The 57104-nt window shown below is 66.4% G+C and carries 56 protein-coding genes (1 of these 56 running past the window's edge); 40 read left to right on the top strand and 16 right to left on the bottom strand.

Annotation, left to right across the window (positions count from 1 at the left end):
* A protein-coding gene (locus tag AADH62_RS11355; protein ID WP_228178574.1) for a peptide deformylase crosses the window boundary here: on the top strand, positions 1-274 show its 3' portion. Its footprint begins 218 nt before the window's first position; 274 of the gene's 492 nt are visible here — the last part of the coding sequence; its start codon lies beyond the left edge, outside the window; its stop codon occupies positions 272-274.
* A 19-nt stretch (positions 275-293) separates the two neighbouring features.
* On the opposite strand, the gene AADH62_RS11350 is transcribed toward AADH62_RS11355, so the two are convergent.
* Positions 294-2120, bottom strand: coding sequence for an AMP-dependent synthetase/ligase (locus AADH62_RS11350; RefSeq protein ID WP_341579571.1), 1827 nt, complete (start codon positions 2118-2120; stop codon positions 294-296).
* Between the two features lie 196 nt (positions 2121-2316).
* Between AADH62_RS11350 and AADH62_RS11345 the strand changes: the two genes are divergently transcribed.
* Positions 2317-3030, top strand: coding sequence for a lysophospholipid acyltransferase family protein (locus tag AADH62_RS11345; RefSeq protein WP_292800755.1), 714 nt, complete (start codon positions 2317-2319; stop codon positions 3028-3030).
* 4 nt (positions 3031-3034) lie between these two features.
* Entirely contained in the window at positions 3035-4372 is a 1338-nt protein-coding gene (locus tag AADH62_RS11340; protein WP_228178576.1) for a class II 3-deoxy-7-phosphoheptulonate synthase, read from the top strand.
* A gap of 12 nt (positions 4373-4384) precedes the next feature.
* Here the strand turns inward: AADH62_RS11340 and pknB are convergent, their stop codons facing one another.
* Positions 4385-6352: a Stk1 family PASTA domain-containing Ser/Thr kinase gene (gene pknB / locus AADH62_RS11335; RefSeq protein ID WP_341579570.1), complete on the bottom strand. Its 1968-nt coding sequence runs from the start codon at positions 6350-6352 to the stop codon at positions 4385-4387.
* A gap of 117 nt (positions 6353-6469) precedes the next feature.
* Between pknB and AADH62_RS11330 the strand changes: the two genes are divergently transcribed.
* Complete coding sequence (locus AADH62_RS11330; RefSeq protein ID WP_292708059.1) at positions 6470-6826, top strand: Rv2175c family DNA-binding protein; 357 nt, start codon at positions 6470-6472, stop codon at positions 6824-6826.
* Positions 6827-6848: 22 nt separating this feature from the next.
* Here the strand turns inward: AADH62_RS11330 and AADH62_RS11325 are convergent, their stop codons facing one another.
* The gene (locus tag AADH62_RS11325; protein ID WP_341579569.1) at positions 6849-7943 is read right to left on the bottom strand and encodes a polyprenyl synthetase family protein; all 1095 of its coding nucleotides are present in this window, start codon (positions 7941-7943) and stop codon (positions 6849-6851) included.
* A gap of 66 nt (positions 7944-8009) precedes the next feature.
* Between AADH62_RS11325 and AADH62_RS11320 the strand changes: the two genes are divergently transcribed.
* From AADH62_RS11320 to AADH62_RS11275, 10 genes are all read left to right on the top strand, one after another.
* Positions 8010-8375 (top strand): DUF3040 domain-containing protein, encoded by a 366-nt coding sequence (locus AADH62_RS11320; RefSeq protein WP_341579568.1) that lies wholly within the window; start codon positions 8010-8012, stop codon positions 8373-8375.
* 283 nt (positions 8376-8658) lie between these two features.
* Positions 8659-9090, top strand: coding sequence for a division/cell wall cluster transcriptional repressor MraZ (mraZ, locus tag AADH62_RS11315; RefSeq protein ID WP_292708068.1), 432 nt, complete (start codon positions 8659-8661; stop codon positions 9088-9090).
* 99 nt (positions 9091-9189) lie between these two features.
* Positions 9190-10143, top strand: coding sequence for a 16S rRNA (cytosine(1402)-N(4))-methyltransferase RsmH (rsmH, locus tag AADH62_RS11310; protein WP_341579620.1), 954 nt, complete (start codon positions 9190-9192; stop codon positions 10141-10143).
* Positions 10140-10727, top strand: a complete 588-nt coding sequence (locus AADH62_RS11305; protein WP_341579567.1) for a hypothetical protein — start codon at positions 10140-10142, stop codon at positions 10725-10727. Before rsmH ends, AADH62_RS11305 begins: the two co-directional genes overlap by 4 nt.
* A 44-nt stretch (positions 10728-10771) precedes the next feature.
* A complete protein-coding gene (locus AADH62_RS11300) occupies positions 10772-12508 on the top strand; it encodes a penicillin-binding protein 2 (RefSeq protein WP_341579566.1) in 1737 nt (578 codons plus the stop codon).
* Positions 12509-12531: 23 nt separating this feature from the next.
* Positions 12532-13944: a UDP-N-acetylmuramoyl-tripeptide--D-alanyl-D-alanine ligase gene (locus tag AADH62_RS11295; RefSeq protein ID WP_341579565.1), complete on the top strand. Its 1413-nt coding sequence runs from the start codon at positions 12532-12534 to the stop codon at positions 13942-13944.
* Entirely contained in the window at positions 13941-15050 is a 1110-nt protein-coding gene (gene mraY / locus AADH62_RS11290; protein WP_341579564.1) for a phospho-N-acetylmuramoyl-pentapeptide-transferase, read from the top strand. The genes AADH62_RS11295 and mraY overlap by 4 nt, the downstream gene beginning before the upstream one ends.
* Entirely contained in the window at positions 15047-16597 is a 1551-nt protein-coding gene (murD, locus tag AADH62_RS11285) for a UDP-N-acetylmuramoyl-L-alanine--D-glutamate ligase (RefSeq protein ID WP_341579619.1), read from the top strand. The genes mraY and murD overlap by 4 nt, the downstream gene beginning before the upstream one ends.
* Positions 16554-17786 carry a putative lipid II flippase FtsW gene (ftsW, locus tag AADH62_RS11280; protein WP_341579563.1) on the top strand — a complete coding sequence of 411 codons (1233 nt, stop codon included), beginning with the start codon at positions 16554-16556 and terminating at the stop codon, positions 17784-17786. The genes murD and ftsW overlap by 44 nt, the downstream gene beginning before the upstream one ends.
* Positions 17787-17832: 46 nt before the next feature.
* On the top strand, positions 17833-18903 hold the full coding sequence (locus AADH62_RS11275) for a UDP-N-acetylglucosamine--N-acetylmuramyl-(pentapeptide) pyrophosphoryl-undecaprenol N-acetylglucosamine transferase (RefSeq protein WP_341579562.1): 1071 nt from the start codon (positions 17833-17835) through the stop codon (positions 18901-18903).
* On the opposite strand, the gene AADH62_RS11270 is transcribed toward AADH62_RS11275, so the two are convergent.
* Genes AADH62_RS11270 through AADH62_RS11255 form a run of 4 tightly spaced genes read right to left on the bottom strand, consistent with a single transcriptional unit; the run spans position 18900 to position 21753 of the window.
* Positions 18900-19304 carry a GntR family transcriptional regulator gene (locus tag AADH62_RS11270; protein ID WP_292727488.1) on the bottom strand — a complete coding sequence of 135 codons (405 nt, stop codon included), beginning with the start codon at positions 19302-19304 and terminating at the stop codon, positions 18900-18902. The genes AADH62_RS11275 and AADH62_RS11270 overlap by 4 nt on opposite strands.
* Positions 19301-20002, bottom strand: a complete 702-nt coding sequence (locus AADH62_RS11265) for a hypothetical protein (RefSeq protein ID WP_341579561.1) — start codon at positions 20000-20002, stop codon at positions 19301-19303. Before AADH62_RS11265 ends, AADH62_RS11270 begins: the two co-directional genes overlap by 4 nt.
* Positions 20003-20053: 51 nt before the next feature.
* Complete coding sequence (locus AADH62_RS11260; protein WP_341579560.1) at positions 20054-21388, bottom strand: hypothetical protein; 1335 nt, start codon at positions 21386-21388, stop codon at positions 20054-20056.
* Positions 21385-21753, bottom strand: coding sequence for a PadR family transcriptional regulator (locus AADH62_RS11255; RefSeq protein ID WP_341579559.1), 369 nt, complete (start codon positions 21751-21753; stop codon positions 21385-21387). The genes AADH62_RS11260 and AADH62_RS11255 overlap by 4 nt, the downstream gene beginning before the upstream one ends.
* A 104-nt stretch (positions 21754-21857) precedes the next feature.
* On the opposite strand from AADH62_RS11255, the gene murC reads away from it, so the two are divergent.
* The 9 genes from murC to AADH62_RS11210 all read left to right on the top strand — a co-directional run bounded on the left by murC (position 21858) and on the right by AADH62_RS11210 (position 29700).
* Positions 21858-23264, top strand: coding sequence for a UDP-N-acetylmuramate--L-alanine ligase (murC, locus tag AADH62_RS11250; RefSeq protein ID WP_341579558.1), 1407 nt, complete (start codon positions 21858-21860; stop codon positions 23262-23264).
* A 176-nt stretch (positions 23265-23440) separates the two neighbouring features.
* Positions 23441-24409, top strand: a complete 969-nt coding sequence (locus AADH62_RS11245; protein WP_341579557.1) for an FtsQ-type POTRA domain-containing protein — start codon at positions 23441-23443, stop codon at positions 24407-24409.
* A gap of 180 nt (positions 24410-24589) precedes the next feature.
* Positions 24590-25723: a cell division protein FtsZ gene (ftsZ, locus tag AADH62_RS11240; protein ID WP_341579556.1), complete on the top strand. Its 1134-nt coding sequence runs from the start codon at positions 24590-24592 to the stop codon at positions 25721-25723.
* 43 nt (positions 25724-25766) lie between these two features.
* Positions 25767-26456, top strand: coding sequence for a YggS family pyridoxal phosphate-dependent enzyme (locus AADH62_RS11235; protein ID WP_341579555.1), 690 nt, complete (start codon positions 25767-25769; stop codon positions 26454-26456).
* A 31-nt stretch (positions 26457-26487) separates the two neighbouring features.
* On the top strand, positions 26488-26952 hold the full coding sequence (locus AADH62_RS11230) for a cell division protein SepF (protein ID WP_228178597.1): 465 nt from the start codon (positions 26488-26490) through the stop codon (positions 26950-26952).
* A gap of 3 nt (positions 26953-26955) precedes the next feature.
* Positions 26956-27255 (top strand): YggT family protein, encoded by a 300-nt coding sequence (locus tag AADH62_RS11225; RefSeq protein ID WP_341579554.1) that lies wholly within the window; start codon positions 26956-26958, stop codon positions 27253-27255.
* 97 nt (positions 27256-27352) lie between these two features.
* Entirely contained in the window at positions 27353-27940 is a 588-nt protein-coding gene (locus AADH62_RS11220) for a DivIVA domain-containing protein (RefSeq protein WP_341579553.1), read from the top strand.
* An 8-nt stretch (positions 27941-27948) separates the two neighbouring features.
* Positions 27949-28707, top strand: coding sequence for a signal peptidase II (lspA, locus tag AADH62_RS11215; RefSeq protein ID WP_425355677.1), 759 nt, complete (start codon positions 27949-27951; stop codon positions 28705-28707).
* Between the two features lie 63 nt (positions 28708-28770).
* Positions 28771-29700: an RluA family pseudouridine synthase gene (locus AADH62_RS11210; protein WP_341579552.1), complete on the top strand. Its 930-nt coding sequence runs from the start codon at positions 28771-28773 to the stop codon at positions 29698-29700.
* Positions 29701-29721: 21 nt separating this feature from the next.
* Here AADH62_RS11210 and AADH62_RS11205 read toward each other — a convergent pair whose 3' ends face one another.
* Positions 29722-30315 (bottom strand): vitamin K epoxide reductase family protein, encoded by a 594-nt coding sequence (locus AADH62_RS11205; protein ID WP_341579551.1) that lies wholly within the window; start codon positions 30313-30315, stop codon positions 29722-29724.
* Between the two features lie 55 nt (positions 30316-30370).
* Positions 30371-30868 carry an NUDIX hydrolase gene (locus tag AADH62_RS11200; RefSeq protein WP_341579550.1) on the bottom strand — a complete coding sequence of 166 codons (498 nt, stop codon included), beginning with the start codon at positions 30866-30868 and terminating at the stop codon, positions 30371-30373.
* 67 nt (positions 30869-30935) lie between these two features.
* Between AADH62_RS11200 and dnaE the strand changes: the two genes are divergently transcribed.
* The 8 genes from dnaE to AADH62_RS11160 all read left to right on the top strand — a co-directional run bounded on the left by dnaE (position 30936) and on the right by AADH62_RS11160 (position 41315).
* The gene (gene dnaE, locus AADH62_RS11195; RefSeq protein ID WP_341579549.1) at positions 30936-34454 is read left to right on the top strand and encodes a DNA polymerase III subunit alpha; all 3519 of its coding nucleotides are present in this window, start codon (positions 30936-30938) and stop codon (positions 34452-34454) included.
* A 65-nt stretch (positions 34455-34519) separates the two neighbouring features.
* Positions 34520-35821, top strand: a complete 1302-nt coding sequence (gene hisD / locus AADH62_RS11190; RefSeq protein WP_341579548.1) for a histidinol dehydrogenase — start codon at positions 34520-34522, stop codon at positions 35819-35821.
* 12 nt (positions 35822-35833) lie between these two features.
* Positions 35834-36307 carry a transcriptional regulator NrdR gene (nrdR, locus tag AADH62_RS11185; RefSeq protein WP_341579547.1) on the top strand — a complete coding sequence of 158 codons (474 nt, stop codon included), beginning with the start codon at positions 35834-35836 and terminating at the stop codon, positions 36305-36307.
* 2 nt (positions 36308-36309) lie between these two features.
* On the top strand, positions 36310-37338 hold the full coding sequence (locus AADH62_RS11180) for a quinone-dependent dihydroorotate dehydrogenase (RefSeq protein WP_341579546.1): 1029 nt from the start codon (positions 36310-36312) through the stop codon (positions 37336-37338).
* Between the two features lie 154 nt (positions 37339-37492).
* Positions 37493-38473, top strand: a complete 981-nt coding sequence (locus AADH62_RS11175; protein WP_341579545.1) for a TauD/TfdA family dioxygenase — start codon at positions 37493-37495, stop codon at positions 38471-38473.
* 84 nt (positions 38474-38557) lie between these two features.
* Positions 38558-39577: a sugar-transfer associated ATP-grasp domain-containing protein gene (locus AADH62_RS11170; protein WP_341579544.1), complete on the top strand. Its 1020-nt coding sequence runs from the start codon at positions 38558-38560 to the stop codon at positions 39575-39577.
* Positions 39574-40287 carry an alanine racemase C-terminal domain-containing protein gene (locus tag AADH62_RS11165; RefSeq protein ID WP_341579543.1) on the top strand — a complete coding sequence of 238 codons (714 nt, stop codon included), beginning with the start codon at positions 39574-39576 and terminating at the stop codon, positions 40285-40287. Before AADH62_RS11170 ends, AADH62_RS11165 begins: the two co-directional genes overlap by 4 nt.
* Positions 40284-41315 carry an alanine racemase gene (locus AADH62_RS11160; RefSeq protein ID WP_341579542.1) on the top strand — a complete coding sequence of 344 codons (1032 nt, stop codon included), beginning with the start codon at positions 40284-40286 and terminating at the stop codon, positions 41313-41315. Before AADH62_RS11165 ends, AADH62_RS11160 begins: the two co-directional genes overlap by 4 nt.
* A 136-nt stretch (positions 41316-41451) precedes the next feature.
* Here AADH62_RS11160 and AADH62_RS11155 read toward each other — a convergent pair whose 3' ends face one another.
* Positions 41452-42015, bottom strand: a complete 564-nt coding sequence (locus AADH62_RS11155) for a DUF3043 domain-containing protein (protein WP_341579541.1) — start codon at positions 42013-42015, stop codon at positions 41452-41454.
* A gap of 46 nt (positions 42016-42061) precedes the next feature.
* On the opposite strand from AADH62_RS11155, the gene AADH62_RS11150 reads away from it, so the two are divergent.
* The 6 genes from AADH62_RS11150 to AADH62_RS11125 all read left to right on the top strand — a co-directional run bounded on the left by AADH62_RS11150 (position 42062) and on the right by AADH62_RS11125 (position 47943).
* A complete protein-coding gene (locus AADH62_RS11150) occupies positions 42062-43456 on the top strand; it encodes a dipeptidase (RefSeq protein ID WP_341579540.1) in 1395 nt (464 codons plus the stop codon).
* Between the two features lie 85 nt (positions 43457-43541).
* Positions 43542-43907 carry an iron-sulfur cluster insertion protein ErpA gene (gene erpA, locus AADH62_RS11145; RefSeq protein WP_300591495.1) on the top strand — a complete coding sequence of 122 codons (366 nt, stop codon included), beginning with the start codon at positions 43542-43544 and terminating at the stop codon, positions 43905-43907.
* A gap of 138 nt (positions 43908-44045) precedes the next feature.
* Complete coding sequence (gene coxB, locus AADH62_RS11140; RefSeq protein WP_341579539.1) at positions 44046-44957, top strand: cytochrome c oxidase subunit II; 912 nt, start codon at positions 44046-44048, stop codon at positions 44955-44957.
* Complete coding sequence (ctaD, locus tag AADH62_RS11135) at positions 44957-46723, top strand: cytochrome c oxidase subunit I (RefSeq protein WP_341579538.1); 1767 nt, start codon at positions 44957-44959, stop codon at positions 46721-46723. Before coxB ends, ctaD begins: the two co-directional genes overlap by 1 nt.
* Before the next feature lie 4 nt (positions 46724-46727).
* On the top strand, positions 46728-47144 hold the full coding sequence (locus tag AADH62_RS11130; RefSeq protein ID WP_341579537.1) for a cytochrome c oxidase subunit 4: 417 nt from the start codon (positions 46728-46730) through the stop codon (positions 47142-47144).
* Positions 47145-47154: 10 nt separating this feature from the next.
* On the top strand, positions 47155-47943 hold the full coding sequence (locus AADH62_RS11125) for a GNAT family N-acetyltransferase (RefSeq protein ID WP_341579536.1): 789 nt from the start codon (positions 47155-47157) through the stop codon (positions 47941-47943).
* On the opposite strand, the gene AADH62_RS11120 is transcribed toward AADH62_RS11125, so the two are convergent.
* From AADH62_RS11120 to AADH62_RS11095, 6 genes are all read right to left on the bottom strand, one after another.
* On the bottom strand, positions 47940-48854 hold the full coding sequence (locus AADH62_RS11120) for a DMT family transporter (protein ID WP_341579535.1): 915 nt from the start codon (positions 48852-48854) through the stop codon (positions 47940-47942). The genes AADH62_RS11125 and AADH62_RS11120 overlap by 4 nt on opposite strands.
* 57 nt (positions 48855-48911) lie before the next feature.
* Positions 48912-49316, bottom strand: coding sequence for a rhodanese-like domain-containing protein (locus tag AADH62_RS11115; RefSeq protein ID WP_341579534.1), 405 nt, complete (start codon positions 49314-49316; stop codon positions 48912-48914).
* 163 nt (positions 49317-49479) lie between these two features.
* A complete protein-coding gene (locus AADH62_RS11110) occupies positions 49480-51354 on the bottom strand; it encodes a cytochrome b (protein WP_292708162.1) in 1875 nt (624 codons plus the stop codon).
* Positions 51351-52430 (bottom strand): ubiquinol-cytochrome c reductase iron-sulfur subunit, encoded by a 1080-nt coding sequence (locus AADH62_RS11105; RefSeq protein ID WP_331791128.1) that lies wholly within the window; start codon positions 52428-52430, stop codon positions 51351-51353. Before AADH62_RS11105 ends, AADH62_RS11110 begins: the two co-directional genes overlap by 4 nt.
* Positions 52431-52471: 41 nt before the next feature.
* Entirely contained in the window at positions 52472-53275 is an 804-nt protein-coding gene (locus AADH62_RS11100; protein WP_300591659.1) for a c-type cytochrome, read from the bottom strand.
* Between the two features lie 24 nt (positions 53276-53299).
* Positions 53300-53944 carry a cytochrome c oxidase subunit 3 gene (locus AADH62_RS11095; RefSeq protein ID WP_228178622.1) on the bottom strand — a complete coding sequence of 215 codons (645 nt, stop codon included), beginning with the start codon at positions 53942-53944 and terminating at the stop codon, positions 53300-53302.
* Positions 53945-54047: 103 nt separating this feature from the next.
* On the opposite strand from AADH62_RS11095, the gene trpD reads away from it, so the two are divergent.
* The 3 genes from trpD (at position 54048) to AADH62_RS11080 (ending at position 56898) form a co-directional block, all read left to right on the top strand.
* A complete protein-coding gene (trpD, locus tag AADH62_RS11090) occupies positions 54048-55109 on the top strand; it encodes an anthranilate phosphoribosyltransferase (protein ID WP_331791129.1) in 1062 nt (353 codons plus the stop codon).
* A 139-nt stretch (positions 55110-55248) separates the two neighbouring features.
* Positions 55249-55743, top strand: a complete 495-nt coding sequence (locus tag AADH62_RS11085; protein WP_292708168.1) for an aromatic ring-opening dioxygenase LigA — start codon at positions 55249-55251, stop codon at positions 55741-55743.
* Positions 55744-55905: 162 nt separating this feature from the next.
* Entirely contained in the window at positions 55906-56898 is a 993-nt protein-coding gene (locus AADH62_RS11080) for a PHP domain-containing protein (RefSeq protein ID WP_341579618.1), read from the top strand.
* Positions 56899-57104: the final 206 nt, after the last annotated feature.

Genomic DNA, 57104 nt, shown 5'->3' with positions numbered 1-57104 from the left:
CGTGCTCGTCTCGGTGTCGGGGGAGCCCGAGCTCGTGGGTGAAGGATGCCTGTCGGTGCCGGGCCTGTGGCATGACACCCTGCGCTATCCCCACGCTGTTGTGCACGGCATCGATCTCGACGGCAACCCCGTCGTGCTTGAGGGGGAAGGGCTCATGGCGCAGGCGCTTCAGCACGAGACCGATCACCTCGACGGGACTCTTTACCTGGACCGGCTGGACCCCGCGCGTCGCAAGCAAGCGATGCGCGAGGTCCGCGAGTCCGACTGGTTCTGATCCGCTCAGGCGGCGTCGGTTACGACAGCGACAGGTTCGACGTCGAGACCGGTACCGAGTAGAGCTCTTCGATGTGGTCGCCGAAGTCCGCCATGATCACGTTGCGCTTGATGCTCATCTTGGGGGTGAGGTGGCCGCTCGCCTCAGTCCATTCGGTCGGCAGGATCACGAACTTGCGGATCGACTCGGCGCGAGAGACGGACGCGTTGGCCCCGTCGATGGCCTTCTGCACTTCGGCGCGGACTGCGTCGTGGGATGCGGCATCGTCGAGGGACATGTCACCGGGCAGACCGTTGTTGGCCAGCCACGTCGGCAGCATCTCGGGGTCCAGAGTGACCAGGGCCGAGATGAACGGCTTCTGGTCGCCGACGACAACGACCTGTCCGACGATGGGGTTGGCGCGGATCGGGTCTTCGAGCGCGGCGGGTGCGACGTTCTTGCCGCCAGCTGTGACGATGATCTCCTTCTTCCGGCCGGTGATCCGGAGGAACCCGTCCTTGTCGAAGGCGCCGATGTCCCCCGTCTTGAACCACTCGCCATCGAAGGCGGCGGCTGTCGCCTCGGGGTTGCGCCAGTACTCCTTGAAGACGACGATGCCGCGAACCTCGATCTCGCCATCCTCCGCGATGCGTACGCCGACGCCGGGAAGCACAGGGCCGACAGTCCCGATCCGGGACTTGCCCGGGAGGTTGACGGTCGCGGGCGCGGTCGTCTCGGTCAGGCCGTACCCCTCGAGGATGTCGACGCCGAGGCCGTGGAAGAAGTGGCCGAGGCGCTCACCCAGCGGCGCGGATCCCGACACGGCGTACTCGACGCGCCCGCCCATCGCCTCGCGGAGCTTCGAATACACGAGCTTGTCGAACAGGCGGAACTTCACGCCCATCATGAACGGGACCTTGCGTCCCTCCTGCACGTACTTCGAGTGCTCGATCGCGGTGTGCGCGGCCGCGCGGAAGATCTTGCCCTTTCCGCCGGCCTCCGCCTTCTGCTCCGCCGAGTTGTAGACCTTCTCGAACACCCGGGGAACGGCCAGGAGGTAGCTCGGCTTGAAGGATCCGAGCGCGGGGAGAAGCTGCTTGGTGTCGGGCTGGTGCCCGGTCTTCACGCCCGCGTGGACGTTGAGGATCGAGATGAACCGCGCGAACACGTGGGCTGTCGTGATGAACAGGAGCATCGATGCGCCCGGCTTGGCCACGACCTCGTTCAGTGCCTCCGCGGAATTGCGGGAGAGCTCGACGAAGTTGCTGTGCGTCAGGACGCAGCCCTTCGGGCGACCGGTCGACCCCGACGTGTAGATGAGCGTTGCGATGTCGGCGCCCACGGCGAGGGAGCGACGCCGTTCGATCTCGTCATCCGTGACGGCGGCGCCCTTCTCGACGAGCGCGTCGAGGTCGCCCTTGTGCATCGCCCACGTCGAGCGGACGTTCGGGAGCTCGGCGAGCACTTCCTGCACCCGGTCCTCATGATCGGCCGACTCGCAGATGCAGGCCACCGCTCCCGAATCGGAGAGGTTCCACGCGATCTGGGTGGGGGAGCTGGTCTCGTAGATCGGGACCATGACGGCGCCGGCGAAGAAGATCGCGAAGTCGACGAGCGTCCACTCGTAGGTCGTTCGCGCGATGAAACCCACCTTGTCGCCCGGCTCGATGCCGGCTGCGACGAGACCCTTGGCCAGCGCCACCACCTGGTTCAGGAAGTCGGATGCGGTGATGTCTCGCCAGCCGGTGCCCTCGGGCACGGCGAAGAGCGCGAGTTGCGGCGTCTTCTTCACCCGCTCCACGAGCAGATCGGTGATGTTGGCCTGCGGATCGGGGGCCACGACCGCGGGTGTCTCGAACTGGACCACGGCAACTCCTTCGGTACCGGTGAAAAGCGGATCGGTTGACGGCCAATCCTACCGGATGAGACTCGATCCCAGTCGGGATGACACCACGTTCCAGCTCCGATCGTGTTGCCAGCAGTGGAGGGCGAGCGGGCTGAGAGCGATGTCCGTCGTGACTAGACTTCAGAAGCGCCGGTGACGCGGAAGGAGCGTGCGAGCGGTGTTCTACTGGCTCATGAAGTACGTGGTCATCGGCCCCATCGTCAAGGCGATCTTCCGCCCCTGGATCGTTGGTCGCCGCAACATCCCCAAGACCGGGGCCGCGATCCTCGCAAGCAACCACCTGTCGTTCGCGGACTCGATCTTCCTTCCCCTGATGATCGACCGGCCCGTGACGTTCCTCGCCAAGAGCGACTACTTCACCGGCAAGGGCATCAAGGGCTGGGCGACCCGGGTCTTCTTCAAGGCGACGGGGCAGCTGCCGATCGACCGCTCCGGCGGAAAGGCATCCGAGGCATCCCTCAACACGGGGCTTCAGGTTCTCGGCCGGGGAGACCTTCTCGGGATCTACCCGGAGGGCACCCGCAGCCCCGACGGACAGCTCTATCGCGGACGCACGGGCATCGCCCGGATGGCGCTCGAGGCGCGCGTGCCGGTCGTGCCGTGCGTCATGGTCGACACCGACACGATGATGCCGATCGGCCAGCGGGTTCCGAACGTCGTGCGCGTCGGCGTCGTCATCGGCGAACCCCTCGATTTCTCCCGCTTCCACGGGATGGAGGGGGACCGCTACATCCTCCGCTCCATCACCGACGAGATCATGGTCGCGTTGCAGCGGCTGGGGGAACAGAAGTACGACGACGTGTATGCGTCGACGGTCAAGAACCGGGCCGCCCCGCCGCGCTCTGAGGCAGTTCCCGCCCCGATAGACTGAGCGAATGCTCCTCAAGACCGACCCGCTCGACCACTGGCGCACGCTCCCGATCAAGCAGCAGCCGTCGTGGTATGCGCCGGAGGCCGCCGCCGAGGTATCGGCTGAGCTCGCGACACTCCCGCCGCTCGTCTTCGCCGGCGAGGTCGACATCCTTCGCGAGAAGCTCGGGCGCGCCGCCGCCGGGCAGGCGTTCCTGCTGCAGGGCGGAGACTGCGCCGAGACCTTCGCGGGTGCGACTGCCGAGCAGATCCGCAACCGCATCAAGACCGTGCTGCAGATGGCAGTCGTCTTGACCTACGGCGCCTCGATGCCTGTCGTCAAGATGGGACGCATGGCCGGGCAGTTCGCCAAGCCCCGCTCGTCGGACACCGAAACCCGCGGAGACGTCACCCTTCCCGCGTACCGCGGCGACATCGTCAACGGCTACGACTTCACCGAAGCTTCGCGGCGAGCGGACCCGGCACGGATGCTGAAGGCGTACCACACTGCAGCATCGACGCTGAACCTCATCCGTGCGTTCACGCAGGGTGGGTTCGCCGACCTGCGTGAGGTGCACAGCTGGAACAAGGGCTTCGCGCAGAACCCCGCGAACCAGCGCTACGAGCGCCTGGCGACCGAGATCGACCGCGCCATCAAGTTCATGGAAGCCGCGGGCGCCGACTTCGACGAACTGCGACGCGTCGAGTTCTACACCGGGCACGAGGGCCTGCTCATGGACTACGAGCGCCCGATGACCCGGATCGACTCCCGCACCGGAACGCCGTACAACACGTCGAGCCACTTCCTGTGGATCGGGGAGCGCACCCGCGAACTCGACGGTGCGCACGTCGACTACTTCTCGCGCATCCGCAACCCCATTGGGGTCAAGCTCGGCCCGACCACGACTCCCGAGACCGCGCTGGCCCTCATCGACAAGTTGGATCCGGAGCGCGAGCCGGGCCGTCTGACCTTCATCACCCGCATGGGTGCCGGCAAGATCCGCGACGCGCTGCCTCCGCTGCTCGAAGCCATCAAGGACTCGGGCGCGACCCCGCTGTGGGTCACCGACCCTATGCATGGCAACGGCATCACGTCGCAGACGGGCTACAAGACCCGTCGCTTCGACGATGTGGTCGACGAGGTGCGCGGGTTCTTCGAAGCCCACCGGGCCGTCGGTACGCACCCGGGCGGCATCCACGTCGAACTGACTGGAGATGACGTCACCGAGTGCCTCGGTGGATCCGAGATGATCGACGAAGCGGGTCTGGCAACGCGCTACGAGTCGCTGTGCGACCCGCGACTGAACCACATGCAGTCGCTGGAGCTCGCCTTCCTCGTCGCCGAGGAGCTCGAGAAGCGCTGAGCGCCGGGCGGGTCAGTCGTTCCCGCCGCCATTGCCCCCGCCGTTACCGCCACCGATCCCGATATCGGTGATGGTGATGACGGTGCCGGGCACGTGGAAGGTTCCCGCCTTCGGGTCGATCTCATTGACGCGGAACACGTCCCAGAGGCTGCCCTCCGGCAGCGCCGTCTCGGCCTGGAACCCGGCATCCTCGAGCACGGTGACCGCGTCGCGCACCGACAGACCGATGACCGCGGGCACCTCTACCGGCTGAACACCCTTGGACACGACAAGGGTCACCGTGTCACCCGGGCGCCATTGTCCGCCATCCTGGCGCTCGGCGATGCCGATGACCTCACCGGCGGCGACGTCGTTGTCGTACTGCGCGATGTTCTCGCCCGACACACTCAGACCCGCGGATTCGAGCGTTTGGGTAGCGGCTTCCACCGACATACCCCGGACGTCGGGCACGGGACCGAGCGAGACAGTCAGCGTGACTGTCTCGCCCTCGAACGCCGTGCACCCGTCCGTGCAGTTCACCGGATCGCTCTGCAGGCGCGGCGTGAGAGAGACCGCGACGACGGTGCCGGCTGGGGCATCGGAGAAGAGCTCGGCGTCGGGTTCCGTGACGATGAGCTGATAACCGGTGAGTGTCGCGCGCGCATCGGCCGCTGACTGCCCTGCCACCGAGGGGATGTCGTGCTGAGCCGGGCCCAGCGACACGAAGATCCGAACCGTCGACTCCTTGTCGACGCGGTCGCCCGCCGGGGGATCGGTACGGATGACGACACCCTGTTCGACCTCGAGACTGTTCTCACCCGCCTGCTCCGGAACGAGGTTCTGGGCCTCGACGGCCGCAGCTGCGCCCTCGTAGTCGAGTCCCGCGACGGCGGGGACGGAGACCTGGGAGCCGGGGCCCGAGCCGAACCACCACCCGACTCCGGCGGCCAGGGCCGCGAGGAGGATCACGACGGTGACGATCCAGGCGGTGCGCGCGCCCTGGCGGTTCGCCGAGCGCCGCAGGCGCGCCGCATTGTCGACCTCGGAATGCACAGCAGTCGCGCCGGTGGTGGCCGGAAGGACCTTCGTCAGCTCGGTTGGATCCTCGCGGTCGATCATCCCGGAGGTCGCCGCCGTGACGACCTGCGGTGAGATGCCGAGGTTTCGCTCGATCTCCCGCAGCCGCTGCAGCATCTCCATCGCGTCAGCGGGTCGATCGTCGGGCTTCTTCTCGGTCGACCACAGCACGAGTTCATCGAGCTGCTCAGGAACGCCGGGGTTCTTGACGCTCGGGCGGGGGACCGAGTCGGTCGCGTGCTGGAACGCAATCTGCATCGGCTGTTCACCGCGATAGGGCTGCTCACCGGTCAGCATCTCGTAGAGCATGATCCCGAGGCTGTAGATGTCACTGCGGGCATCCGCGGTTCCCCGGGTTACCAGTTCGGGGGCAAGGTATGCGATCGTGCCCATCAACTGAGCGCCGGTCGCGGTGTTCGCGGTCGTCGCGCGCGCCAGGCCGAAGTCACCGATCTTGATGCGGCCGTCCTCGGCCAGCAGCACGTTCTCGGGCTTGACGTCGCGATGGATGATGCCGGCACGGTGGGCTGCGGCAAGACCGGAGAGTACGGCATCCATGATCGAAATCGTCTGCGGCACCGTCAGCCGCTTCTCTTCGCGAAGCAGCTCGCGCAGGGTGATGCCGGGGAGGTACTCCATCACGAGATACGCGATCTCGCCATCGCTGCCCTGATCGAACACGTTCACGACGTGCGGGTCTGCGAGCCGTGCGGCGGCCCGGGCTTCCTGGATGAACCGGCTCTGGAAGACGGTGTCATCGCTCAGGTGCCCGTGCATGACCTTGAGCGCGACGCGGCGCTCGAGGCGCAAGTCGGTCGCGACATAGACGGTAGCCATGCCGCCACGAGCGATCCGGGCGCGCACCCGGTATCGGCCGTCGACGAGACGGCCGATCAGCGGATCGGTTTGCGCGCTGGTGCTCACGCACCGAGTCTACGGAGCCCGAGCCGCCCGGCCTGGGAGCGGCTCACAGAAGCGGGTGAGCAGTATCGGGCGCCGATCGATCGGCGCAGCGGTCGGGACGCGGCTCGTGGTGAGATCATGGCTGTCGTGACCACCCCATCTCCTGCAATCGAAACCGCCTGGCTCACGATGCCCGACCTCGTCGAGGTTCTCGGCGAACCGCTCGGCCGCGTTCGTCGGCTTCTGGACGAGTCGCAACTGATCGGATCCAAGCGCCACGGCGCCTTCGCGGTGCCCGCCGTGTTCATCATGGACGGCCATCCGCTGCCGTCGCTGCGCGGCACGATCATCGTGCTCCACGACGCCGGGTTCAGCGACGACGAAGCGATCGACTGGATGCTCGCGCCCGAGGAATCGATCGGCGTGGCACCCATCGAGGCGCTGCGGGCAGGGCGCAAGAGCGAGGTTCGGCGGGTGGCCCAGACGCTCGCCTAAGAGTGAGATCTGCGGTTCGCGCTCAGGTCGTGCGCACCGTCGCTGCGCGGGCAAGTCCTCGCAGCTCGCTCACGGAGCGGTTGCCCAGCGGTGCACCTGACAGTGCGCGTTCGGCCATACGGGTGTAGTCGAGGATGAGGTTCTCGACCCGCGCCAGCGCTCCGGTCTCCCGGATCGTCTGCTGCATCGCCGCGATCTGGTCGGGTTCGAGAGCCGGATCGCCGAGCATCTCATCGAACAGACGGCGCGATCCCGAGGGGAGCCCTTCGCGCGTGTAAGCGACCAGCACCGTGCGCTTACCCTCGCGAAGATCGTCGCCGGTGGGTTTGCCTGTCGACTCGGCGTCACCGAAGACACCCAGGACGTCATCGCGCAGCTGAAAGGCCATTCCGACCGGGTGCCCGAACGCGATAAGGGCGGACTGCTGCGCTGCATCAGCTCCGGCGATCGCCGCACCGATGACCAGGGGCTGCTGGATGCTGTACCTCGCCGACTTCAGCGATGCCACCCGCAGCGCGCGCTCGGCGTGGCGATCGTCGGCATCCGTCACGTACGCAGACTCCTCTGCGACGTCCAAGAACTGCCCGATCGTCACTTCGCGACGCATCAGTGCGAACTCCCGGCGACCGGCGGCCGCGGCTGTCGGGGCTGCCAGAGCAAGGCCCTCCTCGAGGAGGTCATCGCTCCACGCGACCAGAAGATCGCCGAGCAGGAGCGCGCCCGACCGGCCGAAGCGAGCGGAATCGCCGACCCAGCCGCGCTCGCGGTGGGCGGCTTCGAGGGCGCGGTGGGATGCCGGACGGCCACGTCGCGTGTCGGAGTTGTCGACGATGTCGTCGTGCACGAGGGCAGCTGCGTGGAAAACCTCCAGTGCCGCCGCCACGGCCAGCACGTCTTCGGCCGGTTCCAGTTCGGCGCCAGAGTGCTCTCTGACCGCGCGCCATCCGGCAAAGCAGAACCGCGCGCGCAGCCGCTTTCCGCCCCGAACGGACTCGGCGGCAGCGCCGTGGAGGAGGATCGCCTCGTCGCCGAAGAGTTCGGCCTCGGCCTCCCGCGCTGCCAAGAACTCCTCGACTCGCTGAGAAACTGCCCCGACCGGATCACTACCTATTGACACGGGCCTAGCCTAGTAATCGACGGCGCGCGTAGAATCGTGCCACCGATCCAGCCCGAGGGGGATCTCATGCCACTCTCCGAACAGGAGCAGCGTCTGCTCGACGAGATGGAGCGCCATCTCATGCGCAACGACGCCGATGTCGTTTCGGCGTCCAGCGGCGGTGGTCTTTCTTATCGCAATGTCGTGTACGGCACGATCCTTGTCCTCGCGGGCATCGGTGCCCTCATTGTCGGTGTTGCAATGCAGCTGATCGTTGTCGGTGTTCTCGGGTTCCTCGCGATGATCGCCGGTGTCATCGTCGCCGTCACCCCCGCCAAGCGCGTGGGCCCAGAGCCAGAGCGCGCTGACCGGCGCCCGGCCGCGACCCGCACGAGCGCCAGCTTCATGGACCGCATGAACGACCGCTGGGACCGCCGCCAGGAAGGCCGTTGATCAGCTGAGGCTCTGCCCTCCACTGCGCTCCACCGACTGACTCTCCACCTCTCCACCGCCCCCTGACGGGCCATCGAACGCCGACCTCCGGGTCGGCGTTTCGTCGTTAACCGCGCGGTTTCGGCATCCAGTGGATCCCGCCTTCCCGTCAGGATTTGTCGCGCCCGAGCGTGGAGAGACGCGCTAGGGGAGTGCTGTGGCAGGAATGTGGTGACAAAGTGGAGGGAAGTGGAGTAAAGTGGCGTGCAACCTGGAGGGGCCGGACGAAGGGGGGTGACGCGGGATGTTGCTAGGGACTCACACTCCGAAGCTCGACGACAAAGGACGCGTCATCTTGCCGTCCAAGTTCCGCGACGATCTCGGCGCCGGAATCGTCGTGACCCGCGGCCAGGAACGCTGTCTCTACGTCTTCTCGGCCGAAGAGTTCGAGCGCGTGCACGAACGCATCCGCGAAGCGCCCTTGACGAACAAGCAGGCGCGCGACTTTCTGCGCATGTTCCTCTCGGGCGCGAGCGCTGAGACCCCCGACAGTCAGAACCGCATCACCATCCCGCCTCCGCTGCGTGCCTACGCCGGTCTCGAGCGCGAGCTCGTCGTCACGGGTGTGGGAGCTCACGCCGAGATTTGGGATGCCCAGGCCTGGAACGACTACCTCGAAGGAAACGAAGCCGCCTACTCGGAAATGGAGCAGGAGGTGATCCCTGGCCTGTTCTGACCCTCGGTTGTGATGCCCATCTGCGGGGCCCTGACGCACTTCCCCGGCGCCAGGTCTTCAGCGGATGGGGATCAGAGCCCAGCGGTCCGGCCCGACACCATGGACCTGCGCGACATCCACACCCCCGTCCTGCTCGAGCGCTGCATCGAGTTGCTCGCTCCCGCGCTCGGCGGCCAGAGCCCGGTCGTGATCGATGCCACCCTCGGCATGGGCGGCCACACCGAGGCGCTCCTGGAGCGCTTCCCCGCGCTCACGGTGATCGGGCTCGACCGCGACACCGACGCCCTGCGCATCGCCTCGGAGCGGCTCGCGCGGTTCGGTGACCGGCTGCGTCCGGTGCACACCGTGTACGACGGCATCGCCGGCGCGATCGACCGCTCCGGCTTCACCCGCGTTGACGGCATCCTGTTCGACCTCGGTGTCTCATCGCTGCAGCTGGATGTCGCTGACCGTGGATTCGCCTACGCCCAGGATGCGCCGCTGGACATGCGGATGGACCAGTCCGGGGGAGTGACAGCAGCAACCGTGCTCGCGACCTATGGCGAGGGCGATCTGCGCCGGATCTTCGAGCGCTACGGCGAAGAGAAGCTCGCCGGACGCTACGCCCGAGCCATCATCCATGCGCGGGGTGAGCAGCCCATCGAGCGGTCGGGTCAGCTCGTCGACATCCTGCAGGACGCGACTCCCGCGGCGCTGAAGAACGCAGGGCACCCCGCCAAGCGCGTGTTCCAGGCGCTGCGCATCGAGGTGAACGGGGAGCTTGCGGCGCTCGAGACGGCACTGCCCGCCGCGCTTGCGGCGTTGGCGGTCGGCGGGCGCCTTGTCGTCATGTCGTACCAGTCCCTCGAGGACCGCCTCGTCAAGCGCGTGCTCGCCCAGGCGGTGCGCTCGACCGCACCCGCAGGCTTGCCCGTGGAACTTCCCGAGCATGCCCCGCAGTTCCGCCTCATCGTCAAGGGCGCCGAGATGGCCTCGGATGACGAGAAGCTTCGTAACCCCCGTGCCACCCCTGTGCGCCTGCGTGCGGCCGAACGAGTGAAGGATGCCGCATGAGCGCGGATCTGCTGGCAGCTCTCGATGAGTTCGCCCCCAGCACGCTGCCGGCCGATACCCGTGCGCCGCGCCTTCGCCCCGTCGAGCAGGCCGCAGCTCGGCGCCGCCCGCGTCTTGCTTACGGCATCGTCGCGGTCCTCGGAGCTGCGGCGATCGTCGCAGCGCAGATGGTCGTGTCGATTCTGACCACGCAGGATACCTACGCGATCTCGACTCTGACGGCGCAGCAGCGACAGCTCACCTGGGACCGGCAGATCCTCTACGACGAGGTGGCAGGTCTCAGCTCGCCGCAGTACCTGGCGGCAAACGCATCGGCCCTCGGTATGGTCATCAGCGAAGCGCCCACGTTCCTCCGTCTGTCGGACGGCGCCCTGGTCGGAGCCTCGCAGGCCGCGGGCTGGCAGTCATCCATCGACGCCGTTGGAAGGGGAGCAGTGGCAAACGCCCTCATCACCCAGACGCCCCTGGTCACCGATCCCGCCGCGACCATCGAGGGGACTCCGGTCGAGGTCACGGATGAGACCGGTCAATCGGTCATCCCGCCCGCGCTCACCGACGGTCTACCGACCCCCACGACGCGATGACCGGACGAAGCACCCGCAGCCCTCGGCGTCGCACCGTCGTCGCCATGTTCGTCGTTCTGGCGGTCATCGGCGCGTTCGTCATCCGTCTCGTCGACATCCAGGTCGTCAACGCCAACGATCACATCGAGCAGTCCCTCGAGCTCGGGCTGTCGGGCTCGCAGGAGACCTACGGTACCCGCGGCACCATCGTCGACGAGAACGGTGCGACCCTCGCCGGCAGCATCGTGCTCTACGACGCACAGCTGGACCCGAAACTTGTCGGTCCGATCGACCGGACGATAGATGGCGAGGACGTCAAGGTTCCGTGGGAGACGATCTCGGCCGAGATCGCCGCCGTGACGGGCCAGACTGCGGAAGAGATCCAGGCAATCGTCGCCGCGGCACTCGCTGAGAATCCGGAGAGCCGGTACGCGATGCTCACGCGCGGTCTCACGACAGCGCAGTACCGGGAACTCGCGGACATGAAGATCCCGTACCTCGCGTTTGTGGCGCATCCTGCTCGCACGTACCCCGATGGCGCGGTCGCGGGTAACCTGGTCGGCTTCGTCGGGTCCGACGGCACGCCGCTGGCGGGCCTGGAGTACTCCGAGAACGCGTGCCTGGCCTCGACCAACGGCGAGATCCGCTACCAGCGCGGTGGTGACGGTGTCGTCATCCCGGGAACGATGACCGAGAAGCCCGCCGTCGACGGGGGGACGTTGCAGCTGACGATCAACCGAGACCTCAATTGGTACCTGCAGCAGTTGATTGCCGAGCAGACGCAGAACACGGGCGCCAAGGCTGGTTCGATTTTCGTCGTCGAGGTCAAGACGGGGGCGATCCGTGCGGCAGCCGAGTACCCGACCGTCGATCCGAACGCTCCGACCGCCGTCGACGAATCCGATCGCGCGAGCCGGATCTTCCGCAACACCTTCGAGCCGGGCTCGACCTTCAAGGCGCTCTCGGCGGCGATGCTCGTCGACTCGGGTACCGCGAACCCGTTCTCAGTGGTCCATGTGCCCTTCCGCCAGACCTTCGACAACGGTGCGAGCGTTCGCGACGATCTTCCACACCCGGACTACGACTACACGCTCAACGGTGTGCTCGTGAACTCGTCGAACGTCGGTATCTCGACGTTCGCCGGGATGATGAGCGACCAGGCTCGCTACGACTACCTCACGAAGTTCGGGATCGGTCAGGGGACGGATGTCGACTTCCTCGGGGAAGCGAACGGCCTCGTTCGCGACCCGAGCCAGTGGGACAACCAGACGAAGTACAACACCTCCTACGGTCAGGGCCTGACGACGACAGTGCCCGAGCTCGCGAACGCGTATCAGGCGATCGCGAACGGTGGACTGAAGCTGCCGCTGCGACTCGTCGAGTCCTGCACGGCCGCTGACGGCACGGTCACGACCCCCGACAACGGTGAGCCGACACAGGTGATCAGTCCCGAGGCGGCCCGCCAGGTCACCGACATGCTCGAGAACGTCGCTACGAAAGGTTCGGTCTCTGAGAAGGTCGGCATCGCCGGGTACCGGATCGCGCTGAAGACAGGTACGGCAGAGAAGGTCGATCCGGGCGCCGGCACCTACAAGGTCGGTTCGTACTTCACGACGATCGCGGGCTTTGCTCCTGCCGATGATCCCCAGTACGTCGTTGTGGTGACCCTCGATGAGCCGACCACGGTAAAGTCGTCAAGTGCCAACGCTCCGGCGTTCCGTGAGGCGATGACCCAGGTGCTCAAGACGTACCGGATCATGCCTTCGAACTCCGCCTCACCCGATCTTCCGACCTTCGGCTGATCCCGACGGCACGCATCCCGCGCATGATCAGTCTGACTCTGTCCCGAATCGCCGATGTCGTCGGCGGAACTCTCGTCCTTCGCGGCGCCGACTCCGCTGACACGGTCGTTTCTGGCACCGTCGACACCGATTCTCGACTCATCGAACCCGGCGACATCTTCGTAGCCAAACCCGGCGAGCACGCTGACGGTCACGACTTCGTTCCCGCCGCGATCGAGCGGGGAGCGGTGCTCGCCATCGTCGAGCGTCCGCTGGATGCCGCCATCACGCAGATCGTGGTGCCCGGGGCGGTCCACGCCCTGGCAGATCTGGCCCGCTTCGTCGTGGGCGAAGTACGCGATCGCGGCGCTCTGCAGATCGTCGGGATCACCGGATCGAATGGCAAGACGACGACGAAGAACATGCTGGCGCGCATCCTCGAGGCCGAGGACGAAACCGTCGCGCCGCAGGCATCCTTCAACAACGAGGTCGGTGCGCCCCTCACGATCCTGCGCATCACCGAGCGCACCCGCTATCTCGTCAGCGAGTTCGGGGCGAGCGCTCCGGGAGAGATTGCGCGCCTTGCCGGCCTCGTGCACCCCGACATCGGTGTCGTCCTCATGGTCGGGATGGCGCACGCCGGCGGGTTCGGTGGCATTGAGTCGACTTTCGTCGAGAAGTCGCAGCTGATCCACGCGGTCCGGCCCGGGGGAGTCGCGGTGTTGAACGCGGATGATCCGCGCGTTGCCGCGATGGCCGGTATCGCCGCCGAACGCGGCGCGACGGTCCGTTGGTTCGGGCGTGGGTCAGCAGCCGAGGTCCGCGCCGAGGACGTCGAGGTCACGCCCGAGGGAACGCGATTCCGACTGCTTGTCGACGGCGGAGACTTCCCCGTGGCGCTTCGCGTGCTCGGCGAGCACCACGTCATGAATGCGCTCGCTGCGATCGCTGCGGCGACGAGCCTCGGCATCCGTCCCGAAGCCTGCATCGAGCGGCTCGAGTCGATGGAGTTGGCAGAGCGGTGGCGGATGCAGCCGATGGGCTCCGAGCGCGTGCGCATCATCAACGACGCCTACAACGCGAGCCCCGACTCCATGGCCGCGGCGCTGCGCACTCTCGCGCAGATCACGACGCCGGATCAGCGCACCGTCGCCGTTCTCGGCGCGATGAGCGAACTCGGCGAGTACGCGGGGGAGGAGCACGACCGCGTCGGTCTTCTCGCGGTGCGGCTGCGCATTCAGCGGATCGTCGTCATCGGCTCTGCTGCGCGTCGACTGTACCTCTCGGCGATCAGCGAGGGGTCGTGGGACGGTGAGGCGGTCTTCTTCGAGACAGCCGATGAGGCCTATGACTACCTGATGACCGAGCTGCGCGACGGCGATCGGGTGCTGGTGAAATCGTCCAACTCCGCGGGCCTGCGGCACCTCGGCGACCGTCTGGGAGAATCCTTCTCGTGAGATCCCTGTTGATGGCGTCGGCGATCGCCCTGTCGTTCTCGCTCTTTCTCACACCGGTGTTCCTGCGCCTGTTCCGCCGGTGGGGCTGGGGTCAGGTCATCCGCACACCCGAGGCTGGCAACAACCCTCAGCACGGGTTCAAGCGAGGCACTCCCACGATGGGTGGCGTCATCTTCGTGGGTGGGACGACGATTGCGTACCTGATCGGCACCTACGCGGGCGGAAACCCCCCGACGATCTCAGGCTTCCTGGTGCTCTGGATGATGATCGGCTTCGCGCTCGTCGGATTCATCGACGACTACATGAAGTTGCGCAGCCAGCGAAGCCTCGGCCTGTCAGGCTGGCGCAAGATCGTCGGTCAGGTCGTTGTCATCGTGCCGTGGGCGATCGTGGCGCTGCAGTTTCCGGATGCGCAGGGTCAGACTCCCGCCACGGCGTACGTTTCGGTCTTCCGTGACATCTCCGTGCTGAACTTCTTGGCTCTGCCGGTTGCTGTCGGCATCCTGCTCTACATCGGCTGGATCAGCTTCATCGGCGTCGCCTGGTCCAACAGCACCAACGTCACCGACGGCCTCGATGGACTTGCCACCGGTGTCGGCGTATTCACGGTTGGCGCCATGAGCCTCACCACCTTCTGGCAGTTCCAGCAGCGATGCGTCGGCGAGGACCTTGTCGCTGCCTACCAGCAGGCCTGCTACCAAACGAGGGATCCGCTCGACCTGACGATCATCGCGGCGACTTTTGCTGCATCGCTCGTCGGATTCCTGTGGTGGAACGCGCCGAAGGCGCAGGTCTTCATGGGGGATGTCGGGTCCATGGCGATCGGTGGTGTCATCGCCGCGGTCTCGATCCTGTCGCACACCGAGATCCTCACCGTACTCACCGCCGGGGCGTTCATCATCGGACCGGGATCGGTCATCCTGCAGCGGGTGTACTTCAAACTCACCCGTGGCAAACGCCTCTTCCTCATGAGCCCCTTCCACCACCACCTCGAGATGCGGGGGTGGTCGGAGACCAACATCGTCATCCGGATGTGGATCATCGCCGCAGGCCTGGCAGTTACCGGCGTCGGCTTCTTCTACGTCGAATGGCTCGCGCGCACATGACCGGCGAGTCCTCGCGGCTGGATGGACTGACCAGCTGGCACGCCGACTGGCGCGGTCTGCGGGTTGCCGTCCTCGGCCTCTCGGTGACGGGCTTCTCGGTGGCCGACACGCTCGCGGAGCTCGGCGCTGACGTCCTTGTCCTGGCCGAGTCGGCTGACCCCGCGTATGAGCGCCTGCTGCCTGTCATCGGAGTGCGGTCATCGATCGGCTCGCTCAGCACCCCTCCCGTCGAGCTCGTCGACTTCGCTCCCGAGGTCGTCATCGCCTCGCCCGGCTTCAGCCCGACGCATCCGCTCGTGCGCTGGACGCTCGAGAGCGGCATCGCGCTGTGGGGAGACATCGAGCTGGCGTGGCGTGTGCGCGACAAGGTCGGGCGTCCCGGCGGCGCTCCTGCCGACTGGGTGCTGATCACCGGCACCAACGGAAAGACCACCACCACAGGGCTTGCCGCCACCATGATGGTGGCGGGGGGACTCCGCGCCGTGCCGTGCGGCAACATCGGCACGCCGATCCTGGATGCCGTCCGCGATCCGTCGGGCTTCGATGTGCTGGTCGTGGAACTGTCCAGCCATCAGCTCTGGTACCTGAGCTTGCAGTCCTCGCCGGAGCCTGTCTCGCCCCACGCGGCAGTATGCCTGAACCTCGCGGACGATCACCTCGAGTGGCACGGATCCTTCGAGGCGTACCGGGATGCAAAGGCGCAGGTGTACGACCACACGCGCGTGGCCTGCATCTACAACAAAGCCGATCTCGCGACGCGCGAGATGGTCGAAGAAGCCGATGTCATCGAGGGGGCGCGCGCCATCGGGTTCGACCTCGGTGTGCCCGGCCCGAGCGACCTCGGCGTCGTCGACGGGATCGTCGTCGACCGCGCCTTCCTGGCCGAGCGCCACACCAGCGCGCTCGAGCTCACGACGATCGACGAACTCCGGGAGCTCGGTCTCGCTGCGCCCCATGTCGTTGCCAACATCCTCGCCGCCAGCGCGCTTGCTCGCTCGCTCGACGTAGCGCCCGAGGCCATCGCACGTGCGCTTCGCGAGTTCCGCCTGGATCCCCACCGGATGGAGATCGTTGCCACCGCCGCCGGCGTCACGTGGGTGGATGACTCGAAAGCGACGAACCCGCACGCCGCGGCATCCTCGCTTGCTGCCTACCCCGGTGCCGTGTGGATCGTGGGGGGCCTCCTCAAGGGCGTCGACATCACCACGCTCGTCTCGACCCGGGGACGCCTCGTAAAAGCAGCGATCGTTATCGGTGACCAACGCGATGCCGTTCGGACGGCGTTCGAGCGACACGCGCCCGACGTTCCGCTGCACGAGGTCATTGCCGATGAGACTGGGGACGTCATGGCGCAGGTCGTGGACCTGGCGATCGGACTCGTGGCCGAGGGGGATGTCGTCCTCCTCGCACCGGCCGCGGCATCCTTCGACCAGTTCGCCTCCTACGCGGACCGCGGTGAGAAGTTCGCTGCGGCAGTGAGGCACCGAGTGGGAAGGGGCGAACATGGCGACACCGACGCCGATCCGTCCGCTCCCGCAGGAGCCTGACGAGCCCACGCCCAAGCGCGGGCTCGCCGCCCGCGTCTCTCTCGGGTCGCTTTTCCGCCCGGTTGCCGGTGAGTTCCTGCTCATCTCGTCCAGCGCCGTTCTGCTGACGATCTTCGGCCTGGTGATGGTGCTCTCGGCCACCAGCGCGACGGCGACGGCTGCAGGTCAGGCGCCGTACGATGCCGTCATCAAGCAGGCGGTGTTCGCCGCGATCGGCCTGCCGCTCATGTTCATTGCGAGTCGACTACCGGTGAGCTTCTGGAAGCGGATCGCGTGGCCAGCCCTCATCGTCACGACCGCCTTCCAGCTCCTCGTGTTCACGCCCCTCGGTGTGGAGGACGGCGGAAACCGCAACTGGATCCTCATCGCGGGAGTCCAGGCGCAGCCGTCGGAGTTCCTGAAGCTCGCGCTGGCCCTGTGGCTCGGGTTCATCCTGTTCCGAAAGCGCACACTGCTGGGCGACTGGCGGCACGTGTTCATCCCGGTGGTGCCTGTCGCTGCAGCGGTGATAGCAACGGTGCTTGCGGGCCACGATCTCGGGACCGCGATGGTGCTGTTCCTCCTCGCGCTCGGTGCCCTCTTCTTCTCTGGTGTGAAGCTGCGGGTCTTCATCATTCCGCTGCTCGGCGCCATCGTCGCAGTCGCGGCCTTGGCGGTGACCAGCCCGAACCGTATGGAGCGCATCCTCAGCGTCTTCAACACCGACTGCACCGCCGACTACCTCAGCACCTGTTACCAGCCGCTGCACGGAATCTGGGGACTCGCCGGCGGCGGCATCTTCGGCCTGGGACTTGGGAACTCGAAAGAAAAGTACGAGTGGCTGCCGGCGGCATCCAGCGACTACATCTTCGCCATCGTCGGTGAAGAACTCGGCCTCATCGGCGCGATCGTCGTGCTGGGGCTGTTCGCGATCTACGCGATCGGCGCCTTCCACATCATCCGCAAGACAGACGACACGTTCGTGCGGATCGTTGCAGGCGCGATCACCGTGTGGATCGTCGGCCAGGCGCTGATCAACATCGGCGTCGTGCTGCGCCTGTTCCCGCCCCTCGGCGTTCCCTTACCGTTCATGTCGCAGGGCGGCACGTCGTTGGTGTCGGTGCTTGTTGCCACGGGAGTGCTGCTGGCCTTCGCCCGGACGATCCCGGTGACGACGAGGCAGGCGCCCCGGTCCGCCGCGCGCCGCTGAGGTCCGCTGCCCGCGGCCCTGCGTTGAGGCGAGATAGGGTCGGACGGTGACGACCTACCTGCTGGCCGGTGGCGGGACCGCCGGGCATGTGAACCCCCTGCTGGCAGTCGCCGACGGGCTGCGCGCACGCGACGCGGATGCGGATGTGCGCGTCCTCGGGACCGCGGAGGGTCTGGAATCACGGCTGGTGCCGCAGCGGGGCTACGAGCTGCTGGTCGTCGACAAGGTGCCGTTTCCCCGGCGCCCCGACCGCGCTGCAGCAGCCTTCCCCGGCAGGTTCCGTCGCGCGGTCGCTCAGGTGAGAGCACACATCGCAGCGCACGGGGTGGACGTCGTCGTCGGGTTCGGTGGTTACGCGTCGGCACCCGCCTACGTCGCAGCCCGCCGCGCCGGCATCCCGTTCGTGGTCCACGAGGCCAACGCTCGTCCCGGGCTGGCCAACCGACTCGGTGCGCGGCGTGCCGCCGGCGTGGGTGTCGCTTTCGAGGGGACGCCGCTGCCGCGGGCGCGACTGGTGGGGATGCCGCTTCGCCGCGAGATCGAGGATCTCGACCGCGCGGCGCTTCGCGCGGAGGCCGCTGCCTCCTTCGGTCTGCGGCCGGAGGCGCCGACGCTGTTGGTCTTCGGGGGATCGCTCGGGGCGCTCCGGCTGAACACGGCTTTCGCCGGTTCCTGGCGCGATGTGCTGGATGCCGGTTGGCAGCTGATCCATGTCACGGGCGACCGCTCCGACCTCGAGGATCCGGGCGTGCCGGGCTATGCCCTCCGTCGCTACGTCGACCGCATGGACCTCGCTTTCGCGGCGTGCGACTTCATCGTCTCGAGGTCGGGGGCTGCCACGGTGAGCGAGATCAGCGCGCTCGGAATCCCCGCCGTCTACGTGCCCTATGCCGTGGGCAACGGGGAGCAGGCGCTGAACGCTGCCTCCGCAGTGGCGCATGGCGCTGCGATCCTGATCCCCGATGCGGATTTCACCCCGGGGACGGTCCGGGACCGCATCCTGCCCCTGCTGACCGATCCCGACGAGCGATCGCGGATGGCCGAGCGGGCTGCGGAGATCGGCATCCGCACCGGAACCGAGAACCTCATCGCGATGATCGACGAGGCCCTCGCCTAACCGTCGGCGCGCACGGTTGCCACCTCAGGCGGGGAGTTCGTCGGTTCGGTGGTCTTCAGCGCTGCGATCACGGCCGCGATGGCCTGATCGGTGTCGACGCGCAGGCCACGGACCTGCTCGGCGAAGGCTGCGGCAGCTCGCTGAATCTGGCCGAGCGCGGCGTTCTCGTCGACGGACACGAACGTGCCGTAACGGCCGCGCGTTTCAATGAGGCCCGTGGTCTCGAGCTCCCGGTAGGCCCGAGCCACCGTGCCCGGCGCAAGTCCAAGGTCGCCGGCGAGTCGGCGCACCGTGGGAAGCCGAGAGCCTGGCGGCAGCTCACCGCTCGCTATCGCCGCAACGTACTGCGCGCGCAGCTGCTCGAACGGAGGTGTGGGCGAGGCGGGGTCGATGACGATCATGCGCCTTCTCCCCGGGCAAGCTCGACCGACGGGCTCGCGAATCGCCGACTTTGCGGGCGCAACGCGGCCGGATATCGTGACGCTGCCATCTTCCCGAGCCCCAGCGAGTACGTCACCTGCGCTGCGGCGATCAACACCGGAGTCCATGGGCTCATCAGCGTCGACAACTCCGGGCGTGTGGCGGCAATCGGGGTCAGGGTGAGCGTTCCCGCAGCGATTCCCAGCGGTAGTGCTGCGGCCATTGTTGCGGCGCTGCGCAGTGACCACAGCGCGTCCGCGCGGAACAGGTCGTCCCACGCCAGCTGGAGGTCATCGCTGGCGACCTGCGGCTGGGATAGCACGATCCGCTCCATCACGCGCATCACGACGAAAACGATGATCGCGAAGACAAGAAGCCCGGCGCACCACAGCACGGTTTCGGTCGCGATGCGGCTGGGCTGCACCAAACGCCACGCGAGGACAGCGGCCACGCCCACAGACGCAGTTCCGAGGGCTATGGGGGCCAGAACACGCCGCCAGGGCTGACGCAGGTAGTTCACGCCGGTTCCGAACGGTAGCTTCACGACTCGCTCGTATCGCGCGGCTTGTTGCGCGCTCAGGTCGTGCCGTTGGCTTCTGATCAGGTAGATGATCGGCACCAGGGCGAGCGCGCACAAGATCGCGGCGGTGAACCAGACCATGCCGAACTCGAAAGACATGTCTCTTTTGTATCAATATTGTCGCAATGTGTCGATACAGTTCCATGAGGTTCAAGCCAGCTCGACCTGCATGTGCTGCGGCACCGGTGCGCTCACCCGCAGGCATACCAACACGATCGCGACGATCGGCGTCAGGATGCCGAGAACAGCCGCAAGGATCTGCCCCATGATCGGCAACGCCACCGCGACGATGAGGCTGACCGCCAGGGCGAGGGATCGGTTTCGCCACGAGGCGGCCCACACGAGCCAGACGATCGCGGCAGCCGGAAGAAGCCAGACGACGGCGCCTATCGGGCGAGGGTTGCCAGACGGGAGTATGGTTCCCCATCCGGTCACGACGAGCACAAGCGTGAGCGCACCCAGCGTTGTGGCGCCCCACACTGCTCTTTGCTGCGTCGCGGTCCGCCGCGGCGCGCGGAGGGCGAGCGCGAGGATCACCAGGATGCCGCATCCGGCTGACGCGCGCATGCCGACGAGCATCGCTTCGGTGCCGTCGAGGCTCGTGTACAGAGACCCTGTCACCGCGAAGGTGATCGACAGCAGCGACGTAATGATGGCGGCAACGGCAAGCGCACGCGCAGCGCGTCGCCGTCCGACCCGGCCCGCATGCGAGTCGACAGCAGAGGCTGTCGCACTGCTGCGCTCCCGGTGCCCGGGCCAGACGAGGGCGACGATCACGACCGCCGCGGCAGAGACGAGGAATGTCGTGATCGGTGACATGAGCATGACGGCCGCGAGGGGAAGCGACAGCGCGGCGCCGATGATGCTCGTCCCGACGATCAGGACCCGCATCCCGCGGCGACGCGCGAGCCGGTCGCTGACCGCCACGACCACTGCACATGCGGCTGCTGTCGATCCGAGTGCGATGAAGGCGGGGAACAGGGCCGAGAAGAGGGAGCGAGGGTCGCCGGCGTCCGCCTCATCGAACCCGACGCTCCAGGACGTGAAGGCGAGCGCGGCGCCCGTTGTCGCGATGATGGAAATGCCGAGCGCGACCAGCGTGCGGATCGGATCGAGATGAAGACGATGCCGGGCACTGGCGAGGGCTACCGTCCACCACAGAGCCGGGACCAGCCCGACCTGAGTCACGAGAATCGTCGTGAACAGCCAGGGGGCAGCGTAGGTGAGCCCGAGCTGGCCAGCTGCCGCAACGAGAGCTGACACGGCCAGCGCGGCAACGCCGGCCACGCGCGCGGTGGTGGCGTCGAGGCGGGTGCCCAGGCCCGCCAGCGCTGCTGCCATTCGTTCACCGCGCGATGGCGCGCTCAGCCCGCCCGCTTCGGCGGCATCCATAGCTGTGCCCACGAATACCGCGGCATTCGCGTCGCGCCACCAGCGCGGGTACCAGCGGACGAGGCGCTCGAAGCGGTCTCGGTCGAGACTCATGCCAGCGCGTTCCGCGGATGAGCGGGGCGCGGTCTCGCACCGCCGCCCGCTGCGGTGCCCAGCGCCCGGCGGGCGGCGGCGACCCGCTGCTCGAGCTCGGCGGTTTCGCTCTCGAGCTGCGCAACGCCCTGGGATGTCAGGCGAAAGTAGCGGCGCGCGCGCCCATCCACGATCTGTTCGCCCGACTCCTCGACAGCGCCGCTCGCGGTCAGGCGATCGAGCGTCGCATAGAGGGTCGCGGTCTTGAGGGACGCCGCGCCGCCGGATGCCTCGAACACGCTCCGGAGGATGCCGTAGCCGTGCTGCGGTCCGTTCGCGAGCGCCGTCAGAATCCAGAAGGTCGTGTCAGGTCGCGCGGTAGCCATGACCCCGAGCATATTCCCGATCATGGAATATCGATACGGTGAGCCTGCGATAGGCCGCGTGCCGAAGGAGTTCCTCAGCGACGCCGACCTAGGATTGTCGGGTCATGATCAGACCCGACCTCAGCCTCCCGATCCCCGAGACCATCGAGGCAGCGCACTTCATCGGTATCGGCGGCTCGGGGATGTCGGGCCTGGCGGGCATGTTCCTGGATCGCGGCATCCGCGTCTCGGGATCCGACCGCGCCGACAGTGCGGCACTCCAGGCCCTCGCTGCCCGAGGAGCGCGTGTCCACGTCGGGCACGACGCCGCGCATTTGCAGGATGCCGACACTGTCATCCACACCGGGGCGATCTGGCCCGAAAACCCTGAGTTCGTCACGGCGAAGGAACGGGGACTGCCCGTCATCCATCGCTCTCAAGCGCTCTACTGGCTGATCGGCCGCCGCCCGCTGGTCTCGGTTGCGGGAGCGCACGGCAAGACGACCTCGACGGGGATGATCGTCACGGCGCTGCGTGCGCTCGGTGCCGACCCGAGTTTCGTCAACGGGGGAGTCATTGCCGATCTCGGTGTCTCCAGCGGCACCGGTGCTGACGATCTGTTCGTCATCGAAGCAGACGAGTCCGACGGCACGTTCCTTCTCTACGACACGGCTGTCGCGCTGATCACGAACATCGACCCCGACCACCTGGACCACTGGGGCAGCCGGGAAGCCTTCGATGCCGCGTTCGCGAGCTTTGCGAACAAGGCGCGCGAGGCCGTCGTCCTGTCGTCGGACGACGAGGGCGCGCGTCGGATCCTTCCTCACCTCACCCACCCGCGCGTCATGACCTTCGGAAAGGCGGAAGATGCCGATGTGCGCGTGCACGGCATCCGCACCGACGGACCTGTGTCGTTCGAGCTCACCCACGCGGGGCAAACGGTCTCGGCCGCGCTGGCGATTCCCGGAGAGCACAACGCGGTCAACACGGCCGGAGCCGTGGCTGTGCTCCTGACCCTGGGGCATGCCTTTTCCGATGCCGTGAAGGCCGCCGAGGCGTTCGCCGGAACCGTGCGTCGCTTCGAACTCCACGGGATCGTGCGCGGCGTCAGAGTCTACGACGACTACGCCCATCATCCGACCGAGGTCGCTGCGGCCCTCGCTGCAGCCCGCACTGTCGTCGGTGATGGACGAATCATTGCGCTGCACCAGCCCCACACCTATTCGCGAACGCAACAGATGGCCGCGGAGTTCGCCGAGGTGCTCGAGACCCACGCTGATCACACGGTCGTGCTCGATGTGTACGGCGCGCGAGAGGACCCGATCCCGGGAGTGACCGGCGAACTCGTGTCGAGTCGGTTCACGGATGCCGATCGCGTCCATTTCGAACCGGATTGGGCTGCCGCGGCTGCTTACACGGCCTCGGTAGCGCGGGATGGGGACTACATCATCACGCTCGGCTGCGGCAACGTCTACCTCATCATTCCCGACGTGCTCGCTGCGCTCGGCCGGCAGGGCGCACTGGCGGAATAGCCATGCGCCGGCCGACCCCGCTCCCGCCCTCCGGGCCTCCCTCGGGCTCTGACGACAAGGCCTCCTCGCCCCCGCCATCCGGCACGCGGGGGAGGCACCGCAACTCGCTCGATGCAGATGTACCTGCCGGCGCTGAGTTTGCGGGTGAACCGGCATCCGTTCCCGCCGAGAGTGCCGTGACGGAGCCGATCGGTCTCCGGGGAATCGCCGGTCGCGCACCGATCTGGCCCCCTGCATCGGATGCCGACACCGGCATCCTGGCCTCGGGCGCAGCATCCGTCTCCCCCGGTCTGCCTGCAGGGGGTGCCGGAGATGGAGCGCCCGGAGCTGCCGAGCCGCTCCCCGGTGAGTCGGACGCGACGGAGGCCGCCGGGCCCGAAGCGGTCGGTATGCGTGACGTGTGGCGGGCCGCGCGCGCGCGGCGGCGTGCGCTCAAGTCTGAGGTGCGTCGGTTCACCGTGCGCGCTCGTCGGCGACGTGCCATCTGGCTCGGGTCCATCGCTGCTGTCGTGCTCGTCGCCCTGGGTAGTGTCGCCGCGGCATACAGCCCCCTCTTCGCCGTCGAGACGATCACGGTAGCGGGGGCTCAGCAACTGGATGCCGCGGCAGTGTCTGACGCGCTCTCGTCGCAGCTGGGTACACCCTTGCCGCTCGTGGACGAGAGCGCCATCAAGGCGGCGCTCGTCGCCTTCCCGCTCGTCGAGTCCTACACCGTCGAAGCTCGGCCACCGCATGATCTGGTCGTGCGGGTCGTTGAACGCACCCCGATCGGGGTGATCGCGTCTCCTGCCGGGTACACCCTCGTGGATGCCGCCGGAGTTGCGCTTTCGACCACGCAGACCCCCGCGCCCGGCAGGCCCGTGCTGCAGATCACGGGTGGAACGGCATCCGAAGCCTTCGAGGCAGTCGGGCATGTGCTGCGGTCGTTGCCCGACACGATCATGTCGCAGGTGACCGAGGCCTCGGCAACGACACCGAACGACGTGACCCTGACCCTCGGTGGAACCGGTACCCAGATCGTCTGGGGCAACGCTGACGAGTCTTCGAACAAGGCGGTCGCGCTGGCAGCCGCGATGAAGTCGCGTCCACCCGAGACGGTATCCCGCTACGACGTCTCGTCGCCGTCAGCGGTCGTCATCCAGTGATCTGCTGATCTCGCTGGTCCGACCGGGCGCACGAACGAACGGGATGTGCGACACGCCCCCGCAAGCGCGCGGAATCGGGGGAGTCGACGCTTAGCTTCGTGTCTAGGAAATACATACCCAGCAATACTTTATACCTCCAGTTGAGGTTGAAGGTTGCAGGACACGAGCACAGGAGTCGGCATGAGCCAGAACCAGAACTACCTTGCAGTCATCAAGGTGGTCGGCGTCGGTGGCGGAGGCGTCAACGCCGTGAACCGGATGATCGAGCTCGGCCTGCGCGGGGTCGAGTTCATCGCCGTCAACACTGACGCTCAGGCACTGCTGATGAGCGACGCCGACGTCAAACTCGACGTCGGGCGTGAACTCACCCGAGGGCTGGGAGCCGGCGCCGACCCCGAGGTGGGTCGCCGTGCCGCCGAGGACCACACCGAAGAGATCGAGGAGGCGCTCCGCGGCGCCGACATGGTCTTCGTCACCGCCGGTGAAGGTGGCGGAACCGGCACGGGCGGTGCGCCCGTCGTCGCAAAGATCGCGAAGTCGATCGGCGCGCTCACGATCGGTGTGGTGACCAAGCCGTTCTCGTTCGAAGGTCGCCGCCGCCAGAGCCAGGCCGAGTCGGGAGTGGCGCGCCTGAAAGAAGAGGTCGACACCCTCATCGTGGTGCCCAACGACCGGCTGCTGGAGATCAGCGACCGCGGGATCTCGATGATCGAGGCTTTCGCCACCGCGGACCAGGTGCTGCTGGCCGGTGTCCAGGGCATCACCGACCTCATCACGACGCCCGGACTCATCAACCTCGACTTCGCCGACGTGAAATCCGTCATGCAGGGGGCGGGCTCAGCGCTCATGGGAATCGGCTCGGCACGCGGTGCGGACCGGGCGATCAAGGCTGCAGAGCTTGCTGTCGAGTCGCCGCTGCTGGAGGCATCCATCGAGGGTGCGCACGGCGTGCTGCTGTCGATCCAGGGTGGTTCCAACCTCGGCATCTTCGAGATCAACGACGCCGCCCAGCTGGTCAAGGAGGCCGCCCACCCCGAGGCCAACATCATTTTCGGTACCGTCATCGACGACACGCTCGGCGACGAGGTGCGCGTCACGGTGATCGCCGCCGGGTTCGACGGTGGCGAGCCGCAAGCGCGTCCGGATGCCACCCCGGTGGTCCGTCGCGAGCCCGTCGAGCAGCGTGCAGCCGCAGACTCCGAAGACGAGCCGCAGCGTCCTGAGCAACTGGCTCCGGTGCCCTCGATCTCGGATGCAGCCTACGATTCGGCGTTCGGGGACGACGACCTCGACATCCCCGACTTCCTGAAGTGACCGCATCCGCGCCGGCGAGGGTGCGCGGCTCGAGGCGGCAGTTGTGACTGAGTCGGACGCGCAGCTCGCGGATCGTCTGGCGTCGATCGACGATCGTATCGCTGCTGCTGCGCGGCAAGCGGGGCGTTCGCCTGAAGACATCACTCGTATCGTCGTGACGAAGTTCCATCCGGCGTCGCTGGTCGAGGAGCTTTATGGCCTCGGCGTGCGCGACGTCGGCGAGAACCGGGTTCAGGAAGTACTCGAGAAGGTCGTCGGGGTCGGGGATCTGTCCGACCTGCGGTGGCATTTCGTCGGTCAGCTGCAGACCAACAAGGCGCGGGCGGTGCGTCGCGTGGCCTCGGTCATCCACTCGCTCGACCGCCCGAAGCTCGCCGATGCGCTGGATGCCGAGGCCGAGGTGCCCCTGGACGTCCTGATCCAGGTGAACCTCACCGACGACCCCGGCCGTGGGGGAGTCGCTCCGGAGAATCTCTCAGCGCTCGCCGAGCACGCAGCCGGCTGCGCGGGACTGCGCGTCCGAGGCGTCATGGCGGTTGCTCCCCTTGACGAGGAACCCGCGGCGGCGTTCGAACGGCTTGCCGGCCACGCGCACACCGTGCGCCGTGTCTTCCCGGACGCCACCTGGATCTCGGCCGGGATGACCGGCGATTTCGAAGCTGCAATTCACGCCGGCGCGACACACCTGCGCATCGGCACGGCAATCACGGGTCCGCGCCCTGTACGCGGTTAACCTCGGAGCAGACGAGCAAACGGAGGATGCGATGTCGAACCCCTTGAAGAAGACCATGGTCTACCTGGGCCTCGCCGATGAGGAAGAGGTCTACGACGAGACGCCGGCGCCCGCGCCCACGCGCAAGTCTGCTGCGGCATCCGTCGAGAAGGCCGCTCCGGTCACGCCGATCCATCGCCCGGCGGTTGTTCGTCAGCCCGCAGTGGGTGCTCTCAACGAGATCGTCACGGTGCACCCCAAGCAGTATCGCGACGCGCAGGTCATCGCCGAGAGCTTCCGTGAGGGCGTTCCCGTGATCATCAACCTCTCGCAGATGTCAGACGCCGACGCACGGCGCCTCATCGACTTCGCGAGCGGTCTGTCACTCGGTCTGTACGGCCGCATCGAGCGCGTGACCAGCAAGGTCTTCCTGCTCTCGCCCGAGAACGTCGCTGTGTCAGGCGAGGGTGCCGTGGCGCAAGCGGATCCGGAGGCGGTTCCTTTCCCGCAGACTTGATACGTGAACGTCATCCAGATCGTCGCCGGAATCCTCAATGCGGCACTCCTGATCTACATTCTTGTGCTGCTGGCTCGGCTCATTTTCGAGTGGATCCCCGTCTTCGACCGTGAGTGGCGTCCTCGTGGCGCGATGCTGGTCGTCGCAGAAGGTGTGTACACGGCGACGGACCCTCCGATCCGTTTCCTCCGTCGTTTCATCCCGCCGTTGCGTATCGGAAGCGTCGCCATCGACTTCGCATTCGCACTCACGATGCTGTCGTGCTTCATCCTCCTGTCGGTGACACGCGCCTTCGCAGGATGAATCCACCCACGACTATGCTTTGCTGTTATCAACCGTCCACAACCGCGTGCCGGAACGCACGATCGGCCAGTGGTCGGGCGAACGAAAGAGGGAAGAAATGCCACTGACTCCGGATGACGTCGTCACCAAGCAGTTCCAGCACGTCCGGTTTAAGGAAGGGTTCGACCCCGACGAGGTCGATGACTTCCTCGACGAGATCGTGGTCGAGTGGCGTAAGGCCCTGGCCGAGAACGAAGAACTCAAGGCACGTATCGCCGAACTCGAGTTGGGCGCTCCCGCCGCCCCCGCCGCACCTGTAGAGGCCCCGGTCGAAGAGGCCGCCCCCGCGCCTGTCCCCGCAGCTCCTGCGGGCACCCCGCTTCCGACGGTGGCAAGCGCTGGCCTGCTCGAGCTTGCCCAGCGCCTGCACGACGAGCACGTCGCCGAAGGTCAGGCACGCCACGACCAGCTCATCGCCGAGGCCCAGGCCCAGGCAGCCTCGATCATTTCGGACGCCGAGACTCGCGGTCGCGACGAGATCGCTCGCATGGAGGCGAAGAAGGCCGAGCTGGATGCCCGCATCGGCGAGCTGCGCCAGTTCGAGCGCGACTATCGTTCGCAGCTTCGCGGCTTCATCGAGGGCCACCTGAAGGACCTCGACTCCTCCTCGACCGACAGCGCGTCGGTCGCGAACATCACGAACTGAGGACGCTCTTGGCGTCTCGGCCACCTCTGCGTCACGCGGCGGCCGGCACCAGGATTGCGCTGCTCGCAATCCTGGTGCTGGCCGTCGACCAGTTCACGAAGTACCTTGCGCTGACCAACCTCCCGCTGCAGCAGTCAGTCCCGGTGCTGGGAGAGTTTCTGCAGTTCTACCTGGTCAAGAACCCGGGTGCAGCCTTCTCTCTCGGGGAGGGATACACCTGGATCTTCACGATTGCCCTCGCGGTGGTCGCCGGTGTGATCGTGTGGCTTGCCGCTACCCGCGTGCAGTCACGCCTCTGGGTGATCGTGCTCGGATTGCTGCTCGGGGGTGTGCTCGGAAACCTCACCGACCGCCTCTTCCGGGAGCCCGGATTCCCCGTGGGGCACGTCGTAGACTTCATCAACACACCGTGGATGTGGTTCTGGATGAGCCCCGCCATCTACAACGTGGCCGACATCTTCATCGTGTCGATGATGATCGGCGTGGCCCTGCTCGTGATCGTAGGAGTACAGATGGACGGCAAGCGACACCATCACCATGAAACGAATCCCGCCGAGGAGGAGACCATCCTCGGCGCCGCCGGAGACGAATTTCCTCCCGGTGGCGGCGTTGCCGGAGGGTTCGACTCGGAGTTCCCCGTCGCCGACCCGTACGCGGGTGTGCCTCGCGACGAGATCGGGCTCCCTCCGCTCACGGAGGCCGAGCAGGAGGCTGTGGCACGGGAGGCCGACCGGATCGCCGACGAGGAATCCCGCCGCGACTCGTGAGTCGTCTCGGTAGGCGAGCAGCTGCTGTTCCCGACCGCCGACGCACTCGAGGCGGAGGCTGACGTGCCGGCGCGGATGTTGCCGGTGCCGGACGGGCTCGATGGCGCCCGGGTCGATGCTGCAGTCTCCAAGATGCTGGGATTCTCGCGCACTTTTGCGGCCGACGTCGCTGAGGCCGGAGGTGTCAGGGAAGGTGGCAGGATCCTCGGGAAGTCCGACCGACTGACGGCAGGAACGGTTCTCGAGGTCGAGTGGACGGATCGTCGCGAGCCCGAGGTCGTCCCTGTCGTCGTGCCGGGCTTTGGCATCGTGTACGACGACGACGACATCGTGGTCGTCGACAAGCCCGCGGGCGTTGCCGCGCACCCGTCGGTGGGCTGGGAAGGCCCGACGGTGCTCGGGGCCCTGGCTGCGGCAGGTTTCCGGATCGCGACGAGCGGTGCCCCTGAGCGGCAGGGCGTCGTTCACCGCCTGGATGTCGGCACCAGCGGGCTCATGGTCGTGGCCAAATCGGAGCATGCGTATGCCGTCTTGAAGGCGGCATTCAAGGACCGCACCGTCGAGAAGATCTATCACGCGGTGGTCCAAGGGCACCCCGACCCGCTCGCAGGAACGATCGATGCGCCGATCGGGCGTCATCCCTCGCACTCCTGGAAGTTCGCGGTCACCCCGGACGGCAAGCCCTCGATCACCCACTACGAGACCATCGAGGCATTCCCCGGGGCATCGCTGCTGGAGATCCACCTGGAGACAGGTCGGACCCACCAGATCCGCGTGCATATGGCGGCGCACCGCCATCCGTGTGTCGGTGATCCGCTCTACGGAGCCGACCCCACGCTCTCAGAGCGCCTGGGACTGACCCGCCAGTGGCTGCACGCCCATACGCTCGCCTTCACGCATCCCGCGACACGGGAGTGGGTCTCGTTCGATTCGCCGTACGCGCCCGATCTGGCTCACGCGCTGGCGATCCTCCGCGGCGAGGAACTTGCGTGAGCGAGCTGACGCCCCAAGGGCTCAAAAACTGCCGAGCAGATCGAGCCGTAGCTGCGCCGTGATAGCGATGAGGGCGTAGTCAAGGACGGTGGCAAGCAACGCCCACGAGAAGATCACGCTTCCTACGCGCCGCGTCGCGACCGCTTCGGTCCACACGCCGTCGCGCAGCATCCAGCCCGTGGTGAACCAGAAGAGCGGAATCGTGACGAGCCAGATGATCATGCACCAGGGGCAGAGCGACCCGTAGACGAAGATGCTCTGGAACGCGAAGTAGTGCACGAGAACGAAGGCCCCGGCCACGAAGATGCCGTAGGTCCGCCAGTACCAGCGACGAAGACCGGATGGTGATGCCAGCCCGCTGACGCCGGCGTAGACGGGTCCGAGGAACAGCACCATGCCCGCTATCGAGTTGCTGAAGCCGAGGATGTTGCCGCCGGGGGAGAGCAGGTTGGGTCCGCAGGTGACGAGCACTCCCCACTGGCACGAGATGATCGCATCCGCGCCGGTGAGCTGACCGATGTACTCCAGGTACAGGAGGAACGCGACGACGGCGGCGAGGATGCCCCCGACGATCCAGAAGACGGCGAGCGGGACGGTGGGTCGGTGCAGGGCCACCCGCCCATTGTCTGCACCGGTCCCGGCGCTGCATGCACGGCCGGGCCGGACTTAATCAGGCGGACGGATGCTGCGTCCCGCCGCCGGCGGAAACGAACTGCGCTTCGCCGCGTTCGGGGATCGCGGCATCGATGCGCGCACGCATATCGGCGTCCACATCCTCGAGCGCGTCGAGCGGGTACCAGCCGACCTCTGTCATCTCGCCGTCGACGGGAACCGGGTCGCCGGCGACCCATGTGCATCGGAACGTCAGGTCGAGGTAGTCGCTCTGATCCCCGTTGGCATACGTGATTCTCGGGATCTGATGGACCCACGCGAGGCGGTCGGCGCGGATGACGACGCCCGCCTCTTCGGCTGCCTCTCGCACCGCGGCGTCGGCTGGCTCTTCGCCGGGATCGACGATGCCGGTGATCGGGGTGAGGGCGTGATTGTCGGAGCGTCGACCGAGGAGGATCTCGCCGTCGCGGATGACCACGGCGGTGACGCCCACGAGCGGGAGCGGGCGGGTTCCGATGAACTGGCGGAGCTCGAGGATGAAGTCGGGAGTTGGCACACGGCAACCGTAGCCGCCCCGGCGGGCCGGGTGAGCCGGCGTCGGAGCCCGAACGTAGACTCTCGGCATGGCGTCCGACTCCTTCGTCCACCTGCACGTGCACAGCGAGTATTCGATGCTCGACGGAGCCGCCCGCATCGGGGCGATGGTGCAGGAGGCTGCAGCTCAGGGGTCGCCGGCGATCGCCGTCACCGACCACGGAAACACGTTCGCGGCGTTCGAGTTCTACAAGGCGGCGAAGGATGTCGGCATCAAGCCGATCATCGGCATTGAGGCCTACGTGACCCCCGGCACGCACCGGTCCGAGAAGTCACGGGTGCGGTGGGGGTCTCCCGAGCAGAGCGATGACGACGTGTCGGGTTCGGGTGCATACACGCACATGACGCTGCTTTCTGAGACGACGGCCGGGATGCACAATCTCTTCCGGCTCTCATCAAAGGCGTCCATGGAGGGCTACTACTTCAAGCCCCGCATGGATCGCGAGCTGCTGGAGACATACTCGAAGGGTCTGATCGCGACGACCGGATGCCCCTCGGGCGAAGTCCAGACCCGGTTGCGCCTGGGGCAATATGACGCCGCCCGTGCTGCGGCGGCGGAGTTCCAAGACATCTTCGGCAAAGAGAACTACTTCGCCGAGATCATGGATCACGGCCTGGACATCGAGCGCCGGGTCATGACCGATCTGCTGCGGATCGCCAAAGACCTCGACATCCCGCTTCTCGCGACCAACGACTCGCACTACACCCACCAGCACGACGCGAACAGCCACGCCGCCCTCCTGTGCGTCCAGTCAGGGTCGACGTTGGATGATCCGAAGCGGTTCAAGTTCGACGGCGACGGCTACTACATCCGCACGCCAGCCGAAATGCGCCAGATCTTCCGGCAGCACCCCGACGCGTGTGACAACACGCTGCTGATCGCCGAGCGCTGCGAGGTCGAGTTCAACACCAGCGCCAACTACATGCCGCGCTTTCCCGTCCCCGACGGTGAGACCGAGGAGAGCTGGTTCGTCAAAGAGGTCGAGGCGGGGCTCGAGGAGCGTTACCCGGCAGGCATCCCCGACGAGGTGCGCAAGCAGGCCGAGTACGAGGTCGGCGTCATCGTGCAGATGGGCTTCCCTGGCTACTTCCTGGTCGTTGCTGACTTCATCAACTGGGCAAAGCGCAACGGCATCCGCGTCGGCCCGGGCCGTGGCTCGGGCGCCGGCTCGATGGCCGCCTACGCGATGCGCATCACCGACCTCGATCCGCTGCAGCACGGCCTGATCTTCGAGCGGTTCCTCAACCCCGACCGCGTGTCGATGCCCGACTTCGACGTCGACTTCGACGACCGTCGCCGCGGCGAAGTCATCCAGTACGTCACCGAGAAGTATGGCGACGACCGAGTGGCACAGATCGTGACGTACGGCACGATCAAGGCGAAGCAGGCGCTGAAGGATGCCGGCCGCGTGCTCGGATTCCCCTTCAGCATGGGGGAGCGCCTCACCAAGGCCATGCCGCCGGCGGTCATGGGCAAGGACGTGCCGCTGACCGACATGTTCAACAGGGATCACCCCCGCTACAAGGAGGCGGGGGAATTCCGCACGCTCATCGAGACCGACCAGGAAGCCAAGACCGTCTTCGACACCGCGGTGGGACTTGAGAACCTGAAGCGCCAATGGGGTGTGCACGCTGCCGGCGTGATCATGTCGAGCGAACCGCTCATCGACATCATCCCGATCATGCGTCGCGAGCAGGACGGCCAGATCGTCACGCAGTTCGACTACCCGTCGTGCGAGTCGCTGGGACTGATCAAGATGGACTTCCTGGGGCTTCGCAACCTCACGATCATCAACGATGCACTCGATAACATCGAGGCCAACCGTGGCGAGCCACTCATCCTCGAGGAGCTCGACCTCGACGATCGCGCATCTTACGAGTTGCTCGCGCGAGGGGACACCCTCGGGGTGTTCCAGCTCGACGGCGGCCCGATGCGATCCCTCCTTCGCCTGATGAAGCCCGACAACTTCGAAGACATCTCGGCCGTGCTCGCGCTGTATCGTCCGGGCCCGATGGGCGTGAACTCGCACATCAACTACGCGCTGCGCAAGAACAAGCAGCAGGAGATCGAGCCGATCCACAAAGAGCTCGAAGAACCCCTCGCCGACATCCTCGACACGACCTATGGCCTCATCGTCTATCAGGAGCAGGTCATGGCCGTCGCCCAGCGCGTCGCGGGCTACACGCTCGGTCAGGCTGACCTCCTTCGCCGCGCGATGGGAAAGAAGAAGAAGTCCGAGCTCGACAAGCAGCAGGAGGTCTTCTTCGGCGGCATGACCGAGCGCGGGTTTTCGGATGCTGCCCAGCAGACCCTCTGGAAGGTTCTGGAGTCGTTCGCCGACTACGCCTTCAACAAGGCCCACACCGCGGCCTACGGGCTCGTGTCGTACTGGACTGCCTACCTCAAGGCCCACTATCCCGCGGAGTACATGGCGGCGCTGCTCACGAGCGTTGGCGACTCGAAAGACAAGATGGCCGTCTACCTCAACGAGTGTCGACGGATGGGCATCCGAGTATTGCCACCGGATGTGAACGAGTCGATCCGCTACTTCGCGGCAGTCGGTGACGACATCCGTTTCGGGCTCGGTGCCGTGCGCAACGTCGGGGCGAACGTCGTCGAAGCGATCGTGCAGGCGCGCGCGGATGAGCACTTCGTGTCGTTCCACGACTTCCTCGCTCGCGTGCCGGTGTCGGTCGCGAACAAGCGCACCGTCGAGTCACTGATCAAGGCCGGCGCCTTCGACACGCTCGGTGCGACCCGTCGCGCACTCCTGGAGATCCACGAGGACGCAACCGAGCAGGCTGTGCTCGACAAGCGCCGCGAAGCCAATGGCGAGGTCGGGTTCGATTTCGACTCGCTGTGGGGGGCGGACGAACCGCAGCAGGTCAACAAGGTTCCCGAGCGTCCGGAATGGACCAAGAAAGACAAACTCGCCTTCGAACGCGAAATGCTGGGGCTCTACGTCTCGGATCATCCGCTCGCGGGCCTCGAGGTCCCGCTTGCCAAGCATGCGTCGATCAACATCCATGACCTCCTGGCCTCTGAAGACCTGGCGGATGGCGATCAGGTGACCATCGCGGGCCTGGTGACGAGTGTGCAGCACCGTGTCGCCAAGTCCAGCGGCAATCCCTACGGCATGATCACGGTCGAGGACTTCGATGGCGAGATCACCGTCATGTTCATGGGAAAGACCTACGCGGAATTCCAGCCGATGCTGCAGGCTGACTCGATCCTCGTCGTTCGAGGACGTGTGTCGCGGCGCGACGACGGCATGAACCTGCATGCGCAGGCCGCGTTCTCACCCGACCTCGGCTCCGTCGACGCATCCGGACCGCTCGTGCTCATGATCCCCGAGCAGCGGGCCACCGAAAGCGTGATCGGCGATCTCGCCGATTGCCTGCGTCGTCACCGCGGTGAGACAGAGGTCACGGTCAAGCTTCACAAGGGCGGCGTGGCGAAGGTGTTCGAGGTGCCGCATCCCGTGACCGTCACCGCCGACCTCTTCGGTGAACTCAAGGGCCTCCTCGGGCCGCAGTGCCTCGGATAGTCCCGGGGCCGAGGCTGAACCGCGCACCGGTGATTCACACCCCGCGCGGGCGATAGCGTAGATGGATGCTTCGCACCCTCGATCTGCGCGGGCAGTCGCTAACGCCCGCAGAGTTGCTCGCCGCCGTACCCCGCGCGACGGCAGCCCGTTCCGAGGCGCTCGCCACTGCCGCGCGCCTCGTCGATGACATCGCCGAGCGCGGCGAGACCGCGCTGCGCGAACAGGCTGAACAGTTCGACGGGGTGACCGGTCACGACATCCGTGTTCCTGCCGAGCACCTTGCCGAGGCCCTTGATTCGCTTGATCCGGTCGTTCGCGACGCTCTGGAGCGAGCCATTGCACGCGTCCGGGCTGCCTCGGCCGTGCAGGTTCCGCCGCCGACCACGACGACGCTGGCCCCGGGTGCGCTCGTGCACCAGCGGTGGCAGCCGGTGCGCCGGGTCGGCGTGTATGTGCCGGGCGGAAAGGCCGTGTATCCGTCCAGCGTCGTGATGAACGTCGTGCCCGCTCAGGCGGCGGGTGTCGAACAAATCGCCCTCGCATCCCCGCCCCAGCGGGCGGAGGATGGGCGAGTCCACCCGGTCATTCTCGCCGCCGCGAAGCTGCTCGGGGTCACCGAGGTGTATGCGATGGGCGGCGCTGGCGCGATCGGCGCTTTCACATACGGGGCAGCAAGCCTGGGTCTCGACCCGGTGGACGTCGTAACGGGACCGGGGAACAACTTCGTGGCTGCCGCAAAGCGTGCGGTGGCCGGTCGCGTCGGCACCGACTCGGAGGCGGGGGCCACCGAGATCCTCATCGTCGCCGACGACACGGCCGACCCGCGGCTGGTGGCGGCCGACCTCATCAGCCAGGCCGAGCACGACGAGCAGGCATCCGCGGTGCTCGTGACATCGTCGGCGGAGCTTGCCGATGCTGTGCAGGCCGAGATCGGCGCACTGGCCGCCCAGACACTCCACGCTGCGCGCATCGAGGTGGCACTGACCGGTCCGCAGTCTGCCATCGTGCTCGTGGACGACCTCGACGCCGCGGTCGACTTCTCGAACGCCTACGCGCCCGAACACCTCGAACTGCACCTTGCCGACCCCGTGCCGCACCGGTTCGTGCACGCCGGGGCCGTCTTCGTCGGCCCGTATTCGCCGGTGAGTCTGGGTGACTACCTCGCGGGAAGCAACCACGTACTCCCCACGGGCGGGCAGGCGCGGTACGCAGCGGGGCTATCTGCCTCGACGTTCCTGCGACCGCAGCAGGTCATCGAGTACGACCGGGATGCCCTGGCGGAGGTATCCGATGCGATCGTGGCGCTCGCGACCGCCGAGGTGCTCCCCGCGCACGGTGAAGCCGTTCGCGCGCGCTTCACCGCGTAGTCTGGGGCTGCTATGCACTGCCCTTTCTGCCGTCACCCCGACTCACGCGTGATCGACTCCCGCACCAGCGACGACGGTCTCAGCATCCGTCGTCGTCGCCAGTGTCCGGAATGCGGTGGCAGGTTTTCGACCATCGAGACGGCGAGCCTCAACGTCATCAAGCGCTCGGGTGTGATCGAACCGTTCAGCCGGGAAAAGGTCATGTCGGGTGTGCGCAAGGCGTGCCAAGGGCGCCCGGTGACCGAGGGCGATCTTGCCGTGCTGGCGCAGACGGTCGAAGAGGCGGTCCGGCAGACCGGTTCGTCGCAGGTGGATACCAACGAGATCGGCCTGGCAATCCTCGGTCCACTCCGCGAACTCGACCAAATCGCTTATCTCCGGTTCGCGAGCGTCTATCAGGCGTTCGATACGTTGGAGGATTTTGAATCGGCGATCGCACAGTTGCGCGCGGATCATCAACGCCTGGCATCCGATCTCGAGGAGTAAGCATGTACCCGTGGCTGTTTCGCACGTTCCTCTCGAAGATGGACCCCGAGGCAGCGCACCATTCGGCGATGCTCGTCATCCGGCTGCTCGGTTTCCCGCCGTTCTCGTGGGTGGCCAGAGCCCTCACCAAGCCTGATCCGTCGCTGCGCGTGCAGACGCTCGGATTGACCTTCGACGCGCCATTCGGTGTGGCAGCCGGGTTCGACAAGGATGCCGTGGGCGTCGACGGCCTGCACGCGCTGGGGTTCGGTCACGTCGAGGTGGGGACGCTGACCGCGATCCCGCAGGCGGGAAACCCGAAGCCGCGCCTGTTCCGCCTCATCCCCGATCGCGCCGTCATCAACCGCATGGGGTTCAACAATCGGGGCTCGTACGCCGCCGCCGCTCGGCTCGAGCGGGCCAGGCGCCGCAGCCACCGCACGGTGCTCGGGGTCAACATCGGCAAGAGCCGGATCGTGGATGTCGAGAATGCCGTTGTCGACTACGTCACGAGTACGCGCCTCCTTGCGCCCGTCGCCGACTACCTCGTCGTCAACGTATCGTCGCCGAACACACCGGGTCTGCGGAGCCTGCAGGCCGTCGAGTCGCTGCGGCCCCTGCTCAGTGCCGTGAAGGACGCTGCCGAAGACACCCCGCTGCTCGTCAAGATCGCGCCCGACCTCTCTGACGACGACATCCGCGACATCACGGCCCTGGCTCTCGAGCTGGGCTTGCAGGGCATCGTCGCGACGAACACGACGATCGCGCGTGATGACCTGGGGCTCGTGACCGACCCGGCGGTGGTCACTGCTGCGGGCGCTGGTGGGCTCTCGGGCAAGCCGCTGGCTCCCCGCGCCCTGGAGGTGCTGCGTCTGGTGCGCTCGCTCGTGCCCGATGACTTCTGCGTCATCTCGGCCGGCGGTGTCGAGACCGCTGCCGACGTGCGCGAGAGGCTGGATGCCGGCGCAACTCTGGTGCAGGGGTACACCGGTTTCCTCTACCGGGGGCCGCTCTGGGCGCGGCAGATCAATCGCGGTCTCGTCCGCGCGTGAGGGCCAGTCGCACCCCGCAACGAAAAGACTTAGGAAACCCTAACTTCATCCGGGATCCGAGGAACCTCCTCGGATATACTCCCGACAGCACAACACCGGCATTCGCGTCGTCGAGTGCTTCAGCGCGGCAGTCGCGCCATGGGAAGGAACCTCTGTGATCGAACGTCACATCAAGCCCGAAGTCGCCGCGATCTTCATCGATGTCGCCCGAGGCCGTCGGGGCATTTACTCCGATGACGCAGCCTTCGAGGAACTGCTGGCCGACGCCAAGGCGGCATTCGAAGCCGCGGACCCCGAGACCGTCGAGATCATCCGCCAGTTCGCGCGGGCCGAGGTCCCGGACGGGGGAGTTCTCTTCCACGGTCTCACCGTCGATCAGGACGACATGGGCGAGAGCCCGCGCGACCCGGTGGCCTTTGAAGGCAAGGATCGTGACCCCGTGACGGAGGCTGCGCTGTTGGCGTTTGCGTCGGTGGCAGGCGAGGTCTTCTCGTTCGCGCGCCAGCACCGTGGTGCGCTGATCCAGAACGTGACCCCCATCCCCGGCCACGAGTACGACGCCGTGGGTACGGGGAGCCGGAGCCTGCTCGACTGGCACTCGGAGGACGCGTTCGATGACGCCCACCCGCAGTTCGTGGGGCTGTTCTGCGTCCGTGGTGACGAGCGCGTGCAGACGGCGCTCGCTCCCGTCGACCGCATCGACCTGGCGGCCGAAGACGAGGCGGTCCTGCGCCAGCCGCGCTTCATGCACGGCATCGACAAGGCATCCGGCGGCACGGGTCGCCCCGAAGACGGCGTCCAGGGCGCAGCGCTCTACGGCGAAGATGGCAAGCGTTTCGTCCGCATCGACATGGACTGTGCCGCTGCCGTCACCGGCGATGACGAGGCTGCCGCTGCGCTGAAGGCGTTCCACGACGGCGCCGACAAGGAGGGGATCTACGTGACCCTCGGTGCCGGCGACATCCTGCTCTTCGACAACCGCCGCGTCATGCACGCGCGGACCCCCTTCGAGCCCCGCTACGACGGCACCGACCGTTGGCTGCAGCGCGTCATCATCACCGATGACCTCGGCCGCTCGGCCGAGCGCCGCATCCATCACCACCGTGTGGTGGAAAACGAGCTCGTAAGCGCCTGACATTCGCTGATCGCACGCGGCCGGCCCCCCCGACGGGGGTGCCGGCCGACGTGTGAGGGCAGCACCCTTCGGAAAGAGAGAGCGATGGCATCGCGAGGACTCGGTTCGCGCTTCGGATACATGGTGGCCCGGTTGAAGGTCATCGACCTCCCCTCTGTCATCGAGCGCGCCCGTGAAGTATCAGCCCAGTTCCACAAGTGGACCCCGGCGGTGGTCGTTGATATGTTCTGGCAGGCGACGTTCCACCAGGTCGGATTCCAGGATTACGTGGACTATGACTTCGCCATCCTGAACCGCCGTGAGCGGCGCACGATGATGACGCACCCGCATTCGAACAAGTACTCCTACACGTTCGATGACCCCGAATACCGCGGAATCTTCTACGACAAGTGGGAGTTCGACCGCGTCTTCTCGGAGCACCTCGGTCGTGACTGGATGATGGTCACCGATGAGAACGTCGACGAGCTGCGCGCCTTCGGCGAGGCGCACCCGGTTCTCATCACCAAGAAGCAGGCGGGTCGCTCGGGGGCAGCGATCAACCGGTACTACGCCACCGAGATCGAGGACTGGGCAGACTTCCACGCGCAGCTGCGCGAGCGCGGCGAACTGCTGATCGAAGAGAACATCGTGCAGCATCCGGATGTCGCAGCCGTCTGTGCGGGCACGGTCAACTCGACCCGCGTGGCCGCCTTCTTCGACGGGGAGAAGACCCACATCCTCGCGATCGCGCAGAAGTTCGGCCGTGGACAGGTGGCTGACCAGATGGACTTCGGCGGTTTCTACACGATGCTCGACCCCGAGACCGGAGCGTCGCTCGGGGACGGCTACGACTCGCACGGACACGTTCACAAGCTCCACCCTGATTCGGGCTACCCGATCGCAGAGTTCCAGCTGCCGATGTTCGACGAGGTCATCGCCTTCGTCGATAAGGTCGCCCGTCACGTACCGCAGGTGAAGTACGTCGGCTGGGATATCGCCGTGACTCCCGACGGGCCCGTGCTCATCGAAGGCAACTGGGCTACGGGCGTCTACGAGAACAAGCCGAGCGTGCTCGGCATCCGCACTGGACACCGCCCGCGGTACCAGAAGGCGATGGGCTTTTGATCAGTCCGACCGGGCCGCGCGTTCGGCTGAGCCGTTCGGCGCTCGTTGCCGGCGCCAGCCGGGCGATCGAGGCTGGGGGAGCGGATGCTGTCGCCGACCTTCGCCGCGACGCCTACGGCCATGGCGTGCAGTTCGTTGCCGAGACTCTGGTGCAGGTCGGCATCCGTGCGGCGGTGCTCGATCCGGAGTCCGTCGAGGTGGCGCAGCGCGTCGGGATCGCTACGGTCGCGGACGCACCCACGCTGGATCCAGCCATCGTCTTCGGTTTCCCCGGCGCCTCCACTGCGGTGGACGACGACGCCGCAGGAATCCGCCGGCCGGTTATGAGCCTCGTCGGCTCTGTGCTCTCGATCAAGGCGCTCCGCGCCGGCGAGGGCGTCTCGTACAACTACACCCACATCGCGTCGCAGGACACGCGTATTGCGTTGGTCTCGGGCGGGTTCGGCCAGGGCGTGGCCCGCTCGCTTGGCAACCACGCCTCCGTCGAGATCCGCGGCGAGGTGTACCCCATCGTCGGCCGCGTCGCGATGGATGTCTGCGTCATCGATGTGGGTGAGGCCGACATCGCGCGCGGTGACGAGGTCATCTACTTCGGTGGCCAGGGCCCCGCACGATCAGCGTTGGCAGCGTGGGAGGCGGCATCCGGGCTGACAGCTGCCGAGCTCGTCTGTGCGCTCGGCCTGCGGCTGCCGCGGGAGGTGGTCGCATGAGCGCGCGCATGGTCGTGGACCTCGGCAGGATCCTCGCCGACATCGACGTGCTGCGGGAGCGCATCGCGCCGGCTGAATACATGCTCGTGGTCAAAAACGACGCCTACGGTCACGGCGTCGATCGTGTTGTCGCGGCTGCGGCAGCTCACGGCGTGCGCTGGTTCGGCGCCTTCGATGTGCCGATGGGTGTGAGGGTGCGAGCCGCGGCAGGCCCGGATGCTCGCGTGTTCTCCTGGGTCACGATCACCCCGCCCGAGATCGCTGTAGCGCTGGATGCCGGCATCGAACTCGGTGTCGGCGACGCGTCCTATCTCGAAGACATCGCGGCAGTCTCTGCGGGACGAGCCACCGCCGTGCACATCAAGATCGACACCGGACTTCACCGCAACGGCGTCAGGCCGGAAGACTGGCCCGCATTCGCAGCGCGAGCCGCCGAACTCGAGGCAAGCGGTGACATCCGGGTCGTCGGAATCTGGAGCCACATCGCCGAAACCAGCGACGAAGACGACGACCGGTCCCGTGCCGCCTTCCTCGACGCCATCAGAATCGCCGAGGACGCGGGCCTGCGCCCACAGGTTCGGCACCTCGCTGCGAGTGCTGCGGCTTTCGCGCGGCCGGAGTTCCGGTTCGACCTTGTCCGCTTCGGAGCGTTCAGCTACGGCATCCGTTCGACCGGTGGCCCCGAGCTCGACGGTATCGCGCCAGCGGCTACCCTGATCGCCACCGTGAGCGACGTCGGAGATTCCTCCGTCGAGGTCTCCTATGGGTATCTCGACGGCCTTCCGTCGACGCTTGCGGGCCGGATGTCGGTGGGTACAGCCGCAGGTCCGCGCCTCGTCCGCGAGATCGGCCCGGTATCGATGCTGATCGACCCATGGCCGGGTGCCGCCATCGGCGACGAGGTCTACCTCTTCGGCCCCGGGACGCGCGGCGAGTCAAGTGTGACGACCCTCGCCGAGGCTATCGGTACGGTCGGCGAAGAGATCATCGTCCGCGTCTCACCGCTCGTCCCGCGCATCTACGTCTAACCCGGAGCGCAGCGGAGCGGGGGTGCCGGGTGTCGAGCTGGCATCGGGTCTGGCGGGAGGCCGCGCAGCGGCCGGGGGCATGTCTCGACACCCGGCACCCCCGCGCAGCGGAGCGCGCCAAGCTGCTAGACCGATCTCAGGAGGGGTACTGGCCCCGGCGAACCTGCGCCTTCGGGAGTCGCATGAACCGCATCTGGACGCTACGCATCGAGGCGTACCAGCCGAGCCCCTTCTCGACCTTGCTTGCGCCGAACTTGTCGCTCACGGCGCGCTTGACGCGGATCGAGGTGATGATCATGTCGCCGATCACGAAGAAGATGAACACCCACAGCGCCACGAACGCCCAGTACTGGATGAACTGGAGCGGGATGAAGGTGGCGACGATGACGACGACCATGGCCGGCATCACAGCCTCACCGAGGTGCCAGCCGGCGTCGACGAAGTCGCGCGCGAACTTGCGCTGCGGTCCCTGATCGCGCGCGGGGAGGTACTTCTGCTCGCCGTTGGCCATGCCGATGCGGGCGCGTTCCCGGGCGGAGGCGAGATCAGCCTTGCGCTGCGCTTTCGCTTCCTTGGTGTCGGGAACGAGCGGGCGCTTGCGTGCAGCCTCCTGCTCGGCGCGGCTCGGCGTCGCCTTTCCCTTGCCGACGGTCGACGTCGACGCGTCCTTCGGTGCCTCGGGGGCGGGGGTCTTGGCCACGATGATCCTCGCTGTCGCGTTACGGGTTGTCCTTAAGATTACCCGCATGAGTGATATCGCCTCCCGTTCCGATGCTGTCCGTGACGCCGCCGAGACCGGCATCCCCCGTGCGCTGGCGGATTTGGGCGATCTGGTGCGGATTCCCTCCATCGCCTGGCCGTCGATGGATCAGCAGCAGCTCGTGCGTAGCGCAGAGGCCGTTGCGGCACTGGTTGAGAGCACGGGAGTGTTCGATTCGGTGACCATCAAGCGGGCTGCGATTCCCGGCACCGAGGAGTTCGGACAGCCAGCCGTGCTGGCAACGCGCGCCGCGCGTAACGGTCGCCCGACGGTGCTGCTGTACGCGCACCACGACGTCCAGCCCATCGGCGACGAAGCTCTCTGGGAGACCCCGCCGTTCCAGCCCACGGTTCGGGAGGGGCGGCTCTACGGGCGTGGCGCAGCCGACGACAAGGCTGGCATCATGGCGCACGTCGGTGCGCTCCGTGCGCTCGTCGAGGCGCTGGGTCCAGACTTCGATCTCGGGCTGGCCCTTTTCATCGAAGGCGAAGAAGAGTACGGCTCGCGCTCGTTTGCGCAGTTCCTGAGCGACAACGCGGATGCCCTGCGTGCCGATGTGATCGTCGTCGCCGACTCCGGCAACTGGGATGACCAGACACCGGGGCTGACGGTTTCACTGCGCGGCAATGCCCGCTTCTCTATGCGGGTGCGCACGCTCGAGCACGCATCCCACTCGGGGATGTTCGGGGGAGCGGTACCCGACGCGATGCTCGCCACCATCACGCTGCTGGCGACCCTCTGGGATGCCGAGGGGTCTGTTGCGGTTGAGGGACTGAGCTCGCGAAAGGCCGAAACCCCCGACTACACCGAAGCCACACTGCGTTCGGAGACTGGCTTGCTCGATGGGGTCAGCCCGATCGGCGACGGCTCGATCATCGGACGGATCTGGAACAAACCGTCGGTCACGGTGATCGGCATCGACGCGACCGACGTCGCGTCGGCATCCAACACCCTCTCCCCAGAGGTGACCGTCGTCATCAGCGCCCGTGTCGCGCCGGGCCAGAGCGCAGCGGACGCTTATGCAGCGCTCGAGGCGCACCTCCGTGCCCACGCACCCTTCGGAGCGCACCTGGAGTTCTTCGACGTCGACCTCGGCAATCCGTTCCTCGTCGACACGTCGGGCTGGGCGGTGCAGGACGTTCGCGAGGCACTCGCCGAGGGGTACGGTGTGGACCCGGTCGATATCGGGGTAGGCGGCTCGATCCCGTTCATCGCGGATCTGGTCCGCGAGTTCCCGGGTGCGCAGATCCTCGTCACCGGGGTCGAGGATCCGCACTCCCGTGCTCACAGCCCCAACGAGTCGCTGCACCTGGAGACGTTCCGCCACGCGCTCATCTCGGAGGCGTTGCTGCTGGAGAAACTGGACGCGCGCACGCTCTGACCTCCACGTAGTTCCGCCGTCGTCCTCGGCAGCGGGCGTAGAATTTCAGCATCCACCCCGACGGCTTCAGCCGATAAGGAGAGTCATGACCGACACCGCACTGACCACGGACCAGACCGCCCGCGAGCACGGCGTCGCGCTCACCGACGCCGCGGCAGCCAAGGTCAAGAGCCTGCTCGACCAGGAGGGTCGCGACGACCTGCGCCTGCGCGTGGCTGTTCAGCCCGGCGGATGCAGCGGCCTGATCTACCAGCTGTACTTCGACGAGCGCTACCTCGACGGCGACAAGACCGTCGATTTCGAGGGTGTCGAAGTCATCGTCGACGACATGAGCGTGCCGTACCTGGACGGCGCCACGATCGACTTCAAGGACACGATTTCGGAGCAGGGCTTCACGATCGACAACCCGAACGCGCAGGGTAGCTGCGCGTGTGGTGACAGCTTCCACTGACCCCGAAGCTTAAGCCCGCGAGAAGGCTGACCTTCAGTACCCCGAAAGTGCGTGGATGCTGAGTGGTTGGCCTCAAGCAGGTGTGAGCTTGCCCTAGACTGACCACAGTCACACTTCGCAACGTGGAAAGGTGCGCCTGTGCCATCCAAACGCCGACTCCGCTGGGTTCTTCTACCGGTTGGTGCCGCCGCGGCCCTGGTGCTCGCAGGATGTACGCCGACGGAGCTGAACGGGTTCCTTCCCGGCTTCGTTGAAGACGGAACTCCTGCGACCAACCACACCGAGATGATCTCGGGGCTGTGGGTCAACTCGTGGATCGTGCTGCTGGTTGTCGGCATCATCACGTGGACGCTCATGGGGTGGGCAGCGATCGCATACCGTCGCCGCAAGGGGCAGACCGGCCTTCCGGTTCAGCTGCGGTACAACATGCCGATCGAGATCTTCTACACGATCGTGCCCTTCATCCTCGTGATCGGTTTCTTCGCGTTCACGGCGCGGGACCAGGCGATCATCGAGACGCAGTACGACGACCCGGACGTGTCGATCACCGCGATCGGCAAGCAGTGGGCGTGGGACTTCCAGTACAACGGTGACGAGGAAGACAACTCCGACGCCGTCTGGACGATGGGTATTCAGGCCCAGCCCGACAAGGCCGGCAACATCGACCAGGAGGCGCTGCCGACGCTGTACCTGCCGGTCGACCAGACCGTGCAGATCAAACTGCAGTCGCGGGATGTCATCCACTCGTTCTGGGTCGTCGACTTCCTCTACAAGAAGGACATGTACATCGGGAAGGACAACTACTGGTCCTTCACTCCGACCCGTGAGGGCACCTACGCCGGCCGCTGTGCGGAGCTGTGTGGCGAGTACCACTCGATGATGCTCTTCACCGTCCAGGTCGTCAGCGCCGACGAGTACGAGGCCTACCTCGCAAGTCTCGAGGCAAAGGGTCAGACCGGCGACATCAACGACGCATACGACCGCCTGCAGAACACGCCGAACGATCCCACGGATCCCTCGGTCCAGCAGTCAGATGAGGGGAACGAGTGATGGCCACCACGCTGCCGCTTCAGGACGCGGACTCGTCGCGCCCGCGCACTCTCCCGGCACGGCAGGCGGCGCTGATGTCGTCGTCGCGTGTCGAGCAGAAGGGCAACATCGTCGTCAAGTGGATCACCTCCACTGACCACAAGACGATCGGGTACATGTACCTGATCGCTTCGTTCCTGTTCTTCCTGCTCGGCGGTGTGATGGCGCTCATCATCCGTGCGGAGCTGTTCGAACCCGGCATGCAGGTGCTGCCCACGAAGGAGCAGTACAACCAGTTGTTCACGATGCACGGCACGATCATGCTGCTGATGTTCGCGACTCCGCTGTTCGCCGGGTTTGCGAACGCCATTCTTCCCCTGCAGCTCGGTGCCCCCGACGTCGCGTTCCCCCGCCTGAACGCCTTCGCGTTCTGGCTCTTCCTGTTCGGCTCGATCATCGCGATCTCCGGCTTCCTCACCCCGCAGGGTGCGGCCGCGTTCGGGTGGTTCGCCTACCAACCGCTGGCGAACGCGAGCTTCTCACCGGGGGTCGGCGGCAATCTCTGGATGCTCGGCCTCGGCATGAGCGGTTTCGGCACGATCCTCGGAGCCGTCAACTTCATCACGACCGTGATCACGATGCGCGCCCCCGGCATGACGATGTGGCGGATGCCGATCTTCAGCTGGAACACGCTGGTGACCAGCATCCTGATCCTCATGGCCTTCCCGGTGCTGGCTGCGGCGATCCTCGCCGCGGCGGCAGACCGCGTGCTCGGTGCACAGATCTACAACCCCGAGAACGGTGGCGTGCTGCTGTGGCAGCACCTGTTCTGGTTCTTCGGTCACCCTGAGGTCTACATCATCGCACTGCCGTTCTTCGGCATCGTGACCGAGATCTTCGCGGTGTTCAGCCGCAAGCCGGTCTTCGGCTACAAGACGCTGGTCTACGCGACGATCTCGATCGCCGCACTCTCGGTGGCGGTGTGGGCACACCACATGTACGTCACCGGCGGAGTGCTGCTGCCGTTCTTCGCCCTGATGACCATGCTCATCGCCGTCCCGACGGGCGTGAAGATCTTCAACTGGATCGGAACGATGTGGCGAGGGTCGGTGACCTTCGAGACACCGATGACCTTCGCGCTCGGCTTCCTCGTCTCGTTCGTCTTCGGTGGGCTGACCGGTGTCATCCTCGCGTCGCCGCCGCTGGACTTCGCACTGTCTGACTCGTACTTCGTGGTCGCGCACTTCCACTACGTGATCTTCGGAACCGTCGTGTTCGCGATGTTCGCGGGCTTCTACTTCTGGTGGCCCAAGTGGACCGGTCGGATGCTCAACGAGCGCCTCGGTTACGTGCACTTCTGGTTGCTGTTCATCGGCTTCCACATGACGTTCCTCGTGCAGCACTGGTTGGGTGTCGAGGGTATGGTCCGCCGCTACGCCGACTACGCGGAAGCCGACGGATTCACGTGGCAGAACCAGCTGTCGACGGTCGGCGCGATGCTGCTCGCGGTCTCGATGATTCCGTTCCTTCTGAACGTGTGGATCACCGCCCGCAAGGCTCCGAAGGTCACGGTCAACGACCCCTGGGGCTACGGCGGATCGCTCGAGTGGGCGACCTCGTGCCCGCCGCCGCGACACAACTTCACGTCGATCCCGCGCATCCGCAGTGAGCGTCCGGCGTTCGATCTGAACCACCCTGAAGCTGCTCCGATGACGGTGGGTGTCGGCCCGGCCAAGGACGCTCCGCATACCCCGGTCGTCGATCTTGCCGACGGGAAGGTGAAGTAGTCCGATGCGCACCAACGTCGCGCTCTGGTGGATCCTGGCGGGTTTCTTCGCTCTCGTCGGTGTCGTCTACACCATCTGGAGCCTCATCTGGTACGGCAACCTCGAGTGGGTCGGTACTGTCGCGCTGTTCTTCACGGCCCTGATGGGCGCTCTGGTCGCCTTCTACACGGGTGCGGTTCGACGCGCTCAGGGGGGCGAGCTTCCCGAGGACACCCTCACGGCGGACATCGACGACGGCGATCCCGAGATCGGTGAATTCAGCCCCTGGTCGTGGTGGCCGATCGTCCTCGCGTTCTCGGCAGCCATCGCCATGATCGGTCTGTCGGTGGGCGCGTGGATGGTCCCGATCGGCTTGGGTATCTTCCTGGTTGCCATCGTCGGGTGGGTCTACGAGTACTACCGCGGCTACTTCGCCCGCTGACGTTCCGCGGGTGCGCTCCGTCGAGAACTCTCTCGCCCGCGTCGGTGTCAATGTCGGGTTCGCTCGTGCCGTTGTGACCGGAATGGTGGACGGCAGTCTGCGCGCCTGGGAGTCCGCGGGTGGCACCTCGTATCACGCAGTTCACCCGTATGGGATGTCCCTCATCTGGGGTGACACCGTGGATGCAGAGTTCGATCGGATCATCTCGCACCTGCAGGAGGGCCAGTACCGATCACGGGACGAGTGGTTGCAGATAGATCCGCGATGGGCCGATCTGCCATGGGAACGTGAGCTGACGCGCTCCATCGGTATGAGCGGTCTCAGCATCCGCCAGCGGCTCAACTTCGAGTTCGAGCCGTCGGCGTTCCTCGCCGCGCGACGTGGGGCGGTTCCCGAGGGGTGGTCTCTTGTCCGCGCCGACGAGTCCGATTACCACCGGAGCGGGTCGGTCGTTCCGGCAAGGTTCTGGCGTAGCGCCGGCGACTTCGTGCGTCATGGCGGTGGATGGAGGGCCGAGCGGGACGGGTTCCGTGGTGCTCTCGCCTTCACGTCGTTCCGCTTCGACGACGACCTGGAGATCGGAATCGAGACCCATCCCGAGGCGCGCGGCCAGGGGCTCGCTACGGCCGTCGCCGCGCGCATGATCGGTGATCTCCTGGACCGGGGAATCACGCCGATCTGGTCATGTCGTGACAGCAATCATGCGTCCATCGCGTTGGCGAGCAAGCTCGGGTTCCGACCGACGGTGCGTTTGCCGTACTACGGCATTGCACGAGCTTCGACGCGCGAGACCCGCTAGCGGGCTCGTTGCACGAGCAGCACGCCGCCGATCACGATGACCGCGCCGATGAGCTCGTTCAGCGTGAACCTTTCGCCGAGTACGAGGACACCGAGGCCTACCCCGACGACCGGAATCACGTAGGTCACGGTTGATGCGCCAACGGCGCCCCACTCGCTGACGACTCGCGTGTTCCAGACGTAGACGATTCCTGTGCCGAGGCACCCGAGAGCGACGAGCGCGAGGACCGGGGCCGGGGCCCAGGCGACCGGCGAGAGACCGATGATCGGGAGCAGAGCCAGGGCGAGCGCGCCTGCGACAGCCATTTGTGTCGACGCGATCGTCACGCTGTCGTGGGTGTGGGTTCCCGTGATGAAGCGCCGAATCCAGCCGAGGGCGATGCCATACGAGGCGGTGGCGCCCAGACAAGCGAGCTGCGCGGGAAGAGATGCGGCGAACTCTGGGGAGGAAACGACATCCCACACGCCCATGACGATCGCGACACCGACAGCTCCGATGATCACCCCGACCAGGCGTCGTGCTGTCATCCGTTCGCTGGGGAGCACGACGACGGCCACCAGTGTCGTCCACAGCGGCGTTGTCGCGTTCAGAATCGCCGACAGCCCGGATGGCAGGCTCTGAGCAGCCCAAGCGAAGAGCAGGAACGGCAGAAGGCAGAAGAAGACTGCCACGACGATCATGTGCAGCCACAGGCGGCGTTCGCGTGGCCACCGTCGACGCGTGAGCGCCATGATCGCGGCGAGTGTCACAGAGCCCAGGATGATGCGTCCCAGGGCAACCTGTGCGGGGTCGAAGGCGCCGACCGCGACCTTCATGAACAGGAAGCTTGCACCCCACACCAGAGACAGCGCCGCGAACATGATAGCGACCGTGGTGTTTCGGGTCGGCGCGAGGAGTGGAGAAGCGGACACGATGGTGACGCTATCCGGTGCGACCGACCCGGCGCTGGCGGGAATCGGACCCCGCCTTCATCCGCGGACCACCATCACCAGCGGGTCGAACACGCGGGGGAGTGGACCCTCGTTGTTCTCGGTCGGTTGACCTTCCCGCGCCCAGTACTCGTACCCGCCGATCATCTCCTTGACCGCGTAGCCGAGCTTCGCGAACTCGAGAGCCCCCTTGACGCCGGCATTGCAGCCCGGGCTCCAGCAGTAGACGACCACGGTGGCATCCGCGGCGATCTCACGCGGGGCGCGCTCCGCGATCTCGCGGTAGGGCATATGGATCGCGCCGGTGATGCGTCCCTGGCGCCAGGCGTCGACGCCGCGCACATCGACGAGCACGATGTCTTCTCCGGCCTTCTGAGCGGCGTACACGTCCGACGGATCGGTCTCGTGGGCGAGGCGGGTGGCGAAGAAGTCTGCGCTGCTCATGATGCCGACACTAGAGGCAAGTCATGACATTGAGAGCGCCGCAGGCACCCTCCTGCGGCCACGTTTCGGCCGGATCCTGCCATTGCCCGCTGCAGTGAGATGCGGGCAACGGCGCGGGCCCGACATCCGTGGATGCCGGGCCCGCGCACTGGTTGATTCGGGACTACTTCGTGTCGCCGCTGGGGTGAACGTCGTCGTCAGGATCGACATCCGTGTTCGACGTGCCCTTATCGGCAGCCGTGTTCTCCACGACCTCGTCCGTGACGATCACGTTCGTCGGGCGAACAGCCGTCTCGGACTGCTTGCCGTCGGTGATCGGGTGGTGCGGAGCATCCGGAACCCCGGCGCGCTCGTGCATCGCCTGGATCTCGGCATCCTCCTGCTCGGCGATGTGGTCGAGCTCGTGGTGCTGGTGCGAGAGCGCCTCGTCGACCTCGGCCTGCGTGACAGGAGCGAGGCGGTCTTCGAAGAACCAGCGCGACAGCGAGGCACGGAAGTTCTGGTGCCACGGAATCTGCCCACCCGAGTTCGGACGAACGACCAGCGGCTCGTAGATCTCGAAGTCCACGAGCTTCCAGCGCTCGTACTCGTCGACGGGCTGGTGAACCTCGATGTACTCACCACCGGGGAGGCGGACGATGCGGCCCGACTCGTAGCCGTGAAGGGCGATCTCGCGGTCCTTCTTCTGGAGCGCGATAGCGATGCGCTTCGTGACGAAGTAGGCGATGACCGGACCCACGAACAGCAGAGCCTGCAGCGTGTGGATGACACCCTCCATCGTCACCCAGAAGTGGGTGGCGATGATGTCGGAGGATGCCGCTGCCCACAGCACCGCGTAGAAGGTGACGCCGGCGGCGCCGATGGCGGTGCGGGTCGGGGCGTTGCGCGGACGCTGCGCGATGTGGTGCTCGCGCTTGTCGCCGGTGATCCACGCCTCGATGAAGGGGTAGAACGCGACCAGGGCGATGAAGAGCACCAGCACCGTGATCGGCAGGATGATGTTCCACGACCAGGTGTGATCCCAGAAGACCGTCTCGAGGTGCGGCGGCACGAGACGTAGCGCACCGTCGGCGAATCCGATGTACCAGTCAGGCTGGGTACCCGCAGACACCGGCGAGGGGTCATAGGGACCGTAGTTCCAGACCGGGTTGATCGTGAAGAGGGATGCGATCAGCACGATCACACCGAAGACGATGAAGAAGAATCCACCCATCTTCGAGGCGTACACCGGGAGCATCGGGTAGCCCACGACGTTGTCGTTCGACCGGCCGGGGCCGGCGAACTGCGTGTGCTTGTTGATGATCATGAGGATCAGGTGTGCCGCGAGCAGCGCGACCAGGATCGCCGGCAGCAGCAGGATGTGCAGTGTGTACAGGCGTCCGACGATCTGCATGCCGGGGAACTCGCCGCCGAACAGCAGGAACGAGGTCCAGGTGCCGATCAGCGGGATGCCCTTGATCATGCCGTCGATGATTCGGAGGCCATTGCCCGAGAGCAGGTCGTCGGGGAGCGAGTAGCCGGTGAAGCCCTCACCCATCGCGAGGACGAACAGCACGAAGCCGATCAGCCAGTTCAGTTCACGCGGCTTGCGGAACGCGCCGGTGAAGAACACTCGCAGCATGTGCACACCGATACCGGCGATGAACACGAGCGCTGCCCAGTGGTGGATCTGGCGCACCAGCAGACCGCCGCGGATGTCGAACGAGATCCGCAGGGTCGAGTCCAGCGCCGCCGACATCTCCACGCCACGCATCGGGATGTAGGCGCCCGTGTAGTGGGTGGGAACCATCGAGGCCTGGAAGAAGAACGTCAGGAACGTTCCCGAGAGCAGGACGACGACGAAGCTCCACAGCGCGATCTCACCGAGCATGAACGACCAGTGGTCGGGGAAGATCTTGCGACCGAGCTCTTTGACCAGTCCCGAGAGGCTGGTGCGCTCGTCGAGGTAGTTGGCGGTGGCGCCGACGAATCGGCCGCCGAGCGGCTTTTCTCTGGTGGTACCGACGGCCGTCTCGTCAGTAGCGGTGGCGGTGCTCAATGGCGCTCCCAGAAGCTCGGGCCGACGGGTTCGGTGAAGTCGCTCTGCGCGACGAGGTAGCCCTCGTCATCCACCTCGATGGGCAGCTGTGGCAGCGGGCGGGCAGCGGGGCCGAAGATGACCTTCGCGCCGTCCGACACGTCGAACTGCGACTGGTGGCAGGGGCACAGCAGGTGGTGCGTCTGCTGCTCGTAGAGAGCCACCGGGCAGCCGACGTGGGTGCAGACCTTCGAGTACGCGACGATGCCATCGTACGACCAGCTTGCCCGCTCGGGCGTCTCGGTGATCTGCTCGGGGAGCATGCGCACCAGCAGCACGATGGCCTTGGCCTTTTCTTCGAGGTAGCCCTCTTCGTGGCTGAGGTCGGCGAGCGGCTCGGGGATCACGTGGACTGCCGAGCCGAGGGTGACCTCGGATGCCTTGATCGGCGTTCCCTCGGGGTCCTTGGCAAGACGCATCCCCGGCTTCCACATCGTGTGGCTGAGCAGATACACCGGGTTGCCCGCGTTCGGGCGCTCGGGGGTGTTCTCGGGGGCGAGGCCGCGGAAGAGGGTGATGGCCGGGAGGATCGAGGCGATCAGAGCGGCGAAGAGGCCGCCCCGGATGACGGTGCGCCGACCGAACCCGGACTCTTCGTTGGCCGCTTCGAAGACAGCGACGGCGCCCGCACGCGTCGCGTCGGTGCCGCGGGTGGGGTGGCGCGCCTCGGTGTGCTCCTTGTCGGACATCACCGCCTTGGACCAGTGGATCGCCGCGACACCGATCGCCAGCAGCGCGAGGGCGATGCCGAGGCCGATGAAGAGGTTGTTGTCGCGGATCGCGGGGATCTCACCGCTCTCGATCGGGAAGATCATGTAGGCGGCGACCGCCCACAGTGACCCCGCGACCGAGATGTAGAAGAGCGTGTAGATCGTGCGGACGGCGCGCTTCATCGCCGCCGGGTCCTTGTCAGTCATCCGCTCACGGTGCGGCGGAAGCTCGGGGTTACGCACGGGGTCGGTGACGGCGACGGCCGTTCCCGACAAGGGCTGGTACGACGCCCTGTCGAGGCCGTGCGGGTCGTCCTCGTGTGCCATGGTGCTCCTCTAGCGTCTTGCTACGTATTCGGTCTGCGGGGTCAGTTGGATTTCGCCGTGATCCACACGGTGATGCCGATCAGGGTGCTGATTCCGAAGATCCAGATGAACAGACCCTCAGCGACCGGTCCGAGCGACCCGAGTTTGAACCCGCCGGGGGACTCGGTCTGCTGGATGTACAGCAGCGACGAGATGATGTCTCGCTTGTCCTCGTCGGTCAGGTACATGTTGTTGAACACCGGCATGTTCTGGGGGCCGGTGACCATGGCTGCGTAGATGTGCAGGGCGCTCACCTCGGTCAGGGCCGGAGCGTACTTGCCCTCCGTCAGGGCGCCACCGGCGCCGGCGACGTTGTGGCACATCGCGCAGTTGATGCGGAACAGCTCAGCTCCGCGCGCGACATCGCCTTCACCGTCGAGGATCTCCGGGTCCGGGAAGTCGGGACCCGGCGCGACGGACTGCACGTAGTTGGCCATCGCGAGGATCTGATCGTCGGTGAACTGCACCGGCTTCTGGGGAGCCTGAGGACCCTGCATCTGCAGCGGCATCCGGCCGGTCCCGACCTGGAAGTCGACGGCGACAGCCCCGACACCGTAGAGGGACGGGCCGTTCTCGGTGCCCTGCAGGTCAAGTCCGTGGCAGGTAGCGCAGTTGGCCTGGAACAGCTTCTTGCCGTCTTCGATCGTGAGGCTCGTGGCTGTTGCGGTGTCAGGCTCGGTGGCTGCCATCGCGGCGGAGGCGCCAGCGTAGACGCCGCCGGTGATGAGCAGTCCGATGCCGATGAGCGCGGTCGCGGCCCACGGGCTGCGGCGGCCGGTGGAGCGGCGCTTGGTCTGTCGTGCCATGAGGGTGATTCAGCTCCGCTCGGGTTACTTGAGGAAGTAGATGACGAAGAACAGGGCGATCCAGACGACGTCGACGAAGTGCCAGTAGTACGACACGACGATCGAGGAGGTCATCTCCTTGCGGCCGAAGTTCTTGACCGCGAAGGCGCGTCCGATCACCAGGAGGAAGGCGATGAGACCGCCGGTCACGTGGAGGGCGTGGAAGCCGGTCGTCAGGTAGAAGGCCGAAGCGTAGGCATTCGCCTGGATGGGCATCCCTTCGGCGACGAGCTGGGCGTACTCCCACACCTGGCCCGACACGAAGATGGCGCCGAGGGCGAATGTCAGCCAGAACCACTCGACCATGCCCCAGCGGTCGCGGAACCTGTTGGTCTTGACCGTGTACGGCTGGAAGCGCTCAGCAGCGAACACACCCATCTGGCAGGTGACGGATGAGAGCACCAGGATCGTGGTGTTGACCGCGGCGAACGGAACGTTCAGCAGCTGGGTCTCTTGGGCCCACAGGTCGGGGGAGGTGCTTCGCAGTGTGAAATAGATCGCGAAAAGGCCGGCGAAGAACATGACTTCGCTGCCGAGCCACACGATTGTTCCAACTGCGACCGGGTCGGGTCGCTTGACCGACCGCATGGCCTGGGAGTACGTCGCTGAGCTGGTGGTCACATTCTTCATTATGGCTGAAGATTTGCCTGGGGTTTCGCATGAGCCACCACTGATGTGAGGTGGTTTGCGACTTAGGTGCACCTCAGTTGCCCGTCCCGCTACGCTCGGAGCCATGACCCAGCAGTCGTCATGGTCCTCGATCATCAGCGCCCTCCTCGAGGGTAAGGACCTCAGCGTGTCGGAGTCGACGTGGGCAATGCGCCAGATCATGGCTGGGGAGGCGACTGCCTCGCAGTTGGCCGGATTCCTCATCGCCCTCCGCGCCAAGGGCGAGACCGTCGATGAGATCGTGGGTTTCCGCGACGCAATCCTCGAGGCTGCGCTCCCGCTTCCCGTGGATCCTCACGTCCTGGACATCGTCGGAACCGGTGGAGACCGTCATCGCACCGTCAATGTGTCTACGACAGCATCGATCGTCGCCGCTGCCGCCGGCATCCCGGTCGTCAAGCACGGGAACAAGGCGGCGAGTTCTGCATCCGGGTCTTCCGACGTCCTCTCGGCGCTCGGCATTGATCTTCGCCTCTCGCCGGATGCCGTCGCCGAGGTCCTCGACCGCGCCGGCATCACCTTCGCCTTCGCTGCCGCATTCCACCCCGGATTCCGGCACGCCGGGCCCACGCGCGCCGAGCTCGGGGTTCCGACCGTCTTCAATTTCCTCGGCCCGCTGTGCAACCCCGCCCGTGCCGAGGCGAACGCGGTGGGCGTCGCGCACCTGGACCGCGTTCCTCTGATCACCGGCGTGTTCCGCACCCGCGGCGCAACAGCGCTGGTGTTCCGCGGCGACGACGGGCTCGATGAACTGACCACCACCGGACACAGCCGGATCTGGGAAGTGTCGCGCGGCGACATCCACGAGCACGATCTCGATCCGCGGGATCTCGGCATCCCGCTTGCGATGCTCGACGATCTTCGCGGTGGCGCGCCCGAGCACAACGCCGAGATCGTCCGGCGTGTGCTGGCGGGCGAGACGGGGCCGGTGCGTGACATTGTGCTGCTGAACGCGGCAGCGGGGATCGTGGCGTTCCGGCTGTCGCAGGATGCCGCGCAGGCGCAGGTGCCCATTGTTGAGCGCCTGCGGGAGGCGCAAGTGGACGCCGCTGCGGCTATCGACTCAGGTGCTGCTGCCGCAAAGCTGGACGCGTGGGCCGAGGCGACCGCTGCGCTCGCGCCCTGACCTGGGTCATTCACCGAATTTCTCGTCGGGGGACCTACGTCACTTTCCGTAGGCCAGCCGGCTTCGTACCGTGGATGTCGACGGTGAGAGACACCGTCGAATCCCCCCGACGATGCATGTCCCTGAAGGAGAAATCGCCATGTCCGCCACCGACACAGCCAGCGCCACTGACACCGTTCAGGCGCCCGCCCGCAACCTCGGTCTCGTGAAGGTGGTGGGGATCCTCGGCATCGTCGGCGGCGCCCTGCTCATCATCGTGGGCATCGTCGTGTGGGCTACCGTCTCGAGCCAGCTGCGCGCCGAGAACATCACCATCCCCGAGGACGCGATCGCCTTCCAGGGCCAGACGGTCGCCGGCCCCTTCACCGCCTACGTTCAGGCCGACATCATTCAGCACCACGCCCTCGAGGCATCCGGCGGTGCCACTTACGCCGAGCTCGACCGCGAGGACCCGGTGCGCGCGACCATGATGAACGCATCGTTCCTGCGGGCATCCCTGTTCACCTCGGTCGTCAGCTTTGGTGTCTCCGCTTTCGCGATGGGGATCGGTGTGCTCTCGATCCTGTTCGGCTGGGCTCTCCACCGCCTCGCCAGTGCCCCCGTCGTCGTCAAGCGCGCGGGAGTCACACCCTGACGCGCTGACGTCCCGCCGACCCTCCTCGCGGAGGTAGGACTTCTCCCGGGCGTAGGTCGATCGCAACTGCAATCGACCTACGCCCGGGATTTTGCCTACCTGCAGAAGGCGATGCGCGCGTCGGCGGGGCGTGTCAGGCTGGGCGACATGAGCGAGCCGGAGCTGCAGCCATACGACGCGCTGATCGAGATCGCGCTGCTGCTGGAGCGGGAGCGGGCGATCCGCTACAAGGCGAAGGCGTTTCGTACTGCCGCGGCAGCGATCGAGGGGCTGGATGCCGCGCAGCTGGCCGATACGGCGGGGTTGCGGCGCCGGAAGGGGATCGGTGAGTCGACCCTGGCGGTGATCGTTCAGGCCCGGGAGGGGCGCGTGCCGGACTACCTCGCGGAACTGCGGGAGCGGGCCGGCATCCGACCGTCTGCGCTTGGCGCGCTGCTGCGCGGCGACCTTCACAGCCATTCGGACTGGTCGGACGGCACGACGCCGATCGCGGCGATGGTGAAGGCTGCGCGCGAACTCGGACGGGAGTATCTCGCGCTCACCGACCACTCGCCGCGGCTGCGCGTGGCAAACGGCCTGTCGGCGCAGCGGCTTCGCGATCAGATCCCGATCGTGGAGAGCTTTCGCGACGACCGGTTCACCCTGCTCACGGGCATCGAGGTCGACATCCTCGAAGACGGCGGGCTCGATCAGCAGGATGAACTGCTGCGCTCGCTGGAGATCGTCGTGGCATCCGTTCACTCGAAGCTGCGGATGGAGCGCGGCCCCATGACGGCGAGGATGCTGCGCGCCGTGCGAAGCGGCAGGATCGATGTGCTCGGTCACGTCACAGGGCGACTCGTCTCCGGTCAGCGGGGGACGAGGCCCCCATCTGATTTCGACGCGGATCGGGTGTTCGAGGCCTGCGCGGAAGCCGGTGTCGCTGTCGAGATCAACTCGCGGCCGGAACGCGAGGACCCGCCCGATGAACTGATCGCGCTCGCCCTCACGAAGGGATGTCTGTTCTCGATCGACTCCGACGCCCATGCGCCGGGTCATCTGTCGCTGTTGGACTACGGCGCGGAGCGCGCAGAACGGTTGGGAGTTCCGCCGGAGCGGATCGTCACGACGTGGCCGCTGGCGCGCCTGCGGGAGTGGACAGCGACGCGACGTTGAGCGCGGGCGTCGTCAGTTGCAGGTGCAGAGCTGGTCTTTGGGAACGCCAGCGAGGGCCTGCTCGACGTGCATGCCGCAGCCGGTCCAGGTGATCTTGCCGCATGACGAGCAACGAATCTGAGAGCACATGGGGATGTCCTTCCGGGGTCTGGTTGGTGATGTTCGATAACTACGATACCCCTGGGGGTATAAGGGGCGCAACCTGA

It is taken from the genome of Microbacterium schleiferi (assembly GCF_038150145.1).
GTDB lineage: Bacteria > Actinomycetota > Actinomycetes > Actinomycetales > Microbacteriaceae > Microbacterium > Microbacterium schleiferi_B.
The sequence above is the reverse complement of the archived record's forward strand: the minus strand, read 5'-3'. Positions and strand labels throughout refer to the sequence as shown.

Excerpts from the sequence above, each read along its gene's own strand:
- AADH62_RS11295 (WP_341579565.1), top strand. The coding sequence starts at position 12,532 with ATGATCAGTCTGACTCTGTCCCGAATCGCCGATGTCGTCGGCGGAACT.
- AADH62_RS11180 (WP_341579546.1), top strand. The coding sequence starts at position 36,310 with ATGTACCCGTGGCTGTTTCGCACGTTCCTCTCGAAGATGGACCCCGAG.
- AADH62_RS11230 (WP_228178597.1), top strand. The coding sequence starts at position 26,488 with ATGTCGAACCCCTTGAAGAAGACCATGGTCTACCTGGGCCTCGCCGAT.
- AADH62_RS11130 (WP_341579537.1), top strand. The coding sequence starts at position 46,728 with ATGCGCACCAACGTCGCGCTCTGGTGGATCCTGGCGGGTTTCTTCGCT.
- murC (WP_341579558.1), top strand. The coding sequence starts at position 21,858 with ATGATCAGACCCGACCTCAGCCTCCCGATCCCCGAGACCATCGAGGCA.
- AADH62_RS11220 (WP_341579553.1), top strand. The coding sequence starts at position 27,353 with ATGCCACTGACTCCGGATGACGTCGTCACCAAGCAGTTCCAGCACGTC.
- mraZ (WP_292708068.1), top strand. The coding sequence starts at position 8,659 with ATGTTGCTAGGGACTCACACTCCGAAGCTCGACGACAAAGGACGCGTC.
- AADH62_RS11095 (WP_228178622.1), bottom strand. The coding sequence starts at position 53,944 with ATGAAGAATGTGACCACCAGCTCAGCGACGTACTCCCAGGCCATGCGG.
- murD (WP_341579619.1), top strand. The coding sequence starts at position 15,047 with ATGACCGGCGAGTCCTCGCGGCTGGATGGACTGACCAGCTGGCACGCC.
- AADH62_RS11260 (WP_341579560.1), bottom strand. The coding sequence starts at position 21,388 with ATGAGTCTCGACCGAGACCGCTTCGAGCGCCTCGTCCGCTGGTACCCG.
- AADH62_RS11160 (WP_341579542.1), top strand. The coding sequence starts at position 40,284 with ATGAGCGCGCGCATGGTCGTGGACCTCGGCAGGATCCTCGCCGACATC.
- ftsW (WP_341579563.1), top strand. The coding sequence starts at position 16,554 with ATGGCGACACCGACGCCGATCCGTCCGCTCCCGCAGGAGCCTGACGAG.
- AADH62_RS11150 (WP_341579540.1), top strand. The coding sequence starts at position 42,062 with ATGAGTGATATCGCCTCCCGTTCCGATGCTGTCCGTGACGCCGCCGAG.
- ftsZ (WP_341579556.1), top strand. The coding sequence starts at position 24,590 with ATGAGCCAGAACCAGAACTACCTTGCAGTCATCAAGGTGGTCGGCGTC.
- AADH62_RS11330 (WP_292708059.1), top strand. The coding sequence starts at position 6,470 with ATGGCTGTCGTGACCACCCCATCTCCTGCAATCGAAACCGCCTGGCTC.
- AADH62_RS11320 (WP_341579568.1), top strand. The coding sequence starts at position 8,010 with ATGCCACTCTCCGAACAGGAGCAGCGTCTGCTCGACGAGATGGAGCGC.
- AADH62_RS11100 (WP_300591659.1), bottom strand. The coding sequence starts at position 53,275 with ATGGCACGACAGACCAAGCGCCGCTCCACCGGCCGCCGCAGCCCGTGG.
- erpA (WP_300591495.1), top strand. The coding sequence starts at position 43,542 with ATGACCGACACCGCACTGACCACGGACCAGACCGCCCGCGAGCACGGC.
- AADH62_RS11270 (WP_292727488.1), bottom strand. The coding sequence starts at position 19,304 with ATGATCGTCATCGACCCCGCCTCGCCCACACCTCCGTTCGAGCAGCTG.
- AADH62_RS11300 (WP_341579566.1), top strand. The coding sequence starts at position 10,772 with ATGTTCGTCGTTCTGGCGGTCATCGGCGCGTTCGTCATCCGTCTCGTC.
- AADH62_RS11170 (WP_341579544.1), top strand. The coding sequence starts at position 38,558 with ATGGCATCGCGAGGACTCGGTTCGCGCTTCGGATACATGGTGGCCCGG.
- hisD (WP_341579548.1), top strand. The coding sequence starts at position 34,520 with ATGCTTCGCACCCTCGATCTGCGCGGGCAGTCGCTAACGCCCGCAGAG.
- AADH62_RS11305 (WP_341579567.1), top strand. The coding sequence starts at position 10,140 with ATGAGCGCGGATCTGCTGGCAGCTCTCGATGAGTTCGCCCCCAGCACG.
- rsmH (WP_341579620.1), top strand. The coding sequence starts at position 9,190 with ATGGACCTGCGCGACATCCACACCCCCGTCCTGCTCGAGCGCTGCATC.
- AADH62_RS11340 (WP_228178576.1), top strand. The coding sequence starts at position 3,035 with ATGCTCCTCAAGACCGACCCGCTCGACCACTGGCGCACGCTCCCGATC.
- AADH62_RS11085 (WP_292708168.1), top strand. The coding sequence starts at position 55,249 with ATGTCCGCCACCGACACAGCCAGCGCCACTGACACCGTTCAGGCGCCC.
- nrdR (WP_341579547.1), top strand. The coding sequence starts at position 35,834 with ATGCACTGCCCTTTCTGCCGTCACCCCGACTCACGCGTGATCGACTCC.
- ctaD (WP_341579538.1), top strand. The coding sequence starts at position 44,957 with ATGGCCACCACGCTGCCGCTTCAGGACGCGGACTCGTCGCGCCCGCGC.
- AADH62_RS11265 (WP_341579561.1), bottom strand. The coding sequence starts at position 20,002 with ATGTCTTTCGAGTTCGGCATGGTCTGGTTCACCGCCGCGATCTTGTGC.
- AADH62_RS11115 (WP_341579534.1), bottom strand. The coding sequence starts at position 49,316 with ATGAGCAGCGCAGACTTCTTCGCCACCCGCCTCGCCCACGAGACCGAT.
- AADH62_RS11105 (WP_331791128.1), bottom strand. The coding sequence starts at position 52,430 with ATGGCACACGAGGACGACCCGCACGGCCTCGACAGGGCGTCGTACCAG.
- trpD (WP_331791129.1), top strand. The coding sequence starts at position 54,048 with ATGACCCAGCAGTCGTCATGGTCCTCGATCATCAGCGCCCTCCTCGAG.
- AADH62_RS11255 (WP_341579559.1), bottom strand. The coding sequence starts at position 21,753 with ATGGCTACCGCGCGACCTGACACGACCTTCTGGATTCTGACGGCGCTC.
- dnaE (WP_341579549.1), top strand. The coding sequence starts at position 30,936 with ATGGCGTCCGACTCCTTCGTCCACCTGCACGTGCACAGCGAGTATTCG.